The 56,656-nt window shown below is 40.4% G+C and carries 50 protein-coding genes and 1 riboswitch; of the genes, 15 read left to right on the forward strand and 35 right to left on the reverse strand.

Going from position 1 to position 56,656, the window contains the following annotated elements; translation table 11 throughout:
• Positions 1–158 precede the first annotated feature (158 nt).
• On the forward strand, positions 159–1,016 hold the full coding sequence (locus VJ786_RS11670) for a hypothetical protein (protein WP_099365982.1): 858 nt from the start codon (positions 159–161) through the stop codon (positions 1,014–1,016).
• On the opposite strand, the gene VJ786_RS11675 is transcribed toward VJ786_RS11670, so the two are convergent.
• On the reverse strand, positions 1,006–2,649 hold the full coding sequence (locus VJ786_RS11675; protein WP_099365981.1) for an amidohydrolase: 1,644 nt from the start codon (positions 2,647–2,649) through the stop codon (positions 1,006–1,008). The two genes, VJ786_RS11670 and VJ786_RS11675, sit on opposite strands and share 11 nt — an antisense overlap.
• A 122-nt stretch (positions 2,650–2,771) precedes the next feature.
• Positions 2,772–3,182 carry a BrxA/BrxB family bacilliredoxin gene (locus VJ786_RS11680; protein ID WP_099365980.1) on the reverse strand — a complete coding sequence of 137 codons (411 nt, stop codon included), beginning with the start codon at positions 3,180–3,182 and terminating at the stop codon, positions 2,772–2,774.
• A gap of 161 nt (positions 3,183–3,343) precedes the next feature.
• Between VJ786_RS11680 and ahcY the strand changes: the two genes are divergently transcribed.
• Positions 3,344–4,660, forward strand: a complete 1,317-nt coding sequence (gene ahcY, locus VJ786_RS11685) for an adenosylhomocysteinase (protein WP_099365979.1) — start codon at positions 3,344–3,346, stop codon at positions 4,658–4,660.
• Positions 4,661–4,727: 67 nt separating this feature from the next.
• Positions 4,728–5,192: a hypothetical protein gene (locus tag VJ786_RS11690; RefSeq protein WP_099365978.1), complete on the forward strand. Its 465-nt coding sequence runs from the start codon at positions 4,728–4,730 to the stop codon at positions 5,190–5,192.
• On the opposite strand, the gene VJ786_RS11695 is transcribed toward VJ786_RS11690, so the two are convergent.
• From VJ786_RS11695 to upp, 4 genes are all read right to left on the reverse strand, one after another.
• Positions 5,164–5,784: an AAA family ATPase gene (locus tag VJ786_RS11695; RefSeq protein ID WP_306473101.1), complete on the reverse strand. Its 621-nt coding sequence runs from the start codon at positions 5,782–5,784 to the stop codon at positions 5,164–5,166. The two genes, VJ786_RS11690 and VJ786_RS11695, sit on opposite strands and share 29 nt — an antisense overlap.
• Complete coding sequence (gene pnuC / locus VJ786_RS11700; RefSeq protein WP_099365977.1) at positions 5,741–6,343, reverse strand: nicotinamide riboside transporter PnuC; 603 nt, start codon at positions 6,341–6,343, stop codon at positions 5,741–5,743. The genes VJ786_RS11695 and pnuC overlap by 44 nt, the downstream gene beginning before the upstream one ends.
• Before the next feature lie 115 nt (positions 6,344–6,458).
• On the reverse strand, positions 6,459–6,932 hold the full coding sequence (locus VJ786_RS11705; protein WP_099365976.1) for a ribonuclease H-like YkuK family protein: 474 nt from the start codon (positions 6,930–6,932) through the stop codon (positions 6,459–6,461).
• 110 nt (positions 6,933–7,042) lie between these two features.
• Positions 7,043–7,687: a uracil phosphoribosyltransferase gene (gene upp / locus VJ786_RS11710; protein ID WP_099365975.1), complete on the reverse strand. Its 645-nt coding sequence runs from the start codon at positions 7,685–7,687 to the stop codon at positions 7,043–7,045.
• A 118-nt stretch (positions 7,688–7,805) separates the two neighbouring features.
• Between upp and uvrB the strand changes: the two genes are divergently transcribed.
• The gene (uvrB, locus tag VJ786_RS11715; RefSeq protein ID WP_099365974.1) at positions 7,806–9,842 is read left to right on the forward strand and encodes an excinuclease ABC subunit UvrB; all 2,037 of its coding nucleotides are present in this window, start codon (positions 7,806–7,808) and stop codon (positions 9,840–9,842) included.
• Positions 9,843–9,864: 22 nt separating this feature from the next.
• Here uvrB and VJ786_RS11720 read toward each other — a convergent pair whose 3' ends face one another.
• The 20 genes from VJ786_RS11720 to VJ786_RS11815 all read right to left on the reverse strand — a co-directional run bounded on the left by VJ786_RS11720 (position 9,865) and on the right by VJ786_RS11815 (position 32,755).
• On the reverse strand, positions 9,865–10,368 hold the full coding sequence (locus VJ786_RS11720) for a DUF4488 domain-containing protein (protein WP_099365973.1): 504 nt from the start codon (positions 10,366–10,368) through the stop codon (positions 9,865–9,867).
• A 132-nt stretch (positions 10,369–10,500) separates the two neighbouring features.
• The gene (locus VJ786_RS11725) at positions 10,501–12,027 is read right to left on the reverse strand and encodes a SusD/RagB family nutrient-binding outer membrane lipoprotein (protein ID WP_099365972.1); all 1,527 of its coding nucleotides are present in this window, start codon (positions 12,025–12,027) and stop codon (positions 10,501–10,503) included.
• 24 nt (positions 12,028–12,051) lie between these two features.
• Positions 12,052–15,417, reverse strand: a complete 3,366-nt coding sequence (locus VJ786_RS11730; protein WP_099365971.1) for a SusC/RagA family TonB-linked outer membrane protein — start codon at positions 15,415–15,417, stop codon at positions 12,052–12,054.
• A complete protein-coding gene (locus tag VJ786_RS11735; protein ID WP_099365970.1) occupies positions 15,414–16,355 on the reverse strand; it encodes a FecR family protein in 942 nt (313 codons plus the stop codon). The genes VJ786_RS11730 and VJ786_RS11735 overlap by 4 nt, the downstream gene beginning before the upstream one ends.
• Positions 16,286–16,975: an RNA polymerase sigma-70 factor gene (locus VJ786_RS11740; RefSeq protein ID WP_099365969.1), complete on the reverse strand. Its 690-nt coding sequence runs from the start codon at positions 16,973–16,975 to the stop codon at positions 16,286–16,288. Before VJ786_RS11740 ends, VJ786_RS11735 begins: the two co-directional genes overlap by 70 nt.
• Positions 16,976–17,096: 121 nt before the next feature.
• Positions 17,097–17,618 carry a DUF4833 domain-containing protein gene (locus tag VJ786_RS11745; RefSeq protein WP_099365968.1) on the reverse strand — a complete coding sequence of 174 codons (522 nt, stop codon included), beginning with the start codon at positions 17,616–17,618 and terminating at the stop codon, positions 17,097–17,099.
• A gap of 66 nt (positions 17,619–17,684) precedes the next feature.
• Entirely contained in the window at positions 17,685–17,867 is a 183-nt protein-coding gene (locus VJ786_RS11750) for a hypothetical protein (protein ID WP_099365967.1), read from the reverse strand.
• 120 nt (positions 17,868–17,987) lie between these two features.
• Positions 17,988–20,297 carry a 5-methyltetrahydropteroyltriglutamate--homocysteine S-methyltransferase gene (gene metE, locus VJ786_RS11755; RefSeq protein WP_336557780.1) on the reverse strand — a complete coding sequence of 770 codons (2,310 nt, stop codon included), beginning with the start codon at positions 20,295–20,297 and terminating at the stop codon, positions 17,988–17,990.
• A gap of 71 nt (positions 20,298–20,368) precedes the next feature.
• Positions 20,369–20,468: riboswitch (SAM riboswitch) on the reverse strand.
• 140 nt (positions 20,469–20,608) lie between these two features.
• The gene (locus VJ786_RS11760; RefSeq protein WP_099365965.1) at positions 20,609–23,311 is read right to left on the reverse strand and encodes a TonB-dependent receptor domain-containing protein; all 2,703 of its coding nucleotides are present in this window, start codon (positions 23,309–23,311) and stop codon (positions 20,609–20,611) included.
• 57 nt (positions 23,312–23,368) lie between these two features.
• The gene (locus tag VJ786_RS16650; protein WP_437129018.1) at positions 23,369–23,800 is read right to left on the reverse strand and encodes an HYC_CC_PP family protein; all 432 of its coding nucleotides are present in this window, start codon (positions 23,798–23,800) and stop codon (positions 23,369–23,371) included.
• A gap of 342 nt (positions 23,801–24,142) precedes the next feature.
• Entirely contained in the window at positions 24,143–25,048 is a 906-nt protein-coding gene (locus VJ786_RS11770) for an IS3 family transposase (RefSeq protein WP_336557787.1), read from the reverse strand.
• Complete coding sequence (locus VJ786_RS11775; RefSeq protein WP_336557781.1) at positions 24,967–25,488, reverse strand: helix-turn-helix domain-containing protein; 522 nt, start codon at positions 25,486–25,488, stop codon at positions 24,967–24,969. Before VJ786_RS11775 ends, VJ786_RS11770 begins: the two co-directional genes overlap by 82 nt.
• Positions 25,489–25,740: 252 nt before the next feature.
• The gene (gene trpA / locus VJ786_RS11780; RefSeq protein WP_099365963.1) at positions 25,741–26,496 is read right to left on the reverse strand and encodes a tryptophan synthase subunit alpha; all 756 of its coding nucleotides are present in this window, start codon (positions 26,494–26,496) and stop codon (positions 25,741–25,743) included.
• Positions 26,497–26,498: 2 nt separating this feature from the next.
• Complete coding sequence (gene trpB, locus VJ786_RS11785) at positions 26,499–27,683, reverse strand: tryptophan synthase subunit beta (protein WP_099365962.1); 1,185 nt, start codon at positions 27,681–27,683, stop codon at positions 26,499–26,501.
• Positions 27,676–28,305, reverse strand: coding sequence for a phosphoribosylanthranilate isomerase (locus tag VJ786_RS11790; protein WP_099365961.1), 630 nt, complete (start codon positions 28,303–28,305; stop codon positions 27,676–27,678). Before VJ786_RS11790 ends, trpB begins: the two co-directional genes overlap by 8 nt.
• Positions 28,298–29,287 (reverse strand): anthranilate phosphoribosyltransferase, encoded by a 990-nt coding sequence (gene trpD, locus VJ786_RS11795; RefSeq protein WP_099365960.1) that lies wholly within the window; start codon positions 29,285–29,287, stop codon positions 28,298–28,300. The genes VJ786_RS11790 and trpD overlap by 8 nt, the downstream gene beginning before the upstream one ends.
• Before the next feature lie 204 nt (positions 29,288–29,491).
• Positions 29,492–29,977, reverse strand: a complete 486-nt coding sequence (locus VJ786_RS11800) for a hypothetical protein (RefSeq protein ID WP_099365959.1) — start codon at positions 29,975–29,977, stop codon at positions 29,492–29,494.
• 90 nt (positions 29,978–30,067) lie between these two features.
• Complete coding sequence (locus VJ786_RS11805; RefSeq protein WP_002996718.1) at positions 30,068–30,289, reverse strand: DUF2795 domain-containing protein; 222 nt, start codon at positions 30,287–30,289, stop codon at positions 30,068–30,070.
• Positions 30,290–30,414: 125 nt separating this feature from the next.
• A complete protein-coding gene (locus VJ786_RS11810) occupies positions 30,415–31,140 on the reverse strand; it encodes a lysophospholipid acyltransferase family protein (protein ID WP_099365958.1) in 726 nt (241 codons plus the stop codon).
• Positions 31,141–31,384: 244 nt separating this feature from the next.
• Positions 31,385–32,755, reverse strand: coding sequence for a dipeptidase (locus tag VJ786_RS11815; RefSeq protein ID WP_099365957.1), 1,371 nt, complete (start codon positions 32,753–32,755; stop codon positions 31,385–31,387).
• 212 nt (positions 32,756–32,967) lie between these two features.
• Between VJ786_RS11815 and VJ786_RS11820 the strand changes: the two genes are divergently transcribed.
• Together VJ786_RS11820 and VJ786_RS11825 are read left to right on the forward strand one after the other, a co-directional pair.
• Positions 32,968–35,757, forward strand: a complete 2,790-nt coding sequence (locus VJ786_RS11820) for an outer membrane beta-barrel protein (protein ID WP_336557782.1) — start codon at positions 32,968–32,970, stop codon at positions 35,755–35,757.
• A 2-nt stretch (positions 35,758–35,759) separates the two neighbouring features.
• Entirely contained in the window at positions 35,760–36,545 is a 786-nt protein-coding gene (locus VJ786_RS11825; RefSeq protein WP_099365955.1) for a GLPGLI family protein, read from the forward strand.
• Positions 36,546–36,616: 71 nt separating this feature from the next.
• Here the strand turns inward: VJ786_RS11825 and VJ786_RS11830 are convergent, their stop codons facing one another.
• Positions 36,617–36,799, reverse strand: coding sequence for a BF3379 family histone-like protein (locus tag VJ786_RS11830; protein ID WP_099365954.1), 183 nt, complete (start codon positions 36,797–36,799; stop codon positions 36,617–36,619).
• Positions 36,800–36,926: 127 nt separating this feature from the next.
• Positions 36,927–39,065 carry a S46 family peptidase gene (locus VJ786_RS11835; protein ID WP_099365953.1) on the reverse strand — a complete coding sequence of 713 codons (2,139 nt, stop codon included), beginning with the start codon at positions 39,063–39,065 and terminating at the stop codon, positions 36,927–36,929.
• Between the two features lie 57 nt (positions 39,066–39,122).
• On the opposite strand from VJ786_RS11835, the gene VJ786_RS11840 reads away from it, so the two are divergent.
• The 6 genes from VJ786_RS11840 to VJ786_RS11865 all read left to right on the forward strand — a co-directional run bounded on the left by VJ786_RS11840 (position 39,123) and on the right by VJ786_RS11865 (position 45,611).
• The gene (locus VJ786_RS11840; protein WP_336557783.1) at positions 39,123–40,475 is read left to right on the forward strand and encodes a DEAD/DEAH box helicase; all 1,353 of its coding nucleotides are present in this window, start codon (positions 39,123–39,125) and stop codon (positions 40,473–40,475) included.
• Positions 40,472–40,714, forward strand: a complete 243-nt coding sequence (locus tag VJ786_RS11845) for a hypothetical protein (RefSeq protein WP_336557784.1) — start codon at positions 40,472–40,474, stop codon at positions 40,712–40,714. Before VJ786_RS11840 ends, VJ786_RS11845 begins: the two co-directional genes overlap by 4 nt.
• Positions 40,715–40,716: 2 nt before the next feature.
• The gene (gldC, locus tag VJ786_RS11850; protein ID WP_099365950.1) at positions 40,717–41,067 is read left to right on the forward strand and encodes a gliding motility protein GldC; all 351 of its coding nucleotides are present in this window, start codon (positions 40,717–40,719) and stop codon (positions 41,065–41,067) included.
• A gap of 26 nt (positions 41,068–41,093) precedes the next feature.
• The gene (locus tag VJ786_RS11855; RefSeq protein WP_099365949.1) at positions 41,094–41,504 is read left to right on the forward strand and encodes an EVE domain-containing protein; all 411 of its coding nucleotides are present in this window, start codon (positions 41,094–41,096) and stop codon (positions 41,502–41,504) included.
• A 163-nt stretch (positions 41,505–41,667) separates the two neighbouring features.
• A complete protein-coding gene (locus VJ786_RS11860; RefSeq protein WP_099365988.1) occupies positions 41,668–42,405 on the forward strand; it encodes a LytR/AlgR family response regulator transcription factor in 738 nt (245 codons plus the stop codon).
• A gap of 11 nt (positions 42,406–42,416) precedes the next feature.
• Positions 42,417–45,611: a sensor histidine kinase gene (locus VJ786_RS11865; protein ID WP_336557785.1), complete on the forward strand. Its 3,195-nt coding sequence runs from the start codon at positions 42,417–42,419 to the stop codon at positions 45,609–45,611.
• A gap of 17 nt (positions 45,612–45,628) precedes the next feature.
• Here VJ786_RS11865 and VJ786_RS11870 read toward each other — a convergent pair whose 3' ends face one another.
• The 7 genes from VJ786_RS11870 to VJ786_RS11900 all read right to left on the reverse strand — a co-directional run bounded on the left by VJ786_RS11870 (position 45,629) and on the right by VJ786_RS11900 (position 53,065).
• Positions 45,629–46,162 carry an acyl-CoA thioesterase gene (locus VJ786_RS11870; protein ID WP_336557788.1) on the reverse strand — a complete coding sequence of 178 codons (534 nt, stop codon included), beginning with the start codon at positions 46,160–46,162 and terminating at the stop codon, positions 45,629–45,631.
• A 2-nt stretch (positions 46,163–46,164) separates the two neighbouring features.
• On the reverse strand, positions 46,165–47,097 hold the full coding sequence (locus VJ786_RS11875; protein ID WP_099365945.1) for an SDR family oxidoreductase: 933 nt from the start codon (positions 47,095–47,097) through the stop codon (positions 46,165–46,167).
• Complete coding sequence (locus tag VJ786_RS11880) at positions 47,085–47,951, reverse strand: M20/M25/M40 family metallo-hydrolase (RefSeq protein ID WP_336557786.1); 867 nt, start codon at positions 47,949–47,951, stop codon at positions 47,085–47,087. The genes VJ786_RS11875 and VJ786_RS11880 overlap by 13 nt, the downstream gene beginning before the upstream one ends.
• 153 nt (positions 47,952–48,104) lie before the next feature.
• The gene (locus VJ786_RS11885) at positions 48,105–48,755 is read right to left on the reverse strand and encodes a lipoprotein signal peptidase (RefSeq protein ID WP_099365943.1); all 651 of its coding nucleotides are present in this window, start codon (positions 48,753–48,755) and stop codon (positions 48,105–48,107) included.
• A 58-nt stretch (positions 48,756–48,813) separates the two neighbouring features.
• Complete coding sequence (locus tag VJ786_RS11890) at positions 48,814–49,197, reverse strand: TraR/DksA family transcriptional regulator (protein ID WP_099365942.1); 384 nt, start codon at positions 49,195–49,197, stop codon at positions 48,814–48,816.
• Positions 49,198–49,200: 3 nt separating this feature from the next.
• On the reverse strand, positions 49,201–52,614 hold the full coding sequence (gene ileS / locus VJ786_RS11895; RefSeq protein ID WP_099365941.1) for an isoleucine--tRNA ligase: 3,414 nt from the start codon (positions 52,612–52,614) through the stop codon (positions 49,201–49,203).
• A 97-nt stretch (positions 52,615–52,711) separates the two neighbouring features.
• Positions 52,712–53,065, reverse strand: coding sequence for a HesB/IscA family protein (locus VJ786_RS11900; protein WP_099365940.1), 354 nt, complete (start codon positions 53,063–53,065; stop codon positions 52,712–52,714).
• 473 nt (positions 53,066–53,538) lie between these two features.
• On the opposite strand from VJ786_RS11900, the gene glyA reads away from it, so the two are divergent.
• The 3 genes from glyA to VJ786_RS11915 all read left to right on the forward strand — a co-directional run bounded on the left by glyA (position 53,539) and on the right by VJ786_RS11915 (position 56,524).
• The gene (gene glyA / locus VJ786_RS11905) at positions 53,539–54,810 is read left to right on the forward strand and encodes a serine hydroxymethyltransferase (RefSeq protein WP_099365938.1); all 1,272 of its coding nucleotides are present in this window, start codon (positions 53,539–53,541) and stop codon (positions 54,808–54,810) included.
• Positions 54,811–55,048: 238 nt separating this feature from the next.
• Positions 55,049–55,639, forward strand: coding sequence for an RNA polymerase sigma factor (locus tag VJ786_RS11910; RefSeq protein ID WP_099365937.1), 591 nt, complete (start codon positions 55,049–55,051; stop codon positions 55,637–55,639).
• Between the two features lie 201 nt (positions 55,640–55,840).
• A complete protein-coding gene (locus tag VJ786_RS11915) occupies positions 55,841–56,524 on the forward strand; it encodes a zinc metallopeptidase (protein ID WP_099365936.1) in 684 nt (227 codons plus the stop codon).
• The last annotated feature ends 132 nt before the right edge of the window (positions 56,525–56,656 follow it).

Raw genomic sequence — 56,656 nt, forward strand, 5'->3', positions numbered from 1 at the left:
ATCCTGATGTCCGTTAAAGCCTACTTTAAGATACGAAAAAAGGAGCAGAAAACTGTTGTTTTCCACTCCTTTTTTTAGCCCAATCTAAAAGAGGACTTTTTCAGTGCCCTAGAAATCTCTAAGGATTTTTTTATTTTTAGGAAACTTACCAGCTCATCATGAACCTGAAAAAATCTGTGCTTTCCATTGTAATACTCTTGATCCTGAGTTTATCGCTTTCCAGTATACTTTATATCTTATTTCTATTTGGTTCCAGCGGGAATTGGCCGGTTTGGGCTATGATCATCTTTCCGGCTGTTGTTGCCTTATTTGTTATATTCATGGCAAGACAGCGGATTGGCAAGGGCTTGATCATCATAGGTGTCATGCTACCTATTCTGGTATCCCTATTATTTCAGCCATTGGTAAAGAGCCTAAGATACAATTTTGGAGAAGTAAGGACCTTAAAGACTATTTACGATCTCAAACCTTATGATAAGGCATTGTTTCTGGATGCTGATGATTGGTATGTCGATAGGATGCAGGTGATACCGGTGTCGAGGGAAGTACCTTTAAGTGGATTGTTCAATTTAGGCAAGAAGAAAATTGAAGCCTTATTCCTTGTTCCGATTTTCCAAAAAGATGAACCTTACATGGCCTATGCGCGTGGATGGATGGCTTTCGATTACAGTAAAATGTTTGCTGCTGATGAAGTCAATGAAGAGTCTGTAAATAAATTCCTTGAAAGTTCGCTTTCCCATTTTAAACGACTGAACTTAAGACAATTCAGTTATTTGGAACGGATGCCCAGAAATAATGCGCAAGGTCTGTTTTCCAAAATGAGCCAGACACACGAGTTTTATAAAAGTGGTTTTGGAAACATTTATCAAGGGCAAGATGTAGATAGGGATTACCTATCTGCTTATTACCTTAAATTTTTCCTGTTCTCGTTGCTGACCATCGGAATACCGGGAATCCTGATCATTCTTGCTGCTCTTTATTTAGTAGAGCGTTATTGGAAAAATCTTAGCGCTTAAAGACGGTCTCTCCAGCAATTACGGTTCTCAAGGTTTTGATATCGCGAAGGGTTTCATTTTTTGCGGTCATGATATCCTCTTCAAGAATTACAAAATCGGCGTCTTTACCTTTTTCAATGCTTCCTCGTTTTCGTTCTTGAAAGCAGGAATAGGCAGCCCAAATGGTCATTCCGCGTAAGGCTTGTTCTCTACTGATGGCATTCTCCATTTGGAAGCCTCCATTTGGAAAACCGTTTTTATCCACTCGTGCAACAGCGGCATGGAAACCATAGAGTGGATTATAATGTTCCACGGGAAAATCACTGCCCAACGCCAATAAACCATATTGATCCAACAATTGCTTGTAGGCATACGAAGTTTTTAGGCGCTCTTCCCCCAATCTTTCTCCTGCCCAGTACATATCTGAAGTAGCATGTGTTGGTTGGACAGATGGAATGATCTGAAAATCTTTGAATTTATGGAAATCATTAGGCTGGATGACCTGTGCATGTTCTATCCGCCAGCGACGTTCTTTTCCATCCTTCAAGTATTTGCCATAGCTATCCAAGATGATCCTATTGGCTGAATCCCCGATAGCATGAGTATTGACCTGGAAGTTGCTCCTTGCCAATCGTTGGATGAGATCATCAAAATCTTTTGGACTTTTTAGGAGAAAACCATTTGTTGGAGCATCATGATAAGCATGTATCAAACAAGCTCCTCGTGATCCCAAAGCGCCATCGGCCATCAGCTTGAAAGATCTAACCGTTAATCGGTCGGATTCGAAAGTGCCGGTGCGCAGAAATTCTTTCACACTTTCAGGAGTCGCCATCACCATGGCATAATCCCTTATCTGTAAAGAATCCTCATTATAAAAAACTTTTAAGGCATCGATCTGGCTTTCATTAAGGCCAGCATCCACAATACTTGTCAATCCGACGGAAACCAATGAATCTTGAGCTCTTCTCAGCATTTTCAGCAATGCACTGTTCTGATTTTTGGGGATATGCTTGCTCACCAATTGCATGGCATTATCTACCAAAATCCCATCGGGTAATCCTTCCTCATTCACCGAAATCAATCCGCCATCTACAAAATAAGCAGAATCCAAGCTCGCTATTTCAAGTGCTTTTCCACTTGCCAATGCTGCATGGTAATCTATGCGGGTCAAGTAGATTGGAAGATCTGGGAAATATTTGTCCAAGGAGTCCTTTACAGGGAAATTCTTATCCTCCCATAGGTTTTGGTCCCAACCATTACCAACAATCCATTTCTTATCCGGATTGGCAGCTATGAATGTTCTCAAACGATCAAGGATTTCATTATAGGAAGCAGCTCCGACCAGATTGACCTCATCCATGGCCTCGGCCAGCATGAAGAAATGCCCGTGGGCATCATAAAAACCTGGATAGATGTACTTACCTTCAGCATCGATTTTTTCTTTGGCTTCGTATTTATTCAACAGATCCTGGGAAGATCCTGTTTCAATGAACACACCGTTATTTACGGCAAATGCCTCTATGGTCGTGAAGGCAGAATCGACCGTATATACCTTAGCATTGTAAACAATAAGATCGATTTGCTTATTGGTCGTACAACCAAATAAACAACCTAACAGTAAAAAGAAGAAAAGTTTGGTAATGCTCTTGTTCATTATTTAGGAAGCCTTATGAACAAATGTACTAAGAAATTGCTGAAATTTCTATAGAACAGAAAAAGCTTCTTTTCCTAAAAAAAGAAGCTTTTTCGAATTCAAAAATCAAAATACAATGATTGTTAGCAGTACTCATCGAATGCAGCAACAAGGTTGTCTGCAATCATTTGAGCCGGACGGCCTTCAATCATATGTCTTTCTATCATGTGTACCAATTGACCATCTTTGAACAATGCCATTGCAGGTGAAGATGGAGGGTAAGGCAACATATATTGACGTGCTTTATCAACAGCGTCTTTTTCCATTCCTGCAAATACAGTAACTAATTTGTCAGGATGTTTTTCGTTTTTAACGGCAGCTTTAGCCGCTGGGCGAGCATTTGCTGCCGCACAACCACATACCGAATTGACCACTACGAATACTGTTCCCTTGGTTGGGATGGCAGCATCAACTTCCTCAACTGATTTTAATTCTTCGAAACCAGCATCAACTAATTCTTGACGCATTGGTGCTACTAAATATTCTGGATACATACTATTTCCTTTTTTGTTTAATGCAAATATAAGTTGAAAAGCCGCCCAAACCAAGTTTATATCCTCAAGATAATGTCAATTTATCTCGAATAACAACATGAAATTTTGAATTGATTTGGTTATCAAGTAATTTTGTGGCTCTAAAACTAAAAAGAATACATATGTCATCATTAGAAACTACCTATGTTCCTTACAAAGTAAAAGATATCTCTTTAGCAGAGTGGGGCCGTAAAGAAATAGAGTTAGCAGAAGCGGAAATGCCTGGATTAATGTCCTTGCGTGCGGAATTTGGAGCGTCTAAACCTTTAAAAGGAGCCCGTATTGCAGGATGTTTGCACATGACCATTCAAACTGCCGTATTGATTGAAACCCTTGTGGAATTAGGTGCTGATGTTTCTTGGTCATCATGTAACATCTTTTCTACGCAAGATCATGCTGCTGCTGCTATTGCCGCTGCTGGTATTCCGGTTTATGCTTGGAAAGGGATGAACGAAGAGGAATTCAACTGGTGTATCGAACAAACGTTATTCTTCGGCGAAGATCGCCAGCCATTGAACATGATCCTGGATGATGGTGGAGATTTGACCAATATGGTATTTGATCAATTCCCAGAATTGATTGATGGTATCAAAGGTTTATCTGAAGAAACAACTACTGGAGTTCACCGTTTATACGAACGTATGAAAAACGGAACCTTGCATTTACCGGCAATTAATGTAAATGATTCGGTTACTAAATCCAAGTTTGACAACAAATATGGCTGTCGTGAATCATTGGTTGATGCGATCCGTCGTGCTACCGATTTGATGTTGGCAGGTAAGGTTGCGGTTGTTGCGGGCTATGGTGATGTAGGTAAGGGTTCTGCAGAATCTTTACGTTCAGCTGGTGTTCGTGTAATTGTTACTGAAATCGATCCAATCTGTGCATTACAAGCAGCAATGGAAGGATTTGAAGTGAAGAAAATGGCGGATGCGATTGTGGAAGCAAATATCGTAGTTACCACTACAGGTAATAAGGATATCGTTCGTCCTGAGCACTTCAAAGCGATGAAAGATAAAACAGTAGTTTGTAACATCGGACACTTCGACAATGAAATCGATGTGGCTTGGTTGAACGACAATTACGGCGATACTAAGATCGAGATCAAACCTCAGGTTGATAAATATACCATCGATGGTAAAGATATTATCCTATTGGCTGAAGGTCGTTTGGTAAACCTAGGTTGTGCAACAGGACACCCATCTTTTGTGATGTCTAATTCCTTCACAAACCAAACATTGGCACAATTAGAACTTTGGACCAATACAGATAAATACGAAAAACAAGTTTATACACTTCCAAAACACCTTGATGAGAAAGTAGCACGTTTGCACTTAGCGCATATCGGTGTTGAACTGGAAGAATTAACAGCAGAACAGGCTGAATATATAGGTGTAACCGTGGAAGGCCCTTACAAGCCAGAAGCTTACAGGTATTAATCTTTCAATAAATGATTTCAAGAAGGGGTGTCAAGTATTTGACACCCTTTTTTAAAGATTTATCGTCATGAAAAAGGGAAAATTACTATTAATTGTACCGTTTGTATTATTATTACAATCATGTAGTTTTTCCTGGCCTATTTATATCATTAATTTTTTTGACGAACCAATACGTATTATCATTTTAAAAGATTCGGTAGAATATAGTAGTAAATGGACTTTAGATTATTTACCTGTTACTGAATTAGCTGAAGGTTATTCTGAACTATCGTTTCATCAAAAAGGAATAAAACTTGAGGTTTTGGAAATAAATAAAGAAGAATTAAGGATTGTACTTCCTCCAAAAAGTACCAGTAGGATAGTTATTGGGCATAATTGTTTCCCCAATGATCTTGGTCGGATCAGAATTTCAAAGGGGAACAAAACAAGAGAATTAAACAAAAGTGAGTATATGGCTCTCCTCAAAAGAGAGCATTTATTATTGTTTTGGACCAGAAAAAAGTTTATTCATATCCAGAAAGATTTCTTTTAACCGCTTCCAAACCATTTTGCAAACGTTGCTCTCCAAGGCCAGAAATCAATTCATAGTTCGCATTCAAGGCCTTTAATTCCTTTTTCCATACGTCAAGGAAATGCTCTCTTTGCTCTGGGAAATCCCGTAAGGGATCATCCTCCCAAGGCAGATCGATATCCATCAACAGGAAAAAATCATAATTCCGTACAGCGATCTCATCCGTCACTTCCGCAGGAGTCGACCCAAACAGATGGTCACACCAGATTTTTACGGTCAAAATGGTCGTATCACAGACCAAGATCTCTGGACTCCGGTTCAGAAAAGCTTCCTCTAAAGCCACTTGGCCATAAAACATATTGACCTCATCTTGCAGCGTATAGGCCCGATTTAGATTCTTGCAATAAAAGCGTGCATATTCCGGAACACATAAAGTATGCAGCTTTTCCGCCAAATAATTAGCCATAGTGGATTTTCCGGTGGACTCAGGCCCAACAACAGCTATTTTTAGGGTTTTACTTTCGTTTCCTTGCATGTAGGCAATCTCTTTTTCTTGCATGAAGGCAATATTACTGAAAATTCTGATAGGTTTTCCGCCAATCCCGATATCCATTCCAGGCAATAATGGCGAAAGCGAAATACAGCACCGCCGTCAACAATAAATCTTTGTGGTAATATAAGGGAATATAGCAGATGTCTACAAACACCCAGATCAGCCAATTCTGTAGCACCTTCCTGGTCATTAAAAATTGGGCAACAAAACTGGTTGCCGTACAGAAACCATCGGCATAAGGCACATCAGAATTCGTCCAACGATCTAAGACGAAACCCAATAAAAAAGATAGAACAGCAATGACTACCATGGTCATCATCATTTGCTTGCTATTGAAGGAACTTATCGGTTTCTCATCCGAATGCGCTCTCTTGTTCCAATAATACCAACCGTAAATGGCCGTTCCAAGAAAATAAATTTGCAAAACAGAATCCCCATAAAGCTTACTATGGTAGAATATATAAAAATAGGTCAGAACAGAGATGATACTGATTGGCCAGTTCCAGATATTTTGTTTGGCTGCAAGGTATACACAGAGGAAACCGGAGAGGGTAGCGATCCACTCCAACAGACTTGTTGCTAGAAATTGTTGGAAAAGTTGAGAGAGTAAATCCTGCATTCTTCAATTATTTCGATAATTAAAGATAGCATTTATTACCTAAGAAAAGCCTCTAAGCCATATTTACATCAAGCTGTAAACAGCTACATCAAGCTGTAAAAAGGCTTAAACAAGTCTACTGAACGAGTTTGTTCGCGCAGTTGGTGCTTGCAAAAGACTCTGGTTTTGCCTTAAAAATAAAACCCATCCCCAGGATGTAGCCCATGGCTTCCTTAAGTGCGGTGTTGGATTGAAAATTGGGGTTTGTATTGATGTCGGCATGTACCTCTAGATCGATGTGGTATTGCTCTAGAAGCGGACAAAGTTCATAGGCTGTTTCGATCGAATGCTGAACTTCTAAAAGCATTCGCTCCTTAATGGACATGTTGTGGTTCTTGCGGTCTTTTCTGATGAACATGAAGCCACCACGGTGCTCCCGGAGAAAGACGATGACGGTAGCAAACTCAACAGTTCCACGTTTGACCTGGGAATCGGTTCCGATGTAGACCTTGAGTTTATTTCCGGCTTGGTTCTCCCGGACGATTGTTTCCTCAACTGCGGACCATATGGGTAATTTTAATGTCTCGCCATTGTATTTTTGCCATTCCATATTGCGAAGATTTGTTTATTAAATTTACTGATATCTTATTCATTATCTTTTAATTGTGTATTAAGTAATTGCTAATTGTTTATTTGTTAATCTGGTCAACCAAGGCTTTACTATTCCTTGTTTCCGTAAGCCAGGTCACCTGCATCACCCAATCCAGGAACGATGTAGGATTTGGAGGTTAATTCCTTATCCACTTCACCAACCCAGATCTGTGCTTCAGGTAAAAAAGCCTGCACATGCTGTAGCCCTTCTTCCGAGGCAATAACAGTGGCTATATGGAGTTCCCTGATGTTATAATCGCTTAATAGATCCTTACAACATAACACCAGACTACGGCCTGTTGCCAACATCGGGTCAGCCACAATAACGATCTTATCATCCAAATTCGGGGTGTTTTGGTATTTCTTATGAATCTCAAATTCCCCGCTTTTCTTGGTATGCCGGAAGGCGGCGATAAAGGCGCTATCCGCACGGTCGAAGTAATTTAAAAAGCCTTGATGAAAAGGTAGGCCTGCTCGGATTATGGTCGTAATCACCGGTTGGTTGCTCATCAGGTGTGTATTGGCAGATCCCAAGGGTGTTTCCACTTCGGTAGCTTTGTATTCGAAAGACTTACTGATCTCATAGGCCATGATTTCGCCAATGCGTTCCAGATTTCTTCGAAAACGCATCCTATCCTGTTGAATCCTTACATCTCTCAGTTCTGCCAAAAAATGATTGGCAATCGTGTTCTGTTTTGTTAAAATCGTTACCATGACAAAAAGTCTTCTTATCCTCCAAAATACTAATAAATATTGGTATTTAACCGATGAATAGCTATATAGTTTTGATAGGGAATAATATTTGATAACTTTAAAGAGTGAAAGGCATGCTATGAAATTTAAATTAACATCTGAGTATAAACCAACTGGAGACCAACCTACCGCCATCGAGCAATTAGTAGCAGGAGTGGATACGGGAGAAACCTATCAAACTCTTTTGGGAGTCACCGGTTCCGGTAAGACATTTACAGTGGCCAATGTGATCCAACAGACACAGAAGCCGACGTTGATTTTAAGCCATAACAAAACCTTGGCCGCCCAACTATATGGCGAATTCAAGCAATTCTTTCCAGAAAATGCGGTCAACTATTTTGTTTCCTACTACGACTATTATCAGCCGGAAGCATTCATTGCTTCCTCCAACACCTATATTGAGAAGGATCTTGCCATCAATGAAGAGATCGAAAAACTACGTCTGGCCACCACTTCGGCCTTGATGTCAGGTAGGCGGGACGTCATTGTGGTTTCTTCTGTTTCCTGTATTTATGGTATGGGAAATCCAGAGGATTTTTCCCGTTCCATCTTCCGCTTTGGCGTAGGGACGACAATCAGTAGGAATGCCTTTTTATATAAACTGGTGGAGATTTTGTATGCCAGGACTACTGCAGAATTTAAACGGGGTACCTTTCGAGTGAAAGGGGATACCATCGATGTATATCCAGCATATCAGGATACTGCTTATCGGATTTCATTCTTTGGGGATGAGATCGATGAGTTGAGCGAGATCGACCCGGTATCTGGAAGAACCCTGGAGAAACATGAAAGCTTGGCTTTATTCCCAGCCAATCTGTTTGTTACCCCTAAAGAAAAATTCACTCAATCCATATTTTCCATTCAGGAAGAATTGGTAAGCCGGAAAGCTCAATTGGAAGGTGAAGGCAAGATGCTGGAAGCAAAACGCTTGGAAGAAAGGGTAAACTACGACCTGGAAATGATGCGTGAACTTGGCTATTGTTCCGGAATCGAGAACTATTCTAGGTTCTTCGATGGAAGAACACCAGGTATGCGGCCGTTCTGTTTATTGGATTATTTCCCGGAAGATTATCTTTTGGTGATCGATGAGAGCCATGTAACCATCCCACAATTGCGTGCGATGTATGGTGGAGACCGCTCGCGGAAGATATCTTTGGTGGAACATGGTTTCCGATTGCCTGCGGCATTGGATAACCGGCCATTGAATTTCCCAGAATTCGAGTCCTTGACCAATCAGACCATTTATGTTTCAGCAACACCGGGTGACTATGAGTTGCAACAGACGGAGGGCGTGGTGGTAGAGCAGGTGATTAGACCTACTGGATTATTGGATCCGGTTGTGGAAGTAAAACCTGCTATCAATCAGGTGGATGATTTCTTGGAAGAGGTAGATAAGACCATCAAAGAAGGTGGACGAGTGTTGGCAACCACCTTAACCAAGCGTATGGCGGAGGAATTGACCAAGTATATGACCCGATTGAATATTAAGGTACGTTATATCCACTCCGAAGTAAAAACCTTGGAACGTGTAGAAATTCTTCGCGGTCTGCGTTTAGGGGAGTTTGATGTATTGGTAGGGGTGAACCTCTTGCGTGAAGGGTTGGACTTGCCAGAAGTGACCTTAGTGGCGATATTGGATGCAGATAAGGAAGGGTTTTTACGTTCAGAGCGATCTCTGATCCAGACGATAGGACGTGCTGCCCGTAATGATAAGGGTCGTGTGATCATGTATGCGGATAAGATGACCGATAGCATGCAGATTACCATAGAAGAAACCAATCGAAGAAGGGAAAAGCAGGTTGCATACAATGAACTGCACGGAATAACCCCACGTACGGTAGGTAAAACCAGGGAAGAGATTCTGGAACAGACTTCTGTTGCGGACTTCAAAGGCGAACCGAAAGCTTACATCGAACCTGATGCAAGTACAGCAGTGGCGGCCGATCCACTCATCGAATACATGAGTGAAAAGGAAATGAAAAAAGCCATCGAGACTGTTCGTAAGCGTATGGAAAAGGCAGCCAAAGAAATGGAATTCCTAGAAGCTGCCAAACTAAGGGACGAAATGTTTGCCCTAGAAAAATCTTACGAAGAAAAGTTCGCCGGGAAAAAATAGAACCTATACAGAAAACAAGAACCTATTCAGTAGGTACATCATGAGTAACCCGCTGCCATATTTCAGTTGAGGTAATCATTTCTCCTGAAAGTGTTTTGAACTTATATTTTAAAGTCATGAATTTCCGGTCGGCAGAAATACTGTAGTTCATTGGTTCTTTATTTTCTATGTTTTCCGTTCCAGGCATACCTGAATTGTTAATCACTTTTTCAACCAATCTCCCTTCTGAAGGTAATTCATAAGTACCTGTTAAGGCAACGAAAAACCCCTTTCTACTAGGTTTTAAGATTTGAAAGGATTGATCTTGCTGGTAGATTTTCAAATATCCAACCGAATTGGTGTTAATGGTATCTCCATTTGGGCTTACCATTTTTTTCAATTCCCAAACTGCGGCTAAATCTTTCACTGATCGAGCATGCGTAAGTTCATTCGAAATGGCAGTCGTTATTTTAGCCTCTTTAGTTTGTGCTGTTCCAAACTGCATGAAGGTCAAAAGACAGGTAATGATTAAAACGGTTGTTTTCATATTGGTTAATTATTTGATTGTTGAAATATCGTGAATATTAATGGATTCTATGTTAAGAAATTGATAATTATGAATAAAAAAACCGGCAATACATCAACATATTGCCGGCTTATATTAAATTTTTAATTTAAATTATTTTAATATCCACATGAGTTGGTTAATATCATCCACCCCATTGAACTGTCTTTGAACAGCTGCATCAACATTCTCGGTGTTATAATCGAACTCCACCGTAGGATATTTCCAGCGCACTGGTATTTTTGTTGGAGCTTCCGAATTTAAACTCGTTGCAGGATTGATTTTCCATTTTGGATACCCCGTTCTCCGGTAATCATAATAAGTAGCAAATTCGGATTGAAGAAAACTTGCCAAATATTTCTGTACCAAAATCTCCTCTATCCTTGCTTCAAGATTGGTTGGAAAAGAAGTTCCTAAACCAGCCACATACGTACTGATATAAGTATCGTCCAAAGGCATGTTATGGTGGAATTGGGTCGTATTTGGGGTATTGGCATAAATGAATTTCATAGATGCTTCCACACCTTTTTTGTACCATTCAACCGCAGGATCAGAAACCCATCCTCTCGCAGCAGCCTCAGCAATGATAAAACATACTTGGGCATAAGATAATTGTTGGGTTGGTTCGCCAGTCGGTATTTCCATATAACGATCATTCAATTTAGAATAATCGCCACTGTTTTTGATCGTTGTAATCACGTCAAAAGACTGGGAATGATCAATTCCTACATAGGCAGCAAAATCAGATTGGGTCTTACCTTCGGATAATTTTTTAGCTGCAGGATTACCATAGTAAAACAACCGACGATCTTGTTTATCTTTTAATCGATCAACAATTTCTGTAGACATGGTTGGATAGATCGTAAAATTGTTTCCAACTTTATAGAAAGGATATTGTTGACCATTCTTATCGGAACGCTTTATCTCATAGTTATCTGCATTGGATGCAAATATAGGCTTGCTTGTTAAGATGGTCTGAAACCTACCTTTAACATTCAAATCAGGATCGGATTCCTTTTTGCTTAACTGCATCAACACATTAAGAGAGAAACTGTTCACTAATTTCCGCCATTTGTTGATATCTCCAGCATAGATTGGATCTCCAGAAAATTTCTCCCCTTCAGAAAAGGCCTTATCAGCTAATTCCAATTCATTTAAGATTCCCAAAAACACCTCTTTTTGTGTATCATATTTCGGGAAGTAATTCTTTTCTGATTCTCCTTTTAAAGCTTCAGAATAAGGAATATCTCCCAAATCCATGGTCGATTCATAAAACTTTATTGCTCTTGCAAAATATTTCAATCCTTCGTAGGATTTGGCAAGTTTTTCCGTAGCGGCAAATTTCACCATGTTCTCCGCATCATTGATCGCCGTCATACTAACAGAACTGGTTCCAAATCCATTGTATTGATAGCTTTCCACAAATTCCGTCCAAATGACGTTCTTGTTAAGCAGATAGGGCATCATAAAACTCTTTTGAGTCGATTGGTTTGCCAAATTCAAGATGATACGAGTAGCAATCATCGCCGATGTTGCCTTCTCGGTCGCTTCGGGATTAGTATTCACTTCCTCAAATTTGGAACAGGATAGTACTGAAAAACCAGTGACTCCAATTAATATATATTTGAATAGCTTTTTCATGTTTTTTCTTGTAAAAATTAAGGATTAAAAAGTGATGTTAAGATTGAACCCTACATATCTCATGGATGGGGAATTTAAATCCTCTGATCCCGTGTCCGGATCTGAAAATTTATATTCCTTTGTCCATAAAAATAGATTCTGTCCAGTAGCTCCAATGCTGGCTTTTTTAGCACTTATCTTTTGTGCAAGACCTATTGGAAGGTTATAATTAATGGATACTTCCCTTAATTTAATGAACGTTTCATCCCAAATGTTATGTGTACCGGAATATGCCCTTTTCCAATAGTTTTCAAACGACACAGCTGTTTCATTAGGTGCAAATTCACGGGTATCCGTTAAGATTTGTCCATATTTATCATAGGTCACTGTTCCTGAAGTAATTTTAACACCATTTCCTACATAGGTTTTATTACCATTAACTACTTCCTCATAACGCTCAGGAGATGCAGCATCTGGATGGGCACCTGTTTGCCATAACCTTGCATTCATATTGGAATAGGATAATCCTTTTATACGTCCATCTAAACTAAAGGATAATGAGAAATCCTTATATCCAAATTGATTGGTCAAACCCCAAAACCATTTTGGTGCGGTATAGCCAAACAATCTGTTCGCATGTGTGGCGGAAACCGGCATACCTGCAGAGTTATGTACAATTTCTCCATTAGGGCTTCTTTCCCAATCGCGTGTAGCATAAAAGTCAGTACGCAATCCCTTTTTGATGTATAAGGCATCTGCTGTATAGATAGGATCTAGTTTATGATAATATTCCAGATTTTGCGAAAAGTTGGTCATGATATCCCAAGAGAAATCATCCTTTTTGATCGCTGTACCTCCAACCGTGATTTCATGGCCTTTGGTCATCAATTGTTGGTCGGTATTGATCAATCGAGAACTGAACCCTGAGGATGGTGAAATACTTGCATAGGTAGTTACATTATGCAGTAATCGATAGTATCGGGTATAATTCGCATATAATCTGTTGTTGAATAAGGAAATATCAGCACCATACTCGGAAAGGTCTCTTTGTGTTGGAGAAATGGAAAAATCCTTGATCGAACTCGGATACGATGCGGTAGAAAGACCCTCCCAAACATTGGAGCTAACGCTATAAGTCTGTCTGATCTCATAAGGAGCAGGTACAGATTTTGTGACTGCCCAAGAACTTCTCAGTTTCAACATCGATAGCCAAGATGGTTTATAATCCTGCAATAGATCAGAAACAACCACACTACCAGAAACTGATGGGTAGAAATAGGACCTGGTCTCTTCCGGTAAAGCGGAAGACCAGTCATTTCTTCCTGTCGCTTCTAAGAAAATGGCGTTTTTCCAGGATAGGGAAATTCGACCATATAAACTGTTGATCATTTCTTTATTTTTCGTTTCGGAAGTTGAAACGGGATCAATCGAATTTTTAAGGGAATAGAATCCAGGAATTGAAATACCATTTACCGTAGAGGCAATTAAACCATTATCCCTTCTATAGAATACGCCAGCACCTGCTAAACCGTCAATTTGAAAATCACTAAAAGATTTTTTTGCGGTAAAAATCAAATCATTGTTGGTTCCAAAACCATCCGTTTTGTTGGTCCAATATTTACCATTACTATGGTAACCACTAAATCCTCCACGAGTACCGTAGATGCCTTTTGGATTGGTTTGCGTTTGGGTATTTCCATAATAATCATAGCCCGTTCTCAACATGAATTTAGCCCAATCATTCACTTGATAATTCAACGTGACAGCCGCATTCAATTTGTTGACCAATTCTGCACTTATCTTTTCATAGGCCGATAAATAAGGGTTGTCATACCAAGCATTATAATGCCAGTTTTGTTTCTCATCTTTGGCTAGCCAGTAATCCTTATATTGCATAAGGTCATATTCTGGACCGGTCCATACCAAAATATTATAAATATATCCTTGAGCATTATATCCAGCACCAAAATCATTAGGAGCGTTCCTTCTATTGTAACCAAATCTTGATTCCAAGGATATTTTTTTAGAAATCTTGGTTTCTCCAGATACGGATATATTGGTCATATTCAATTTGGCATTTGGATATTGACCTTTATTATAGATATGGCTGATCGAAGTACGGATACTTCCATATTCTCCTTGGTTGGTGAAACTAACCGAATTGTTGGAAATTACACCAGGTTCTAGGAAATTCTGGAAATTGTTCTTGCCCCTTGAGGTCAATTCGGTCATTTCCATTTGTTTAGTGATCGGGTTCCATTGACTATATTGTCTGCCAATATCTAACTTATCCCCCCATACATAATCATTTGTATTGTATTTTCCGCCTTCACCAGCTGAATAGGATGATTGTACCTCTGGAAGGGCAAGATAGCCCGCGAAAAACATATTATTGCTGTTTACCGAGATTTCGGTACCCATTTCACCCAATCCTTTTTTAGAGGTGACCATGATGGCACCCCCAGCACCCATGCTTCCGTATAGGGCGGTTGCAGTTGCTCCTTTTAATACCGAAATGTTTTCAATGTTATCTACTGGAATATCCCTTAGGTTAAGGTTTTCATAAGCTACCCCATCGATCACCAAAATTGGCGACATACCTCTTAGGGAGATCGAAGGCATCCGGTTAAATTCTGTACTGTTGAAAACACGTAATCCCGAAATCCTACCAGTTAATGTTGTACCAACGTCTACACCTTTAACTTTTTGTAATTGATCACCTTTAATGTCCTGAACCGCGTAGCCTAAGGCTTTCGTTTCTCTTTTGATACCTAGAGCCGTTACAACTACTTCGTCAATGGATTCTTCTGAACGCAGTAAGGTAATGGTAGCATTGTTCCTTGCAGAAGATTCTAAACTATTGTATCCTACTATGGAAAATACCAGAACGCTGTTATCATTGGGAATCATGATCGTGAATTTCCCTTGCTCATTAGTTTGTGCAGCGGTCTCCGTACCTTTCACTCGTACAGTTACATTCGCAAGTGGCTCATTGGTTTGTCCATCTAAAACAGTTCCTGTAATTTGATTTTGGAGATTAGATGATGTTCTTGAACCCTGTAGGTTCTGACCTGTTGTTCCATTGGTTGAACTGTTGGGTTTTAGACGCATAGTAAAGGCATTATCGCCCACTTTATCAATCTGAATCTGTTGAAAGCTCACCTCACTAAGAAAATTTACGATTTCGGACTTCTTTAAGCTTCCAATTTCATAATTATTCTTAATCTTAAGATCTTTCAGTTTAGATTCATAGTTGAACCTAACCTTGAACTTTTTCTCCAATTTTTGAATTAATTCCGTGATATTCTTATCCTGATAGGAGGAGAGACTACCCGCATAGGAATGGTTAATGTTTGGCAAGCCAAGGCTCAATGCCAGCGCTAATGCCAGGGTTAGCTTTTGTTTTTTCATTTTTCTATTGAAATAACGAGGTTATAATTTTTAAAAGTTTTTTGTAGGATGGTGATACAATCCTCAAAATCATCTGTTGGTAAATAGCCGGTAAAGTAGAGGTTGGAATTTTGGTTGTTTATTTGGATTTTCTGATCCGGATATGCTGTATGTAATTGGTTGATAACTTCTTGTAATGGCTTATCGTTAAAATATAATTGATGGTTGGTCCATGAAATATATTGCATAGTATCGACCACCGATGTCCTTATGGCTCCCTTATCGATGTGCACCCTTTCCGATGGTTTGATTTTCACTTCCTCGGTGCCCAATTTCATCGCAATTGAGCCTTCAGTTAAAACTGCTTCTTGCTGGTCGCCATGGAATATTAAATTGAACCTAGTGCCATAAACCTTAATTTCCGCTTGATTTTGGGATACAATTTTAAAGGGTTGATTTGATCTTTTACTAACATCAAAAAAACCTTCCCCTTTGAACGAGATGATACGTTCTGAAGCTTTTGCAAAGTCACTTTTCTGCACGAGTTCGCTATTGGGTTTCAACAAGATTCTCGTGCCGTCTTCTAAGGTCAATACTTTTATCTTTTTGCTGGTATTGCTATAGCGGAAATAATCAACCTCGGAATTTTCGTTGGATTTCATGAACCATAATGCAGCAAAGCCAATGATAAGGAAAGCGGCGGCAATAGGGATCAGTTTGATGATCTTCGCCTGTTTTGAAATAGTTTTAGGCTGTTGAATATGGGCTAATATAGCGGATGATTTTTCGGGAGAGAGTTGTTTTTCTAGTGGAAAGTTCTCCTCAAATCTTTCTAGGTCGAGTAAATGCTGAGGATCTTCTAATGAATGGTATAGTTCATAGAATTCCTTTAACTCATTTTCTGAGCAATTGTCTTGAAGGTACTTGGTATATAAATATTCAAATCTTTCCTTGTCCATGCCGTTTTCAGGTGTTCTTCTGTATTATATACTGACATGCTCAGCGAAAAGACGATGCTGATCAAAAATATTTTTTTTGGAATAGGACCATGTTTTTTTAATATATAAGTCTTAATGGTCTTATTTCCTTTAACTAGTTGATCTCTAACGGTGTTGATGGATAGATTTAGGTGTTGAGCAATTTGGGTATTGCTCAAGTTTTCCATTCTACTTAACCAAAAAATATGTTTTCTTTTTTCAGGTAATTGTTCAATGGCTTCGGAATAGATCCTTTTTAATTCTCGGTATTCCTGCTCTTCTTCATTGTTATTGCAGAAATTGCTATTTACCTTCAATTGGTTCGAAGCATAGACTTGGAATTTGGCCTTCTTTTTCAGTTCATCATGCACTTGGTTCTTACAAATGGTAAATAAATAAGCTTTCGGATTGTTTTCAAAATCTAACTGGTCAAAATTGTTCCAGATTTTAATGAAAACCTCTTGCACGACATCGGCAGCTATATCCTCATCCTTTAAATGATTTAAAGCATAATTATAAAGCAAAGTATGATATTGATAAAAAAATGATTCGAATGTTGTCTCCCCTGTATTAGAGGAAATTGATTCTTCTTTTTCTGTCATACAATAGGGTAATTAAAAGAAATTGTGTCCTTATGAAATTTCGTGCTAAGAACGGTTTATAATGTTAATAGAAGATTAAGTTAATAATAAAATAAATATAAAAGAATAATTGCAATATTATTTACAACACCAGCTTTTTCACCAAAGGCTTCCCATCCTTAACCCCATAAAACAGAATATAATCCACCTTGGTCGACAATCCCGACGTCCCATCTTTCTGCCTAATAAAAATCCGTTTGAGGATAAAACTGGTCCCAGCAACCGTGGTACTCACATAAGGATCACCCTTAGATGGAAAATGAAGAAATAACTTTTGTTCAGGTAGAGAAACAATGGAAGCCTCATAACTTTTATTTTTCAAAAGCTTCGAATAAATTCCATACGCAAAATTCTTTTGAATGATCGTCAATGGCCTTATAACCCCACCATTGTCAAATAATTGGCGATAAACCTGAATGGGTTCATCCTTATTTATCGTTTTATCCGATTTATAATTCAGACTGTAGATATAGGTATTCTTCCCCCGGTTATGCTGTATATAAAACAAAACCCCATCCATGCGGGTGGGGGTAGGATAATTGTCCTGCCCCAAAGAGACAAGACAATTTATAATAAGTAGGCATATTAATAGCAATCTGTTCATTTCCAGTCTCTAATTTGACATGAAAATACAGAATCGTTTATTAATAAGCGATGAATTTTAAGTTAACTATTGTCTATTTCCACCGCCACCCATGAAACGGGTGATCAACCAGATCAATAAGGCAACAATAACAACGACGAAGATGATCCCTGACCATAGACCTGCCTTAAATATCCCCTCAATAACGGAACATCCAGTCAATAAATTCGTCATTAAAAATAATAGTAATACTCCGTTGATTCTTTTCATAGTGCAATTGTCTTTATTAATAAACAATAAGGCATGGAAAAGGTTTGACCAAAAAAATCAGGCCGAACATAACGTTCGGCCTGAAAACAAATTATATTTTATAATCAAAAATGCGTAGGCTTATTCAGCTCTTAAAATCTTGGCAGCTTCTACCATAGATTCCAATGCTGCTTTAGTTTCCGGCCATGCACGAGTTTTCAAACCACAGTCAGGGTTAACCCATAATTGCTCCGAAGGAACAACCGCTTTTGCTTTACGCAATAGGTCTACCATCTCTTCTGTGCTAGGAACGCGTGGCGAGTGGATATCATAAACACCAGGACCAATATCATTTGGATATTTGAAGTCAGCGAATGCATCCAATAATTCCATTTGAGAACGTGAAGTCTCGATCGTGATTACGTCAGCATCCATTGCTGCGATATCTTGGATGATATCATTGAACTCAGAGTAACACATGTGTGTATGGATCTGCGTATCATCATCCACATTCGAAGAAGATACACGGAATGAACGTACAGCCCAATCCAAATACGCTTGTTGATCAGCTTTACGCAATGGTAATCCTTCGCGGATTGCTGGCTCATCGATCTGAATGATTTTGATACCTGCTTTTTCCAAAGCTTGAACCTCATCAAGGATCGCTAATGCGATTTGGTAAGTCGTGGTTGAACGAGGTTGATCGTTACGTACGAAAGACCATTGAAGAATAGTAACAGGACCAGTTAACATTCCTTTTACCGGACGGTTAGTCAATGATTGTGCGTAAGCAGACCAACGAACAGTCATATCTTCAGGACGGTAAACATCACCATAAATAATCGGAGGTTTCACACAACGAGAACCGTATGATTGAACCCAACCGTTTTGAGTAAATGCATAACCTGCTAATTGCTCTCCGAAGTATTCCACCATGTCGTTACGCTCAAATTCACCATGTACCAATACATCGATATCCAATTGCTCTTGTAAACGGATCGTTCTTTCTGTTTCTTCAGCAATTTCTTTATCATATTGTTCTTGGGAAATAGCACCTTTTTTCAAGTCAGCTCTCCATTTACGAACATCTTTAGTTTGTGGGAAGGAACCGATTGTCGTAGTTGCATAGTCAGGAAGATTGAACTTCGCTTTTTGCGCTTTTTTACGATCGTTGAATTTAGAAGTACGTGTAGCGTCTTCATCAGTGATGTTGCTTACACGGGTTTTAACTTCTGGTTTGTGGATCAATGGAGAAGTACGGCGGCTTTCGTTTGCTGCTTTGTTGGCTTCGAAACGTTTTTGTGTTGCTGCATCTACTTCACCTTCTGCCAATACCGCTAAGTCTTTTACTTCAGCTAATTTCTGTTTAGCGAACGCTAACCAGTTTTTAACTTCCGCAGGAAGAGACTCTTCGTTGTTTTCGTTGTCCAAGTCAAAAGGAACGTGCAATAGAGAAGAAGAAGGAGCAACCCATACACGGTCTTTTCCTAATTTCTCAACTGCTTGGTTGATTTTTGTCAAGGATTTTTCGTAATCATTTTTCCAAATGTTACGGCCTTCAACCACCCCTAAGGAAAGGGTTAGGTTAGCAGGAACTTTCGCTAATATAGAGTCGAGTTGATCTTCACCACGAACTAGATCCAGGTGAAGCGCGTGTACAGGAAGTGCCAAAGCAGTATCTTCGTTGTCACGTAATGCCTCGAAATAAGTTGCAACGATTAATTTGATGCCTTTAGCTGCTGCTGCAAGTTTTTCGAAAACACTTGCGTATAGCGCACGGGTAGCATCGTTGATATCCAAAGCTAAGAAAGGCTCGTCGATCTGTACGTATTGAGCGCCAGCATCAGCCAATTTTGCTAAGATTTCTTCGTAAACAGGTAATAAAATATCGATAAGATCGATACGGTTGAATCCAGCTTCTTTTTCTTTACCTAATAATAAGTAAGTGATTGGGCCGATGATCACCGGTTTAGTTTCGATACCTTGTTGTTTTGCTTCATTGTATTCGCTTAGGAATTTCTCTGAAGTCAATTTGAATTCTTGGTTTTTAACGAATTCAGGAACGATATAGTGGTAGTTTGTATCGAACCATTTGGTCATTTCCATAGCGGTCACATCGACACCACCTTCTTGGAAACCACGAGCCATCGCGAAGTATAGGTCTAAGTTATACTGGCGATCGATTTTGTTCAAAAGGGAGTTGTAACGAGCAGGGATAGCGCCTACAGTTAAGGATAGGTCTAATACTTGATCGTAGAATGAGAAATCGTTAGAAGGGATCAAATCGATGCCTGCATCTTTTTGAGTCTTCCAATTGCCTTCACGGATTTTCAGTCCAGCTTGCAATAATTCTTCCGCGCTGATTTTTTTTGCCCAGTAAGCTTCATTAGCTTTCTTTAGCTCGCGGAACGCGCCCACACGTGGGTAACCTAAATTGTTCGTTAATAACATAAAGTATTGTACTTAATTAATTTTTACTAAAGTCGTTTGCTAAGAGAAGGCTCCTAAGGATTAGTGAGTCCAGCTTATCGTTCCTCTTTAGAGGTAGAATGTAGCACCTTGTCAAGGGACAGGTTGCTAAGGCTTCATCGGGTCTAGTCCCTCTGCCTTTCTCTATAAGCGGTGCTAAGGTAGGGATAAGATTTTATATTAACAAAAAAATATTTCTATATCTTTCATTTATCCCCTGCTAAAACAGAAAAAGCCCCCAGCTTTTACACCAGAGGCTCTTCATGCTATTACTTAATAAATATTTTACCTTTTTACTTAATATGGTATCTGATACCGGTATAAAACATTCTTCCTACTATCGGACCCCAAACTAAATTCGTGTCGAAATTAGCTCCAAACGGGTTGTCATGTGCCAAGATCGGATCTTTTTGGAAGTAGTTGCTCAGGTTCTCACCACCAACATACACATCAAAATTCTTGTTCTTTCCAAATGTTCTGCTCACCTGAGCATTCATCGTAACATAAGCATCTGATTCCGTTGCCAATTGATACGCCTCTGGATTACCTACCGTACTTGGAAGACGTTTCTTGCCCACCACATTCAAGGTATAATCAAAACTCCATCCCGAATGTAGGTTGTAGGCCAAGTTCATGAATCCACGGTGTTTTGCTGTCAATGGTTTCTGTAATTTTCCGGAAGTATATTCGGTCTGTACATCCAACATACGGTATGCAAAACGTGCTTCGAAGTGCTGTGCCGGCATGAAACGGAATTCTGCCTGAACACTGTTCGAATAGGATTTGCCATCCAGATTATAGAATGCTACTTCTCGTGGGTTTTCGAAATCAACCACGACCTGGTTTTGGAAGTTGTTGTGGAACAATTCTAACGATAAGCCAGACTCACGACCGAACAATTGGAAGCTTTGGTCAAATGTAAAGCCTGTATTCCAAGAAACCTCTGGTTTTAATCCATAAGCTGCTTCACCAGACACCAATTGGGCCAAGTCTTTAATAGTACGGCTGGATGCAAAAATACCTAAGTTCTCTGCAAAAACATTCGCTGTACGTTGTCCACGTCCTGAACTGATGCGGAAAGTGGTTCCTAAGATAGGCTCATAACGCAGTACCGCCCGTGGTGTGGTGAACCAACCATATAGGTTATTGTAATCCTGGCGGATACCCAATACCGCATCGAATTTCTCCGAAGGGCTAAAGGTATATTCTAAGAATGCACCCGCAACCGATTCTTTTCTTCCGAAGTTATAATCGTAATCATTTGTGCTGTTCACACGGCTTAACTGCTCATCCATATCATCATATTGGATGGATGCACCCACTTTGTATTTATGGGTCACATCGGAAATGATATCCTGGAACAATAAGTTGGCATACATGGATTTCTGCTCACTGTCGTAAGCATTCAATCCGAAGAAACTTTCCTGTTTATAGCGGCTTGCTGATAATTGTAGACCGATACTACGATGTTTGTTGGTCGGGAATACATAACCTAGTTTACCAAAACCTTCAATACGCTCGTTTTTGAAGCCCAAGCCATATTGGTTGGTCGTAAACTTGTCGGTGTCTTCATTGAAATCGATCTGTCCACCAACACGGTCATCATGTAGGAATTTTACCCCAAATTGTGCAATGACACCTTTTCCATTTTCATAATGCCATCTATTGATACCGGAGAATAGGTTTCCAACCGGCATATCCCTAAATCCATTGTCGCTGAAGTTCATCTTCTTATTGTACATGAAGTTGTCATGCAGCAACAATCCTACTGACCATTTTTCGTTCAGGTGGGTAGCAACATTCAGGTTGATATCCGTACGGCCCATATTATTGGCGTAGGCATTGAAATATAATTTATCGGTATTGTGTGGTTTTTTCAATTCCACATTGATCTGTCCGGCCATGTTCTCGAATCCATTGGCAACAGAACCGATACCTTTACTGATGTTGATCGCTTCGATCCAAGTACCAGCGATACTGTTCAAACCAAGGGGAGAGGCAAAACCACGCGGACCTGGTAGGTTTTCTACAGTCAACTGCGTATAGATACCACTTAATCCCAACATCTGGATCTGTTTACTTCCGGTTACCGCATCGCTACTTACCACATCAACTGATGCGTTGGTAGAAAAACTTTCCGAAAGATCACAACAGGCAGCTTTGAAAAGCTCTTTTGCCGTGATGGTTTCCACACGCACAGGGCTTAGCTTATTGATATAGTTCGATTTCTGTCTTCTCGAAACAACGATCTCCTTCAATACATTGTTCTTCGCCTGGATCATCACGATATCATGTAGGTTCTTAACCTCCACCGTATCCGAATTCATGCTGGCGTGGGTTACTACCAAGTAACGATATGGTTTTACGTGCATGATCTTGAACACACCATTCTCATTACTCTTTATTTTTTTGGAAGGATCTTCTTTCCAATAAACGGTAACATCAGAAATTGGGGTCAGATCACCACGATCATTTTCATTAACTACTACACCGGTCACCTCATGGTCGTGATCATGGTCATGTCCACCTTTGTCATCCGCTTTCTTAGCGTGATCATGGCCTTCATGTTCATCATGGTCGTGTCCTTCGTGGGATGCATGATCGTGACCTTCATGGTCATCGTGGTCATGGCCTTCATGGTCATCTTCATTTTTGATACCATCGGCACCCATACGTTCATATAGACAGCATTCATGCAATTTGTCATATACCTCTTGCGAAGCACGGAACTCTTTTGTGTCGTGCCCAGCATCAGCAATGGATTTCTTTATTTTATCTACTGTGGTTTTTTTGCTGTCAAAGGTTACTTTGGCTTTTTGGGTTGCCTGATCCCAGGTGATGCTGTTTGCACCGCCATCTTTTCCTGCCTTCTCAATTCGTTTTTTACACATGCCGCAATTTCCGGCCACTTCAAATTCTACCGTATTGGTCTGCGCAAATGCCAGATTGCCCAATAGGATAAATGTTATTAATAAATAATTTTTAAGGGTATTCATAAAATTTAATAAAAAATTGATTCAAATAATGTTTAAATATTTGGAGTCAATTCAATACTAAATTCTATACGTGCAGTTTAAGATGTAGACGGGTTCGAGATCCTGAATAGGAATAAAGGCCAAACTGTGGTACTCTTGGTCAGGATCATCAACAAAGATTTTCCATTGTTCCATGATCCAAGGGATCAGGACCACTGCTGGCGCAAAATTGATTAAATCTGTAAAGGTGGATTTTGACTGTAATTGTTCGCTGTCCGATTTCAAGCTTAATTCCTTGTCCTGACAACATCCTTTCTTACAGGAATCACCGTGTTTATGGGAAGCTTTGTCCTGGCATTTTGAACAATTAGGACAATTCTCATTTGATACTTTGGTGGATTGATCTAGCGATAGAAATGTCGATTTTCCACAATGGTGGAGATAAATTGTTGCCCCCGTACTGCATACAGAATAAATCATTAGGAGTAATATGGCAATAATTTTTCGCATAGATTATCCAAATATAACAATTGTTATGGGAAAATGTTGATAAATTATTTTAATTAATTCTTGCGTGTAAAAAAATTGGTTTTTATATTGGACTCAACTTAATGTAATAAACCTAATAATTTATGGAAACTTTAGCTGCACATCCAAACTTGCTGTATTTTGGCGTTATAGGCTTAACATGCGCTGCGGGCTTGGTATTTTTCGTTTTCAACAAAATCTTAAGAAGAGTAAATTAATCTCGGGAAATGCTGCCCATAAATTCCAATCCTGTAAATATTGGAATTTATGAAGAGGCTGTGTCATAAATGATATGACCCCAAAAAGTTGGACGGATTTACAAAATTAAGTTTTTTCTAGGAGAGCTCGGTATTCCACCGGGCTCTTTCCATTTAGTCTGTTTTTTATTCTTTTATTGTTGTAATAGTAGATATATTCTTTTACAGAATGGATAAACTCGTGGGCTGTCTCAAAGGTTTGTGAGTATAGTAATTCTGTCTTTAAGATTGCAAAAAAGTTTTCGGCCACTGCATTATCTAAGCAATTCCCTTTTCTGGACATGCTCTGTATAATACCTTGTTTCTCTAAAGCCTTTCTATATCCATAATGCTGATATTGCCAGCCTTGATCAGAATGAAAAATAAGCCCCTTTGTGTCTTTAGTTTTATCAAAAGCCTTATATAACATCTCCTCTATCATCTTCATATTCGGGCTTTTGGAGATACTATAGGAGATAACTTCTCCATTGAACATGTCAAGTATCGGAGATAGGTAGATCTTCTCGCCTTTGATGTTTACCTGAGTAACATCTGTAGCCCATTTCTGATTAGGGGAACTTGCCTTGAAATTCCTTCCCAGTATATTGGGAGCAATTTTACCAACCTCACCTTTGTATGATCGATAGCGGACTTTCCTGATCTTACATTTCAGGTCCAATGTTTCCATTAATCTTTGAACGGTCTTATGATTTATATGATAACCCAAGTTCTTCATTTCGGCCGTTACCCGTCGATACCCATATCTACCTTTGTGCAGGTGAAATATGCGTATAACCTCTTCCTTTTCTCTCTTGTATTTATCTCTACTATTTAGGCGTTTGAGATGATAATAAAATACCGAACGAGCCATCTGTTTGCAATCCAATAGAATTGCAACATCATGTTCAGACCTTAGTTCTTCAATGGCTTTTGCCCATTCATGCGTTCGCGGGCTTCTCTTTCCTTGACTAAGGCCTTGACTTTTTTTAATAATGCAATCTCGGCTCGTAAACGAGTGTTCTCCGTCTGGAGCTTCTCTAGTTCTGTTTCAGGCTCATGCTTCTTCGATTTACTCATATCTTTAGGCTGTCGTCCACGATTTTTTTGTTGATGTAATACAGCATACCCATGGATCCGTACCAATTTCACCCAGCTCTCTAAAGCACTCTTGCTTACTCCATACTGTAGAACAACCTGAACTAAAGGTACTTTTTTTTCCAAAATAGTCCTTACAATTTCTTCTTTGAAATCAGACGTGGCTCGGACATTAGGCTGCTTGAGTAGCCCCCTTTCACCATAAAGATTATACTTCCGAACCCATTCCAATATCATGCCTTCTCGGATACGAAGCTCGCGGGATATGCGCAGTATCGGCTTCCCGCCTTTCACTTGAGAAACGATATCTAGTTTCTCCTCAAATGTGTGTTTTGCCATAAATAGTGAACCCCAAAAGTTTTTGTCTAACTTTTGGGGTTCACTTCAAAAAATGATACAGCCTCTTTTTTTTGGAAGGCTTAATTATGCCCTCTGAAAAAATAGATTTTGGTCTTGGTTTAAGTGAGGTTTAAGTGAGGTGTAAGTGACTTGTAAGTGCATTAAGTCACTTACAACTCACTTACATCCCACTTGGAATTTACTTGTACAGCATTCCTATTTTGGAAATTGTATTTCTGAACTAAAAGAAGATTATTTTATGCTTTGAATAAAACCCGAAATCTTGTCCAAATAATTATCGGCTGCCAATAGTTTTACGAATGCTGTCCCAACAATGGCTCCATTCGCATAGCTCGTTGCTTTTCGGAATGTATCCCGATCATGGATACCAAATCCAATTACTACCGGATTTTTCAAATCCATGTCTTTAATTCTTTTGAAATAGGCTTCCGATTGATCCTGGATAGCCAATTGCTTACCGGTAGTCGCATTGGAAGATAGTAGGTAAATAAAGCTGGTAGAAAGATCATCGATCTTACGGATTCGTGCTTCCGAAGTCTGTGGAGTTACCAAAAAGATATTGCTGATTCCATTTTCCTTAAATACATCCTGGTAAAGTTCTTCGTATTCATACATCGGTAGATCAGGGATGATTGTTCCGTTTACACCGACCTCCTTACATTTATTACAAAAATTCTCTACCCCATATTGAATAACGGGATTTACATAACCCATTAAATAGACAGGAATGGAAACCCTATTCCGGAGGTCTTTTAATTGTTCAAAAAGAATGTTCAGGGTCATGCCATTTTTTAGGGCTTCTTCCGAACTATGCTGTATAGTTGGTCCATCGGCCACAGGGTCGGAATAGGGGAAACCGATTTCCAAAAAATCTGCACCTGCTTTTTCGAGCGCCTCGGCAATATCCAAGGTGCTGTCCAAGGATGGATAACCGGCGGTAAAATAGATGGATAGCAATCCGTTTGCTTGTTTATTTATCTGCATCATGGTTAAAAGCCAAAGTATTTCATATAATTATCAAGATCCTTGTCGCCACGTCCGGAAAGACAGATCACGACGGTTTCATCGCCTTTAAAAGTCATCTTCTCCAAATGCGCTAAGGCGTGCGAGCTTTCGATCGCTGGGATGATCCCCTCCAATTTGGTCAGAAGTAGTCCCGCATTCATCGCTTCCTCATCGGTAGCACTGACATAGCTGCCTCTGCCAGACTTGAACAACCAAGCATGTTGTGGGCCAATACCAGGGTAATCGAGCCCGGCCGAAATGGAATAAGGTTCAATCACCTGTCCATCTTCGGTCTGCATCAGGATGGAGCGACTGCCATGTAGCACGCCTTCATGTCCCAATTGGGTGGTAGCAGCTGATTCGCCACTGTCAACACCATGACCTGCGGCTTCCACAGCTATGATCTGAACATCCTCTTCATCCAAAAAATGGTAGAACATCCCTGCAGCATTCGATCCTCCGCCTACACAGGCCATCACGATATCTGGGGTCTCTTTTCCGGTTTTTTCCAATAGTTGCTTCCGGGTTTCTTCAGAAATGATGGACTGAAAGCGCGCCACCATGTCGGGATAGGGATGTGGTCCAACCACCGAACCGATGATGTAGTGGGTATCCACCGGATTGTTTATCCAATCTCTTAAGGCTTCATTGGTCGCATCTTTTAATGTTTTGCTGCCCGAAGTGGCCGCAATGACCGTAGCTCCCATCATTTTCATCCGGGCAACATTTGGCGCCTGACGCTGAATGTCGATCTCGCCCATATACACCACACATTCCAAACCTTTCAGGGCGCAGACTGTCGCAGTTGCCACACCATGCTGCCCAGCGCCGGTTTCGGCAATGATCCGTTTCTTGCCCAGTTTTTCTGCCAAGAGAATCTGACCGATGGTATTGTTGATCTTATGCGCTCCGGTATGGTTCAGGTCTTCACGCTTCAGGAAAATATTGGTACCGTATTTTTCCGATAGCCTTTTTGCTGGATACAGAGGGGATGGACGGCCTACATAATCCCGTAATAATTGTTCAAACTCTTCCTTAAACGAAGGGTCTTCTATGATGGAAAGGTATTGTTGTTGTAATTCTTCTACATTGGGATACAGCATTTCGGGGATGTATGCTCCTCCGAATGGGCCATAATACCCTTTTTGGTTTACTTGATATTTACTCATGGTGTATGGTTTTCAATGCTTCTTTTATTTTTTCGATATCTTTTAATCCCGGCTCGAGTTCGAATTTGGAGTTTAGATCCAGGCCAACTAATCTGGCATCATCAAATGCCAATGCCTCGGAAAGGTTTTCTAATGAAAGTCCGCCACTTAGGAAATAAGGCTTTTCATAGGGATAGGATGTTAATTTTTCCCAATTGAAGGTATAGCCTGTACCGCCGTAGGCTGCGCTCTTACTGTCGAAAAGGAGGTAATCTACCTGATCTAGAAAAGGAGCTACCTTAGACCAGTCGAAACCCTCATCAATGCCAAATGCCTTGATGACTTCCATACCTAACCCTTTAAGGTCTTTTGCCAATGCCGGGGATTCATCGCCATGCAATTGGATGACCTTCAGGTCGTATTGTTTTATTGCCGACGTAATTTCCGAAAGGCTGGCATTTACAAAAACGCCCGTTTTCTTTAATCCTGGAGCATCTGCTAATGTCGACAGGTTGCCCACATAGCGAGCGGATTTCGGATAAAAAATGTGGCCAATGTAATTAAGAGGTAAGCCAGCCAGTTCCTTGATATTCTCAGGGTCTCGCATGCCACATACCTTGATCAATATATTTCTCTTAGGCATTTATCAGTTTTTTAAGGCTCTCTTCTGCTTTTAATCCCAATAAGGATGCTTCGGCTTCATAGTAGCAATCGGCAAAGCTTTTTTCCGGATGGAAAGTTTTGATGGCGAAGGCGGCATTGCTCATCACCACATTGTTCTGTACATCCGTACCTTCACCTTGGATGATCTTCTTGAAGGTATTCGCCGATTCTTCGACCTGATCTCCACCGGCCAGATCTGCCGCTGCAACAGGTTGGAAACCTAATTCCTCCACCGTATAATAATTCTCACCCGCATTATTGATTACTTTGAAATCGCCGGTCAGGGATATTTCATCGTATCCATCCATGGAATGGATGATGCTATATTGTTTATTGCTGTTCTGATACAGGTAGGCATATAGCCTTGCCAGTTCTAGATTGAACACCCCAACTGATTGGAATTTGGGGTTGGCAGGATTAGTTAATGGACCGAGCATATTGAAGAAGGTCTTTACCCCTAATGCCCGACGGATTGGCGCCACGGTTTTCATGGCAGGGTGGAAGAGTGGGGCATGCAGGAAACAGATATTGGCCTCGTCTAGCTGTTTCTTTAAGGCGTCGCTGTCTGCGGTAAAGGTATAACCTAAGGATTCCATCACATTGGAAGATCCACAGCCCGAGGATACACCCACATTACCGTGTTTGGCTACTTTATAGCCAGCACCCGCTACGACAAAGGAGGATAAAGTGGATATGTTGAAGGTGTTTTTTCCATCACCACCTGTACCGCACATATCGATCAGGTCATAGCCATCGAAATCCAGCTTATTACATAAGTCGTACATGGCATCGCGAAAGCCGCCCAATTCTTCTACGCGGATGCTGCGCATCCCATAGATGGTCATGAATGCCGCGATTTGATGCGAATCGTATTTGCCGGTCGCGATATTCGTGAGGATATCGTACGCTTCTTTTCTTGTAAAAGACTTATATTCAAATAAATGGGCTAAAATTTCTTTCATATCAGTGCATAAAAAAAGGCTTGCCTAAAAGGCAAGCCCGCTATTTTTTGAGTTCATTAATTCATTCAATAGGTCATTGCCACAACATTAATTGTTGTGCCACCACCAAATTGTATTGAACTGTTGTGCTTTCATTGTTAATGAAACAAATATCAACGATTGTTTTGATATTTGCAAGAAATCAAATAAAAAAATGATTTTTTGTTAATAGGTGACAAAATGAGCCATCTCTTCCCCTTTAGAAACCAAGGTAAATGAAGCAATTTTTCCATCCTCCACATAAATGCTGGTCACCAACCGGTCCTTATGGTAAAGGAAGTACATATTGTTCACATCCATATCCTCTGGATCGATATCCCGAACCTCCTTACGTGGTAATTGACTGTAGGTCTTATATTGTATATTCTCCAGTTTTTTGGTCATCAAATTGATTCTGATTTCCTGAAGACTAACTTCCAGGTAATCATACATCTCATCGGAAGGATCATTTACCGTAACATATTGACTAAGGATCACATCCAATGCATTCTCTTCGTTTGCTAGGTCATGTATAAAATTCTTGACCAAGGATAGATTTTCCTTGCTTGATTTGCTTTCCATATGCTCCATTTTAGCCTGATTAGGTTTTGCCTGTGCGAAAGAGATCAAAGGGCTGATGGACAATATCAAATACAGTAAATGCGGTTTCATGTTTAATTTATTTAGAATCTTTGACCAATAAAAACATAAAAGGATTAAATAAAAAGCGCCTCTTGATAAAAAGGCGCTTTTTATTTGAATTTAATATTCATCTTCATTGAAAAAGAAATCATCTTTTGTCGGATAATCCGGCCAGATTTCCTCGATGTTCTCGTATGGTTCACCATCGTCTTCCAACGCTTGAAGATTTTCAATCACTTCAACAGGTGCGCCAGAACGGATAGCATAATCAATCAATTCATCTTTGGTAGCCGGCCAAGGAGCGTCTTCTAAATGCGAAGCTAATTCAAGTGTCCAATACATATCTCTTTAATTAAGTTACATTTTTCGCAAAAATAATATTTAATTTAACTAATGCAAGAAATTTCCCCTTAATTCTTTGTTAATGGGTGTATGTATCAGATAATCAGATTTCTAAAATGAAAAATTTATTTACGGTTATTGTATTCCGTCCAGGCTTTATTCATTTTTTCGTAGACTTCCTGCTCAAAACTCTTATCGTTATCATGCAGTTTCGGGTCGGTCTGTATAGGTTTTAATACCGTGATTTCAATTACGCCGGATCTGGATCCATATGTTGATCCATCATCAAACATAATTTTCCAGGCATTGTGGATCACCACGGGAAGGATGGGGATATTATTTTCTACCGCCATTTTAAAGGCGCCGGCTTTAAAAGGATGCAGTATCGGCGGATAACCATCGTCTATTTTTCCTTCCGGGAAAATAACCACGTTTTTTCCCTGCTGTAGCAATTCGGTCGCACGCTTGTATGCTTTAAAGGAGGATATCTTACTTTCTCTCTTAACAGGAATATCGATCGTACGGAAGAATATCCTGGTAACCGGATTGTCCATCAATTCGATCTTTCCAATAAAAGAAAAAGGTTTTGGACACAAGTAGGTCAACGCCGTAATGTCCAGTATAGATGTATGGTTCGGGCAGATGATGTAATTTTGGGACCAATCTACCGGTTCTTCATAATGCACTTTAATCCTTATACCCACCAGGTATAAACTGGTCACACTGATCCATTTACGGAACCATACAATAGAGTTGTAATGCTTTTCCGGGTTTTTCGCTAAAAAATAAAGAATAGGGTAGCTGAGGATGTAGAAAAATAGTACCGCAGCGAAATAGAAAAACCTATGCATTTTTTAGTATTTAGTAGTAAGTATTTAGTATTTAGACCTGTTTTGAGTATTTAGTAGTAAGTATTTAGTATTTAGACCCTGGCGGCTTAATAAATCATTTAAAACTTTAAAATTATTTAAAAATTCAAAATCTTTTTTAACAAACATAGGTCTAAATACTAACTACTATATACTAACTACTTCTAGAAGACATAGGTCTAAATACTAACTACTATATACTAAATACTAGCGAGCGATAGCTGCGCTATCGCGACATTTCCGCATAGTATTTATGGAACAATGGAATTGTTTCGATACCTTTCAGGTAGTTTTCAATGCCATATTTTTCATTAGGGGAGTGCAGGTTGTCGCTGTCTAATCCGAAACCTAACAATACGGTTTTAATACCTAATTCTTTCTCGAATAGAGCAACGATTGGAATCGAACCACCACCACGAGTAGGGATAGGTTTTTTGTTGAATGTTTCTTCAAGTGCTTTCTCTGCTGCTTTATAGGCGATGCTATCGGTAGGAGTAACCACAGGCTCTCCACCATGATGAGGTTTTACTTCTACTTTTACAGATTTTGGAGCGATGGCTTCAAAATGGTCTTTGAATAATTTCGTGATACGCTCAGAGTTTTGGTTAGGAACCAAACGCATAGAGATTTTTGCGAAGGCTTTAGAAGGTAAAACTGTTTTTGCACCTTCACCAATATATCCACCCCAGATACCATTTACCTCCAAAGTAGGACGGATACCTGTGCGTTCGATCGTTGTGAATCCTTTTTCGCCCCATAATTCCTGAACACCTAAATCTTCTTCATAGGTTTCGATATCAAATGGCGCTTCGTTCAATGCTTTTCTTTCTGCTTCAGTCAATTCCAACACATCATCATAAAATCCAGGGATAGTGATGTGGTTGTTCTCATCATGCAAAGAAGCGATCATTTTAGCCAGGATGGTTGCTGGGTTTCCAACTGCTCCACCGTAAACACCAGAGTGAAGGTCGCGGTTTGGTCCTGTTACCTCTACCTCTACGTAAGATAGTCCACGTAGACCTGTTTCCAACGATGGGCTTTCCAAGCTGATCATCGAGGTGTCCGAAATAACAATCACATCAGCTTTTAAACGTTCTTTATTGGCACTTACAAAAATACCTAAGTTGGCCGAACCAACTTCTTCTTCACCTTCGATCATGAATTTAACATTACATGCCAAAGCATTGTTCTTCATCATGTATTCGAAAGCTTTCACGTGCATGTAGAACTGACCTTTATCATCAGCTGCACCACGAGCATAGATTTTACCATCACGTACGGTAGGTTCAAATGGTGGAGTCTCCCATAGTTCAATAGGATCTGCCGGTTGCACATCGTAGTGTCCATAAACCAAAACAGTAGGTAAAGATGGGTCGAAGATTTTTTCTCCGTATACAATTGGGTAGCCTGCTGTAGGACAAATCTCTACATTATCTGCTCCCGCATCTTTAAGTTTTTGTGCTACAAATTCCGCGGTGTTCAATACGCCTTCTTTAAATTGAGGGTCTGCACTTACTGACGGAAAGCGCAATAATTCAAATAATTCTTCTAAGAAGCGATCCTTATTTGCTTCTACATAGTCTTTGATATTTTGCATTTTTAATGGGTTTTTACAAATGTAATGAAATATATTTTAGTAAGGCTGTAACAAATTGCCCCTAGGGTCGACAAATGAAATGAATTGAATGGATCAGCTAGCTATCCGATTGCTGTTAATTATTTGTTAAAACGAAATGCTTTTAACCGTATTTCTCAGTTTTGTGATAATTTTGCGTACCATTTAATCCTTTGAACTTTTTTATTAATTCTATGAAATTTTTTACAAGCGTTTTTCTAACCCTCTTTTTCGGTTTGATCTCCTTGCAGACTTTTGCCCAGAAAAAAATTACTGGAGAGATTCTTTCAGAAACCGACAAAACAAAACTTAGCAATGCCAGCGTGATGCTATTGCAGGCTAAAGATTCCATTTTGGTGGATTTTGCCCGAGTAAATCAAGATGGTAAGTTCAGTATCAACAATCCAGATACGGCAGATTACCTATTGATCGTAAGCTATCCAAAATTTGGTGAGTACTTCCAGAACATCAAAAAAGGAACTGGTGATTTGGCATTGGGACAGATCAATTTGCAATCCGCCGCCAGTTTGATCGAAGAAGTTTTGGTGACCGGAAAGATTCCGGTCGTGGTCAAAGGGGATACGGTCGAATATGACGCATCCAGCTTTGCAACGGAAAAGAATGCGAAGGTGGAGGATCTTTTAAAGGTATTGCCAGGGATTTCGGTCGATGCGAGTGGAAAGATTACCGCGCAGGGTAAGACTGTAGAAAAGGTATTGGTTGACGGAGAAGAATTCTTCGGAGACGATCCTACCTTAGTGACCCGTAATATCCGTTCAGATATGGTGGATAAGGTGCAGGTATATGAGAAGAAAACGGAAGCGGCTGAACGTACAGGTGTGGATGATGGAACGCGTGTGCAAACCATCAATGTGAAATTGAAAGAAGAAGCGAAGAATGGTATGTTCGGAAAAGCGGAAGCCGGAGGGGGTACCGATGGTGATAATGGTTTCTACTTAGGAAAATTAGCCTTAAACCGATTCAAAGGATCGACTAAAATCTCCGCTTTTGGAGTGGGTGCCAATGATGGAACTATCAGCTTAGGTTGGGAAGATGAAGAGAAGTTTGGAATGGGCGATGGTGGAATAGAGGTTATGGAAGATGGAGGGGTAAACTTCAGCTTCGGTGGTGATGCTTTTAGCAATTGGAATGGAAAAGGACAACCGAAGGCTTTGACTGGTGGGGTATCTTATATGGATGCTTGGAAAGACAAAAAGCATAAGTTGAACTTAAGCTATAAATATGGTCAGATCGAAAACAATTTTTCGGATAATTTTATCCGCGAGACGCCAACCGAAGGGGGCTATTTGAACAGCAATACCACCAATAATAATCAAACGGATGCGAATAGACATCGTTTCAATACCAAATACGATTATGCGATCGATTCATTAACGGCATTGACGCTAAAGGTTTCTGGCTCAAGAGAAAAGAATACCAATAGTTTAATGGTAAATGGGGAGACTTTCCAGGATGGTACAAAAGTATCGGATAACAGTAGTGAGCAACGTGGGGAGACAACAACCCAAAACGTTTCCTATGATGCCTATCTAACTCGTAAATTCAAGAAAGAAGGCCGTTCATTGGCTTTGCGTTTCGCAGGTAATAATTCAGAAGACGAAGGCGATCTTTTATTGGAATCTGAAAACAACAATTATGCTTTGGGAACTTCCCAAGTAATCGATCAATTGAAGAATAAGACATCCAATTCGGATAACATTGTTTCTTCCGTGACGTATACAGAACCTTTGGGCAAGCTTTTCAGAACCTCATTCAATTATGAGTTTGCATCCTCTAAAACCCATGCCATTGTAAATTCCTTCAATAAGGATGCAAGTGGTGGCTATACGGTATTGGATGATGAATTCAGTAATGACTTCAACTTTAACACCACCCGCAATTCCGGAGGAATCGGTTTTGGATATAAGACGGAAAAGATCGATGTGTATCTGAATAATGTGCTTCGTCATGATGACTTGAGCCAAATGAACAATTATGCAAATACAGGGCTGAGCAGGGATTATCTGACCTATAACCCGAACGCTTATTTGCGATACAACATTTCAAAATCTAAACGTATTAACTTAAATTATAGCTATCGCAATAGTTTGCCTTCGCTGTTCCAGATTCAACCATTACGTCAGAATACGGACCAGATGAACGAATATTTTGGTAATGAAAACCTGGTTCCTTCCAAATCAAGTAGCTTCGGGTTAGGGTTCAACTCCTGGGATATGATGAAAGGTAAATATATCTACCTATGGGCAAATGCAGGACAGACCATCGATGCGATCCAGACCAATGTGGTGATCGAAAAGGGAGGTTTAAGGAAGCTTTATTACGAGAACATGGATAAAAACTCCACCAATGTATCTGTTTATGGAGGTGCCGGATTTGATCTGATCCGTAAATGGCAATTAAAATCCAACTTCAATCTGAATGCCTCATACAATAGATACTATAATTATATTAACGATAGAACAATTGCGAATCCTACTGATGAGTTTGCGGAGAACGTAAATGACAATTTTAATTACGGACTGAGCATCGGTTTTGAAAGAAACACGACGAAGAAAGTAGATTTCAACTGGACCTTTACACCAGGGTTCCGTACCTTGAAAACTTCGTTGAACCCAGAACGTAACAGTGACGGATTCACCTTCAACAGTGATCTGACGGTGAAAGCTTACCTTCCTTGGAAAATTACCTTATATGGAGAGGGTACTTATGACTATGAAGCACCTACGGATGCTTTACCTGAACGTTTCGAACGTATTCTTTTCAAACCGGGGATTTCCAAGAAATTCTTGAAAAGTGAAGGTCTGATCTTAGACTTTTATGTAAATGATGTGTTCAATCAGAATAAGGGGTTCAGCAGATCGCAGTACAACGGAGCGATTACACAGAATACCTACAACACCATCTCCAGGTATTACATGTTGAAGTTAACTTGGGAGTTCACTAAAATGATAGGAGTAAATTAATCATGAAAAAGCATTTATATATAGCCGTTTTATTTTTTCTAGGCCTAGGTTTGCAAGCGGCGCAAGCACAATACGCCTATTTCCCAACTGAGGGAGCAATTACATACGAAAAGACCATCCACATCAAGAACTTGATGAGACGTTATATGAACAGTTTAAAGGACGGGGATATGTCACGTACATATATGGAACAAATGGTATCAAAATCTCCGGAAACAGCTGTTTTAGAAAGGAAATTATCATTCCGTGGCAATGAAACCTATTTTGAACCGATGCCTCGTGAACAGAACCAACTGGTTTCCCAAATGCTGATGATGTTGGATAATGGGGCTAAGGTCTACCAAAACCTGGAAAAAGAACAAGTATCCATGGCGATGGATTTTGGTGGTTCTGCCATCGTTGTTCAGGATAGCTTAACGGACGTAAAATGGAAGATTACCAATGAATACAGAAACATTGCTGGCTACGATTGCCGCCGTGCGAATGGAATTACCTTAGATTCAGTGTATGTAGTTGCTTTCTATACGGATCAGATCCCTACATCAGGAGGACCGGGAAGTATCCATGGTTTACCAGGGATGATCTTAGGGTTTGTGGTTCCGGAGCAGCACTTCAACATCTACGCAACCAAAGTGGAAATGACCGCGCCTACCATTAAGACCGATATCTTCAAGAAAAAAGATAAGCCCAATACCCGCAGAGAGGTCAAGGCTAAAATGAAAGAAGTTATGGGACAATGGATGACCGATAAACAGATTGATCTCATGATGGCCAGTCTATTCCTATAGACGAGGAGCCAATAGCTAAAAAAGCCCGATTCAATGGAATCGGGCTTTTTTATTTTCAAAAATAAGCAAGCTTATTTTTTACCTTCGTTTTTCTTAGAAGTTACTTCGTTACGAATTTCTTGTGCTAATGTTTTGATGTCTTGTAAACCTTTACGCACGCGTGTTCCAGCAGCAGAGTTACCGTTGTTGAAGAATTTTTCTGCGTCAGCTTCGATAGAAGCTACTAGCTCTTTTAATTTAGTGTAGTTTTCCATTTTTTAATTAATATAATTTTAGTTTTTCTTAATTAATTCTCTAATATATCATAAATATACAAAAGGAATACAAACAAAGCGAATTTTGTAATCTTTTTTTATGTTTCAAAACACCGTTTTGAGGCAATTACTCCACAATTTTCAATTCGTCGATGATGTTTGTTGCTCCAGCAAACTTGTCGATGATGAACAAAACGTATCGAATATCTACTGAAATTGTACGTTGCAATTTAGGATCGAAAATCACATCACCAGCCATTGCCTCGATGTTACCATCAAAAGCTAAGCCAATAAGTTCGCCATTGCCATTCAATACAGGGGAACCTGAGTTACCACCTGTGATATCCTGATCACTCAAGAAGTTCACCGGCATGTATCCAGCTTTGTCTGCATAACGTCCATAGTCCTTATTTTCATATAGTTCCATTAAACGTTTAGGAAGATCGAACTCCTCGTCACCTGCTTTATATTTCGCGATCGTACCTTTCAAGGTCGTGTAATTATTTACTTTGGCATCGTTGCGAGCATCCTTAGGAAGGGCACGAATGGTACCATAAGTTAAGCGTAAGGTAGAGTTTGCATCTGGGTAATATTTTCCTTTTGGATCCATTTCCAATACACCTGCAATGTACTTACGGGTAGCCGCTTGGAACTTATCCGTCAATGTTGCCAACTCCGGATTGCTCTCACGACTTTTTTCTACCAATGCATTAGAAATTTTTAACAAAGGATCATTTGTAACTTTCGATGCATCTGGATTTTTCAAATAAGCTTCCAATTTCGCTTTAGAACCGAATATACTGTTGTCAAACGCTTGCTGAACATCTGCTTGGAAATTACCATTGTTTTTGTTTGCCATCTCGCGGATGTATGGAGCAATGTTTCCTGCTTTTGCAGCATAAAGATTCAACTCATCTGCCAACACATCTACTTCCAACGGCATATAGGCCTTATCGTAATTGTCATTGATGAACGCTTGTAAACGTGTAGCTAATTCTGCACGTTTTGCTTGGTCTAAGCTAGCATATTGTTGCAATGCAGAACTTAATGAATAAGGTAGGGAAGCAAAAGTAGAAGAACGCATCATGCCTGTTAAATAGTTATCATGTCTAGCCTTTTCATTGGTTTTTGCATAATATTCATTAATAGTGCTGATCACATCGCCATATTCTGCTTTATTAGCCGCTTTGTTCGCCCATTTGTTGAATTTCTTCTCTTGTTTTGCTTTTGTAGCTGCGGTCTTGTGCTTCGTTAATGCATCGATCATCCCTTGTCTGTTTTTCCAATAGTTAGCAACACCAGAATATTTAGAGGCATAATTGATCTTAACAGCTTGGTCTTTATCCATGTATTTTTTCATGGCATCCATACCCACTTTCGAAGCTTCCACCCAAGCCGGGTAAGCGAATTTCACATTCTGATCGATACCTGCTGCATTCATCCAACGGTTGGTACGGCCAGGGTATCCTAAGATCATGGAGAAATCACCTTCTTTGATCCCTTTGATGCTGATCGGAAGGAAATGTTTTGGTTTCAATGGCACATTCTCTTTGGAGTATTCTGCCGGGTTACCGTTCTTATCACCATATACACGGAAGATCGAGAAGTCACCGGTGTGGCGTGGCCATTCCCAGTTATCGGTATCTCCACCAAATTTACCAATGCTGTTCGGAGGAGTACCTACTAAACGTACATCGGTATAATCTTGGTAAACGAAATAATAATATTCATTTCCGTTGAAGAAAGGACGTACAGAAACCACATATTTACCACCTTCACTATTCTCTGCCTGGATCTTTGCAATCTCTTGGTTAATGATTTTCTCTCTTTCCTTCTCGGTCATCTTATCATTTACCAATCCTAAAATACGTTTGGAAACATCATCCATACGAACGAAGAAACGAACGAATAAAGATTTAGGTTTTAGCTCTTCGCTATGGTTTTTTGCCCAGAAACCATTGGTTAAATGGTCGTTTTCAGGAGTAGATAATTCAGCGATGGCGCCATAACCACAGTGGTGGTTGGTGAACACCAATCCGCTTCCAGATACGATCTCTGCTGTACATCCACCGTTGAATTGTACGATCGCATCTTTTAGGCTGGAGTTGTTAATGCTGTATATCTCTTCAGCAGAAAGCTTCAACCCTTTTTTTTGCATGTCGGCCTCATTCATCTTTTTCAGATACATCAGGAACCACATACCCTCGTCCGCAAACGAGAAGGTGCTAACTAGGGTCAGCACACATAATAATACCAGTTTTTTCATATCAACCTATTTTGTAGTATCACAAATTTAGAAAAATGTTTCGCTATCTTTGCAAGGATGGCATCATTTGAAGATTTTAAACTCAACAAGCAGCTTCTCAATGCGGTTGCAGAAGCAGGCTATACCATTCCAACGGAAATTCAGGAAAAAGCAATCACCCCTGTTCTAGCGGGACAGGACGTGATGGGAATTGCCCAAACCGGAACGGGAAAGACTGCAGCTTATGTACTACCCATGCTGATGAAGCTGAAATATGCACAAGGCAATGACCCTCGGGCGCTTATCTTAAGCCCTACCCGGGAATTGGCTATGCAGATTGAAGAGAATATCCGTTTGTTCTCCACCTACCTGGATTTACGTACCGTATTATTATACGGTGGTCTAGGTCCTAAAACCCAAAAAGAACAACTGGCAAAAGGCTGTGATATAATTGTGGCTACACCAGGTCGCTTCTTGGACCTATACCTAGAAGGAGAGATCAACACCAAAAGTCTCAAATTCTTAGTCTTGGATGAGGCAGACAAGATGATGGACATGGGTTTTATCAGTAAAATCCATCGGATTTTGGAAATCGTGCCACGTAAGCGTCAAAACTTACTGTTCTCGGCCACCATGAGCGAATTAGTTCGTAAGATTGCAGGAGATTTCTTGGAATTCCCAACTGTAATAGAGGTGACGGAACAAGCTACACCCGCCAAAACAGTCGAACAAAGTCTATATCATGTACCTAATTTAAAGACGAAGCTGAATTTATTACAGCATTTCTTTAAAGATGATCAAGCCTTTACAAGGGTCATCGTTTTCTGTAAAACAAAAACAGTGGCCGATAATATATTTGGTTATCTGGAGCGTAAATATGGACCAGAAGCGGTACGTGTGATTCACGCCAATAAAGGACAAAATACCAGGATCAATTCGATTAATTCCTTCAAGGAAGGATCCGTACGTATTTTGGTCGCTACGGATGTGGCAGCTCGAGGATTGGATGTGACTCAGGTAAGCCATGTGATCAATTTTGATGTACCGATCGTTATTGAAGATTATGTACATCGCATTGGTCGTACGGGAAGAGCCTATAATACTGGTGATGCGATTACCTTTTGTAATCCAGCTGAAGAATATTATGTCGTGAAGATCGAAAAGTTGATCAAGCAAACCATTCCAGTGAAGGAGATGCCTGCAGAAGTGGTACTGGAGAAAACACCGTTCGATGAGAAACTAGCAATTGCCCGTGAAATAGATAACCAGAAAAAGAAGGACGATCCTGATTTCAAAGGTGCTTTCCATGAGAAGAAATATGCCATGAAGATGAACAACAGAAAGTCGTCTGGCCGGGGGTCGGGAGCAAAGGGAGCAGGAAAAGGGAAAGGACCTAAGAAAGGGCCTTCAAAATCTGGAAAAAGAAGATGAAATTAACTCCCCTCAATATCACATTGGCCTGTATTATCGTATGGGCAATCTCTGAAATGGGCGATTCAAAAGAACCCTTGTTTTCCTGGGGATGGCTCATTTTGTTGATCATTGTCCTGATTATTCTGGATATCCTGTTCCGATTATGGACCAAGGATCTCAAGAAATTATGGATGATGCAGATTGGCTTTGTGCTCGTAGTGGGGATCATTAGTATATTGATAAAAACACAGTTTTAGATATGAAAAAAGCAGAAATAAAGCTCCAAGTAGAATTGGATGATAAGAATGTTCCAGAGCAGATCCTATGGAGTTCATCGGATGGCGAGTCAAGTGATGAATTGCCGGCAAAGGCTATGTTTTTAGCTTTATGGGATAGCCAATATAAAAATTCCATGCGTATTGATCTTTGGACCAAGGATATGCCGTACGATGAAATGAAAAGATTCTTTTACGAGACTATGCAAACCTTAGGCGATTCTTTCCTTAGAGCATCTGGAGGTGATCCAATGGCCGAAAAAGTAATTGCCGATCTTCGGGATTATTGCGCACATTACGCCGATAAAATGGAGATTTTAGAACAACAGAATTAACTTCAACTATACACATCATAAAGGACATGAATTATTTTTTGGTAAAGTCAGAGCCCTTCAAGTATAGTTGGGAACAGTTTAATAAAGATGGTGAAACTTTCTGGGACGGTGTTCGTAATTATCAAGCGAGGAACAACCTGAAAGCCATGAAAAAGGGTGATCTTGTTCTATTTTACCATTCCAATGAAGGGAAGGAAATTGTAGGTATGGCGAAGGTGGTCAAGGAATTTTACCAAGATCCAACGACCGAGGATGAGCGTTGGGTAGTGGTGGATCTGGCACCTGTTGAAACATTCAAGGTTCCCGTAACCTTGGAAACCATTAAAGCTGATCCGCAATTGCAGGATATTGCCTTGGTTAGACAGGGACGATTATCGGTGATGCCCTTGAAAAGAGAAGAATTCGATCGATTGGTCGCTATGGGTACTGGCGAGTAGATCCGAAAGCATCACTCATTCAAAATCCATGTTTACACAGTGAATAGCCTTATTCACTCATTCTTTTTTAATCTCCTAAATATTTAATTTACCTTTAATAAGGATGTATGCAGACAGGCACAAAGCCCATACATCCTTATTGGCTAATTATATATGCTTTACCATGATAAAAGCGGTAATTTTGGATGATGAAAGCCGTGGCAGCACCTTACTTCAACATAAGCTTCAGGATTTCAGGGAGGTAATTGAAGTGATCGCTGTTTATAACGATCCCCAGGAGGCTTTACAACAAATAAGAAACCTCAAGGTCGATGTTGTGTTTCTGGACGTGGAAATGCCCATTATGAATGGCTTTGAATTCCTGGAAAGCCTTGGCCAGTTTGATTTTGAAGTCATCTTTGTAACCGCCTATAATATCTATACACTTGATGCGCTGAAGGCGAATGCGCTGGATTACCTGCTCAAACCTGTGGATATGGAAGAGCTCAGAAAGGCAATAGACAAACTGGAATCTAAAATTCAGTTGAAAGAGAAGATCCGGAAAATGGATTTTCACGAATCCAAACCAAATCCTGCTTTAAAAATGGCTTTACCGACCTCCGAGGGGATACATTTAATTAAAAGAGAAGATATCCTCCGTGTAGAAGCCATGAGCAATTACAGTGTTTTCTACCTCACGAACCTCTCTAAGATCATGGTATCCAAAACGTTGAAAGAGTTTGAGGTTCAATTGGAGACAGGTAATTTCTTGCGGATAAACCGAAGTATAATCGTAAATTTAGATTATATCATCAAATATAAAAAAGGCGATGGTGGTACGGTGGAGATGATTGATGGTTCAGAACTTGAAGTCTCCGCCAGTAAGAAAAACCTATTGATAGAACGATTATTTTCCACTTAAAACAATCTGTTTTGGCATGCAGGATATTCCTTTTGGTTGTTTTTACCTTTCTGTTTAACTCTACGATTGGACAGGAAAGAACCTATAATTTTCTGCATTTTACGGTAAAAGAAGGGCTTGCCAGTGATCGGATTGCTGGGTTGGCGAAAGATAGCAAAGGGCTGCTCTGGATCAGTACAAAGAGGGGTTTATCCTATTTTGATGGACTCCGGTTTGTAGATGTCAACCTCAATTACGCCAAGGAAGCTTTTTCTAATAACCTGGGTCGAATTTCCATAGACCAAAAAGACCGTTTATGGATCACTACCCATAATCGTGGCCTACTCTGTTATGATCCGTCGTTTCCGCCAGATCAGGCGGTGAAGTCTTTTTATGCAAAAGTCTCCAATGGTGACCTGATCAAATCCGATCTGTACGATGTGCTGGCTGCTAAGTCTGGTCTTGTTTATTTTGGAGGGCAGGAAACCAATCTTCAGGTGTTGAATCCGGAAATTGGAGAGGTTTCTTTGGTTCACTTCCCTGGATTAACACGCCATACCTTTGCCAGTGTTTATTCCTTAGCGGAGGATCAGGAAGGTAATATATGGATTGGTACCCGGTATAATGGGTTACTGAAATATCATCCCAAAACCAAACAAACGTTATACTTCAACCTGGAAAATCCGGGTGAGAATGCGGTGTCCAGTTTTGCGCTTGCACCGGATGCGGTTTATGCAGGTTATTATGATCATGACGTGATCCGCTTGGATTATGACATGAAGCGATTTCAATCGCAATTGTTGCACTGGAACAAGAATAAAGATTTCTATGATAATTTTGCCAGTGCTTTGGCCTACCTTCCGAAGGAAGATCAATTGCTAGTTGGGCATAATGTTAGGGGTATGGAGATCCTTCATAGGCATAACGGTGAGATCGAACGTATCTCCTGGGATAAACTGATGCCCGAGCTTCCTAAGCCTTCCCGGATACAGGAGATTCTGCCGGTTGAACAAGGCTATTGGATCGGTAGCGAATCGGGATTGTTCTTCTACGCCAATCCATTGAATACTGTTTCTACCTTGATTTCTAACCCCAAATATGCAACAGATCCCATTCAACATATCCGCAATTGGAGGGGAGATCCTTGGTATTTTACACAAACCACTTTTGGCAAGATAAGCCCAGATTTTAAGCAAAGACTGAGCAGTTTTTCCTTGGATAGCTTAAAGATTAGTGCCATCCATGCGACCTCTTCAGGCCTATTGTTCTCCACTTACGATAATGGCGTTTATCGTTTCGTGGAAGATAGAAAGAAACTGGAACCCTTGGAAATCATAGGCCATACCCATGGCTTTGGAAAGGCCGATTGCAATAAACTGATCGTGGATACCATCAAGGGAATCCCACATTATTGGATCGGATCCTGGAGCTCAGGACTCTATAAATATAATCTATCGAGCAAAACCATGGAACTTTACCATGAAAAGAATGGATTGCCCAATCAGAAAGTGATCAGTATTGGTAAAGATCCTCGGGGTGATATTTGGATTGGGATGGATGGTTTTGGCCTGCTGTTATTAAAGAACAAGGAACACCCCGATAAGGCTTTTGAACAGTTCCGTTTCAATGAAAAAAAGGAGAATGCTTTAGAATCGAATACCATATTCTCATTCTTTTCCGACAGTGATGATCGGTTTTGGTTCAGCAATCTGCAAACGGGGATAGGAGAAATCATCAAGCAGGGCAACACCTACGAGTTCAAACAATATCGGGATGATCATGCTTTACCATGGTTGCATGCCAAGCGCATGTTAGAGGATGGAAATAAACTGATCTGGATGAGCACATCTGATGGTACCATGGTTTTTGATAAGAAGAACAAACAATTCCATCAACTTTTGCCAGGTAAGGGCATATATCCTGCGGAACATATTCATACCTTTGATGTTTACCTCCGAGGCCAAACCTTGGTTTGGTGCACCGATAAAGGATTGATAATTGGAGATCTTCGATCACTACCTTTCCAACAGCAACCGAAAAACCATAGACCCATCCTGAGTAGGCTTATGGTCTCTCATCAGGATCAATCCTACCGATTGAGAAAGGATAAACTCGTATTCGCCGCCAAAGAGAACAATTTTTCCCTATCCTTTTCGATTCCCGAACAGGCCACCGGCCAACCGTTGAAGTTTGCCTATCAATTAAAGGGGCAGGATGAGGACTGGGTAGTAGCCAACACTGAGCAGACCGCCTATTACAATAATCTCAAGGGTGGAGAGTATGTATTTGCGGTAAAAGTAGGGGATAGGTTTGGGAATTGGTCATCCGAGATATTGGAAATCCCTATCGAGATGAAATCCTATTGGTATGCTACGGGCTGGTTTAAAACCTTGCTGGCGCTTTTCTTCCTATCTGCCATAATCCTGTTCTTCGCTTATCGAATCCATCAGCAAAAGAAAATAAACCGTATCCAAGCAAATTACAATGAAAAGTTAGAGGAGGAATTAGCCTTAAAGGTAGAAACGATAAAAATACAGGCAGCCGACATTGAAAGGGAAAAACAGGATAAGATGGAAAAGGATTTCAAACAGAAGTTGTTTGAAAGTGAACTGAAAGCCATACGCTCGCAGATGAATCCGCATTTCATATTTAATGTACTGAATTCTATTGAGGCTTATGTCGTGGAAAATGATAGCAGGAACGCCAGCAATCTGATCCAGAAGTTTTCCTCCTTGAGCCGGATCGTATTGGAAAATTCCCAATATTCCATTGTTTCCATCAAATCAGAGATCCAATTGGTGCGTTTGTACCTGGAATTGGAACAGCATCGATTCAATCATGCTTTTGATTTTGAAATAGTCTATGGAAAAGCATTGGATGAAGAGATTAAGATCCCTTCGATGCTGATCCAACCTTTAGTGGAGAACGCAGTGCATCATGGGATACGGCATCTGAAAGATAAACCGGGCAAAATCCTGATTCGTATGGAAGTGGATGAAGATCAGGTGATGATCTGGATCTTAGATAATGGCGTCGGATTCCAAAATAAAAAACCGAACAAACCGAATGTTTTTAAATCCACCTCCTTTGGGATCAAGGGAATACAGGAACGGATCCATATGATCAATGAGAATTATCCTACGCCCCTTGCCCATCTATTATTTGATGAAGCACATAAAGAGCCAGGGTACACGACTCAAGTTGCTATTTTCCTACCTCGGAAATAGCAACTCAGCAGTTAGCTTTATGCAGGATCTTTCGGTGCAAACAACTTAACCAGGTTTTTGATCTTCGTTGCATTCTCTGGTTTTAGTTTACCAGCCAATAAAAGTCTTAATTCTCTTCGTTGTTGCGCCTCCTCAAACAGGATCTTTTCCGTATCCGTCTCCGCGACCAATGCAGGGATAGGTTTTGGCTTTCCCTCTTCATCGATGGAAACAAAGGTATAATAAGCCTCGTTGGACTTTACTTTCGTCCCTTGTGGAAGGTTCTGTGCAAAGATTTCCATGCGTACCTCTACGGAAGTATTGAAGGCACGGGTTACCTGTGCCTGAATAGTAACCACCTCGCCCAATTTGATGGACCGTTTAAACGATACATTATCCACAGAAACGGTGACAACCTGATTATTACAATGTTTTTGTGCCGCCATGGCCGAACAGATATCCATCCAGTACAATAAGCGACCACCCATTAGATTGCCGAAGGTATTGGTATCGTTGGGTAGCACCAACTCGTTCATTTCTGTATAGGATTCTCTAGCAAATTTCTCTTGCATCATTATTTCATGTAAAATTTGATCTGTTGATCGATTGAAGGAAGCGAATCACGAAAGGACGTAGGTTGATACCCCAGTTCTTTCTTCGCTTTATCAAGTATAAACCCCGTTTTTTGCGGACGGTTTTCCGATTGGCCAATTTCTCCCGCACTGATCGGGCTGATCAGGGATTGATCATATCCCCAGTAATCAGCGATCTCCTGTACGGCTTCTAAAACCGAATACATCTTTTCGCTGGAAATATGATAGATGCCGGTTGCCGATTTTTCGATGCACAAGATACAGGCATCCGCTAAATCATCCACCCAGGTAGGCATACGCCATTGGTCATTAACCACCTTGATGGCCTCATTGGCACCTAATTTTGATTTAGCCCATAAAACCAGATTGGATCTTTTTTTATCGGCGATGACGCCATAGACCAAAATAGTTCGGAGAATAGCCGCTTTGGCAGAAGAAGCCAAAATGATCTGCTCCGCCGCAACTTTACTCGCGCCATAGGCATTGCAGGGATTCGTTTCATCGATCTCTTTATAAGGCCCATTTTTGCCATCAAATACAAAATCGGTGGATAGAAAGGTTAAATGGATATTATTTTTTTCTGCAGCTTCCAATAGCAGCTTCACGACATCCACATTCAGCTTTTGGCATAATGCAGGATCCTGTTCGCAGGCTTCCACAGCCGTCATCGCTGCAGTATGTAGGATATGGGTCGGTTGGAATTCCTCCATCAATTCAACTAAGCCCTCTTGATCCAACAGGTCCAGTTGAACAAAACGATAACCCGTATTGTTCGGATTGCGGTTGGGCGATTGGGAAGTGCAACAAAGCGTATAATGTGTTTTTTCAAGAATAAAATCCGTGCACTTTTGTCCCAAGAAACCATTTGAACCTGTCAATAGCACCCTAGTAGAAGAATTCCCTAATTTGTCCATATAAAATCCATTTTAGGTTGTTTCATCGAATTATCGATTACATCGATTTCTAATTTTAGGATAGCTTCTAAAGCCTTGTAATCTATTTTATCCGCATCATCCGTTGGTTTGTGGTAATCATCATGACCACCGGTGTGAAAGAATAAAACAGGGATATTTTTACGATAGAAGGAGGTCTGATCGGATCCACCATTCCCATCTTTGCTCTTGTTGAATTTGATGCTGCTGCTGATGCCCTCAAATATCTTTGGAAAGGCCGAGCTAGTGCCATATCCGATAACCGCCAATCCATTTTCCGGTTGGTATCGGCCGATCATATCCATGTTCAACATCCAATGTATGTTTTCCAATGGAATGGTCGGTTTTTCTGTGAAATGTTTCGATCCTAATAAGCCCAGTTCTTCCGCTCCAAAACCTATGAACAGAAAATTGAATGCCTCTTTAATGTTATTGCTGGAATAATGTCTTGCCAACTCCAATAACCCCGCTACCCCGGAAGCATTATCATCTGCACCATTATGGATTTTTCCTACACCCAAGGAATCCCTTGATCCGCCAATATGGCCATAACCCAAATGGTCGTAATGCGCGCCAATAACAATGGTATAGGGAGATTGGTTGTCTATAAAGCCGATGATATTATCCGATGATCTTTCTGGGTCTTCTACTTTTTTACGGGTAACTTTAGCAAGAAAGGGCTGCCGGTATCCTTGTTCGCCTTTGGGAAGCAGACCATATTTTTTGAAATGTTTCTCTACATAATCGGCTGCTTTCAAAGATCCTTCCATACCCGTTTCCCGACCTTTCATCTTATCGGCAGAAAGGTATTCGATATGTTTTTTAAGGTTCTTCACTTTTACTTGAGCCTGAGAAAGGCTTATAAAGCAACAGCTAAGGATTAAGGATGCCACAACAAATGGCTTTCGGAAATTTATCATGACCAAATATACATAATCCAAAAAAGGAAGGAGGTACTAATCCATGAATATATGGTTAGTAGCGACGAATTAATCTTCTACGATCTCTGAATTCACATTTGAATTTTCCACGTGCTCTTCTTTGAAATAGCGTTTTTGGAAAATCAAGATCATGATAACCCCCACGGTGATGGCGGAGTCAGCGACGTTGAAGATCGGGCTGAAGAACTGGAATCGTTCGCCACCCCAGAATGGGAACCAATCCGGAAAGGTGCCATTGATCAATGGAAAATGCAACATATCGACCACATAGCCATGTAAAAAGGTAGCATAGCCACCGCCTTCAGGAAATAATACCGCTTTTTGGAAAGGGGTACTTTCGCTGAATATCATACCATAAAATGCAGAATCGATGATATTTCCCATGGCACCGGCAAATATCAGGGCTACATTCAGGATAAAACCACGGTTATACTTATTCTTGATCATGTAATGCAAGCCATAACCGATACCGATTACCGCGATGATACGAAACACGCTAAGAAATAACTTGCCATATTCTCCACCGAATTCCATGCCATAGGCCATTCCAGGGTTTTCGATAAAATGAATCAAAACCTTGTCGCCAATCACTTTGAATTGTTGGTTAATGGTCATGTTCAGTTTTACCCAGAATTTAGAAATCTGGTCGATCAATAAAATGATGGTAATGAGTAATACGGGCTTGGTATATCCTTTCATAGTACATAAAAAATGGTCTTTGCGCAATTACAAAGACCATTTGTTTTTAATCTTTCGCTTAATATTGTTTGTTTTTTGCCTCGATACTTAAGGTAGTATGAGGTACTGCTTTCAATCTTTCTTTTTGAATAAGCTTTCCAGTCTCTCTACAGATGCCGTAGGTTTTGTTCTCGATGCGCACTAAAGCCGCCTCTAGGTTATCGATGAATTTTTTCTGACGTGCTGCCAGTTGGTTGATCTGCTCTTTTTCCAAAGTTGCCGATCCATCTTCCAATGTTTTGTAAGTACCTGCTGTATCATCAGTGCCGTTCGCATTGCTGTTGCTCAATGATTTGGTCAACGAGGATAATTCCTCTTTGGCAATACGTAACTTCTCAAGAATTATTGCTTTAAACTCCTGTAATTCAGCATCACTGTACCTTGTTTTCTCTGTGTTTCCCATACTTTAAATTTTTTCTATTAGTAGCAATAAATTCTCTCCATTAATCTCAACGGTGTCTCCATTTGCCAGTGTACCGTCGATTTTAAGACTGTTGGCTAAAATTTCCGTACAAATATACGAGAAATTATTTTGTACAGCTTCTTGAATTTCAGTATTTTGACTAATAGTTACATTTATACGGTCGGTAACTTCAAATCCTTTGTCTTTTCTTAAGTTCTGGATGCGATTAATGAGCTCACGAGCAAGACCTTCCTCTTTTAATTCTTGGCTAATATGGATGTCCAAAGCAACCGTTAAACGACCAAGATTGGCCACTTGCCATCCTTCTACATCTTCGGCAATAATTTCCACATCCTCTGTTGTAATGCTGTAGGCAGTACCTGGAAGCTGGATTTGACCTTTGATTTCCAGTTCGTTCAATTGTTGGGCATCCAATGCCTGAATAGCTGCACTTACTGCTTTCATATCCTTTCCGACTTTAGCACCCAAAACCTTAAAGTTAGGTTTTACCTTTTTCTTGATGATGCCGGTCGTATCGGTAATGAATTCCAGGTTTTTGATGTTCGTTTCGGAAAGTATCAAATCTTTTACTTTCTCCACCTTTTCCTGGAAGGCGTTGTCCAATACCGGAACCATGATCTTTCCTAAAGGTTGACGAACATTGATACCCGTCTTTTTACGTAGGGATAAGGTCAAGGAAGAGATATCCTGCGCCAAAGCCATACGCTCTTCCAGGTCTTTATCAACTAAATCAGCATGGTAGGCAGGATAATCTGCTAAATGTACCGATTCGAAGTTTTCTTTTTTCGTAGCAGCGTTTAGATCCAGATACAGTTGATCTGCAAAGAATGGCGATATAGGTGCCATCAATTTGGCAATAGTATCTAAACAGGTATAAAGGGTCTGATAGGCCGAGATCTTATCCTGGCTATATTCGCCTTTCCAGAAACGACGACGACATAAACGTACATACCAGTTACTCAAATGCTCATCCACGAAAGTCTGTATCGCACGTGCGGCTTTGGTCGGTTCGTAATCGGCATAGAATTCATCCACCTCTTTGCTCAAACTGTTCAGTAAAGAGATGATCCATCTATCGATCTCCGGACGATCCTGGATAGCGATTTCCGGCTCAGCATAACTGAATTTGTCGATGTTTGCATATAAGGCGAAGAAGGCATAGGTATTGTAAAGCGTACCGAAGAATTTACGGCGTACTTCATCCAATCCTTCCTCATTGAATTTCAGGTTGTCCCATGGAGCAGCATTGCTGATCATGTACCAACGGGTTGCATCCGCAGAGTATTTTTCGATGGTCGCAAATGGATCCACACCATTACCCAGGCGTTTGGACATTTTGTTTCCATTTTTGTCCAGTACCAAGCCGTTCGAAACGACGTTTTTGAAGGCTACTGAATTCTTGAACATGGTCGATATCGCGTGAAGGGTAAAGAACCAGCCACGCGTTTGATCTACTCCCTCAGCAATAAAATCTGCCGGGAAAGCAGAGAAATATTCGTCTTTGAACGGCTGAGGATCACCTTTCGCCAATTTATCGTAGTCTAATCCCCATTGTGCATACGGCATGGCTCCAGAATCAAACCATACATCGATCAGATCGGGTTCACGGTATAATTTCTGACCACCTTCTGATACCAGGATGATATCATCCACATAAGGACGGTGTAGATCCAATTCATCCGTACCGAATTTATCCAGATAGGCCTTGTTCACTCTTTTTTCATCTGCTGAAAGCACATCAGTCGATAGGGAAGCTTCCAACAAAGATCTCAATTCCGGCATGGAGCCTACGCAGATCTCTTCGTTTTCGTCCTCACTTCTCCAGATCGGAAGAGGAGTACCCCAGTAACGAGAACGGGAAAGGTTCCAGTCGACCAGGTTTTCTAACCAGTTTCCGAAACGTCCTGAACCCGTAGCTTCAGGTTTCCAGTTGATGGTTTTGTTCAAAGCCACCAATTCTTCCTTACGTGCGGTAGTTTTGATGAACCAGCTATCCAAAGGATAGTAAAGTACCGGTTTATCCGTTCTCCAACAGTGAGGATAGGTGTGCTCATATTTTTTGACATCAAATGCCTTATTGTCTTCTTTCAGTTTGATGGCGATCAATACATCCGTAGGGCGGAAATCCTTATCGGCTCTTTCTTCTGCCGAATAGTATTCTTCCTTCACGAATCGGCCAGCAAAATCAGTTACTTCCTTCACAAAACGACCGGTTTTGTCTACGGTAGGAACATCTTTTCCGAACTCATCTTTCACCATGATAGCAGGTACCCCATTTTCGCGGGCTACCCTAAAGTCATCGGCACCGTAGGTTGGTGCAGCATGAACGATACCTGTACCATCTTCCGTGGTTACAAAATCACCTATGATCACGCGGAAGGCTTTGTCAAGCAATTCTTCGGAGGTGATGTAAGGCAACAATTGATGGTACCTCAATCCCGCAAGTTCTTCCCCTTTGAATTCTGCTGCGATTTCCCAAGGGATAATTTTATCGCCTAAGCTATAGTCCTGGAAGGATACCTGTTGGCCTTCGGCCTTGAAGTGTTTCGGGATCAATGCCTTCGCCAAAATTACGGATACTGGAAGACCGGTGTACTGGTTGAAGGTGCGGATTTTTACATAATCGATGTTCTTTCCAACAACCAATGCGGTGTTGCTTGGAAGCGTCCATGGCGTGGTGGTCCAGGCGATGAATGCGACATCTTCCTCTGGAGATTCCTCTAGGCTGTCCAACATCGGATGGATCTGTTGTTTATCCAATCTGAATTCCGCAACGATCGTGGTATCCTTTACATCCTTATAGGTACCAGGCTGGTTAAGTTCGTGCGAACTCAAGCCCGTACCTGCAGCCGGAGAATATGGCTGGATGGTATAGCCTTTGTATAAAAGCCCTTTTTTGTACAGATCTTTCAATAAGAACCAAAGGGTCTCGATATATTCGTTCTGGTAGGTGATGTACGGGTTTTCCAGATCTACCCAATACCCCATTTTCAAGGTAAGGTCGTTCCATACATCGGTGTACTTCATGACTTCCTTGCGACAGGCATCGTTGTACTCTTCCACAGAAATCTTTTTGCCGATATCCTCTTTGGTGATTCCCAAGGTTTTTTCCACCGCCAGTTCGATCGGAAGACCATGGGTATCCCAACCTCCTTTACGTTTTACCTGGAAACCTTTCAAGGTTTTATAACGACAGAAAATATCCTTGATCGCACGCGCCATCACATGGTGAATGCCGGGCATTCCATTTGCTGAAGGCGGGCCTTCATAAAAGGTGTATGGTTTGCTGGCAGGGCGATTGGAAATACTTTTTTCGAATATATTTTCGTTTTCCCAACGTTTCAATACTTCTTTGCCGATCTCTGATAGATTTAACTGCTTATATTCCTTGTACATCAAATTCCTATTCTAAATTTTAAGGTCGCTAATTTAATGAATTAAAAGCACATAAAAAATGCCCCTATCGGCGCATTTATATTCTTTATTCGTGTTTTTATGCGCTGAAACTACTGCCGCAGCCACAAGTACTGGTGGCATTGGGGTTATTGAAGGTGAAGCCACGGGCATCTAATCCGGATTTGAAATCGATTTCCATTCCGGCCAGGTAAAGGCCATGTGCTTTGTTCATGAACAAACGGATGCCATTCACCAGGTATTCCGAATCTCCCTCTTTCTTTTGGTCAAAGCCCAACATATAGCTCATGCCGGAACATCCACCACCTTCTACACCAACACGAAGCCCGAAGTCTTCGGAGATTTCTTGTTGATCAATCAGTTTTTTTAGCTCTTTCACAGCTCCTTCGGTTAAGGTTAAGGGTGCTGCTGTTGATATATTTTCTGTTGACATGTCTTTTTCTTATTGTTTATTGTTGCAAATTTAAGCATTTTGAAAGGGATTTGGATATAGGGGGAGTTTTATGACAATTTGCCGACTTGCTTCGCTGCGAAAGTAGGGTGAAAGTAATGTAAAAGTATGTATTTAGTATGTTATGGGTATAAAAACATGCTTTTTTCTTGGTTTAAATATGCTTAAACAAAGGTTTTAAGGTTAGAAAGTGCTTTTTAAATGGATAAATGTTAATATTTGGCATTAAATGTTGATCGTACTACATGTCATGTTGAGCGTAGTCCATGTCATGTTGAGCGTAGTCGAAACATCTGGTCGCTAGTAACCGTAGAGATCCTTCGACTACGCTCAGGATGACATACCATATTACCATACCTTCATAAAATTGGAAGAATACTCTTCCAATTCTTTGTAAATCTCTATATTTGCTGCTTAAAATCGAATTATTAAATTCCCCAATAAAAATAATCAACATGGAAAGAGATCAATCCATTTTCAATCTAATTGCCGACGAGCTTAAACGCCAAGAAGAGGGTATTGAGCTAATCGCTTCGGAGAACTTCGTAAGCAAACAAGTGATGGAAGCTGCTGGTTCTGTACTGACCAATAAATATGCGGAAGGATTACCGGGAAAACGTTATTACGGTGGTTGTGAAGTTGTCGATCAAATCGAAACGATCGCTATCGACCGTGCTAAGGAATTGTTCGGTGCGGAGTGGGTGAATGTTCAGCCACACTCAGGAGCGCAGGCCAATGCTGCGGTTTTCTTAGCGATCTTAAAACCTGGCGATAAGATTTTAGGTTTTGATCTTTCTCATGGTGGCCACTTAACACATGGTTCTCCAGCAAACTTCTCCGGAAAATTATACCAACCGTTATTCTACGGAGTAAAACAAGATACCGGATTGATCGATTACGAACAATTGGAAGAAACAGCTTTACGTGAGAAACCAAAAGTGATCATTGTAGGAGCTTCAGCGTATTCGCGTGATTGGGATTATGCTCGTATCCGTAAAGTAGCCGATCAGATCGGTGCTTTGGTGGTTGCAGATATCTCTCACCCAGCTGGATTGATCGCTCGTGGATTATTGAATGATCCGATCCCTCATTGTCACATCGTAACAACCACTACCCACAAAACTTTACGTGGTCCTCGTGGTGGTATGATCATGGTAGGAAAAGATTTCGAAAACCCATGGGGAATCAAAACTCCAAAAGGAGAGACTCGTACCATTACACAATTATTAGATCTTGCGGTATTCCCAGGTACACAAGGTGGTCCTTTGGAACATACGATTGCTGCGAAAGCGATCGCTTATGGCGAGGCATTGTCTGATGAGTATTTAACCTACATCAAACAAGTTCAGAAAAATGCACAAGCATTGGCTCAGTACTTTGTAGATAAAGACTATAACATTATTTCAGGAGGTACAGACAACCACTTGATGTTGGTAGACTTAAGAAATAAGGATATTTCTGGTAAAGAAGCGGAAGCTGTTCTAGGATTGGCGGGCATTACGACCAACAAAAACATGGTTCCATTTGATACCCGTTCTCCATTTGTTACATCAGGCGTTCGTTTCGGAACGGCTGCGATCACTACTCGTGGAATCAAGGAAAACGAAATTGTACAGATCGGTGAATTGATCGATGAAGCGATTACAAAGCGTGCTGATGAGGCTGCATTAAATGCAATCCACGGAAAAGTGAGAGAGATGATGGCTAAGTTTCCTTTATATAAATAGATAAATCTTAAAAATTTAAAATATTAATAGCTCCAAAGATAATTTGGAGCTATTTTTGTTACTAGTAATTACTGTGAAGAAATGTTAAAATAGCAACCTAATTTTTGAATACCCGATATTTTTAACTCTCTTTGATTATATAAATTTTAATAAAACGCCTATAGGAACACGATTACGCTACAACTAAAATATTACAAAGACATAGAAATACTCTATCAAGATTTGTGGAGGAATAATTATGAAACTATTGAATAAGAAGAGTGACCAGCAATTGGTACAAGCGTACGTAAAAGGCGAGGAGAAAGCCCTTCAGGTATTACTGGAGCGTTATAAGACGAAGATCTATTCGTCGATCTATCACCAGGTGAAAGATCAATACCTTGCCGAAGATATTTTCCAAGAGACATTCATTAAAGTAATCAACACACTTAAAGCTGGCCGTTATAATGACGAGGGCAAATTCCTGCCATGGGTAATGCGTATTGCGCATAATATGGTGATTGACCATTTCCGTCGGGAGAAAAGAACCCCTAACATTGTGAACAATGATGGGTTTGATATTTTCGAGGTCCTTCAATTTTCAGACGATTCGGTAGAAACCAAAATGGTAAAAGATCAACGGGACGTTGATTTGAAAAAGATCATCCAACTCTTACCAGACGATCAGAAAGAAGTGCTTATCATGCGTTTGTTCTGTGAAATGAGTTTTAAGGATATCGCCGATATCACCGAGGTCAGTATCAATACCGCTTTAGGAAGGATGCGTTATGCATTGACCAATCTTCGTAAAATGATCGAAGAGAATAATATGGTATTTCAATTTGGATAGAACTAAGTAATCGAAATAGGAGATCGGCAGGTTTTACCTGCCGATTTTTTTATGCCCTAAATCCGTAATTTCCATGTCAATTTGTCTAAAATTGCCAATTTATGCATCAAAAATGTCGGATATTTTTATTTATTTGGAGGAATTAAGATTTGGAATCAGATTTGTTAAAGGTAATTAAATAAGAAAAAAAATATTAAAGATATGTATTGGATAATTTTTATTGGAATTATGTTGGTGAGCTGGATAGTCCAGTGGCGCTTTAAAAGTAAATTTAAGAAATACTCGGAAATGCCTTTATCATCGGGCATGTCCGGTGCAGAGATTGCACAAAAAATGTTGCGTGATAATGGGATCAGTGATGTTCAGGTGATTTCGGTAGAAGGACAATTGACGGACCATTACAACCCAGCGAATAGAACGGTGAATTTGAGCCCGGATGTATATGCCGGTCGCAGTGTCGCTGCTGCGGCGGTTGCAGCCCACGAATGTGGACACGCTGTGCAGCATGCAACAGCCTATTCTTGGTTGCAGTTCCGCTCGGCCATGGTTCCTATGGTGAGTGTGGCTTCTAAGATCGTGTCTTGGGTGTTGCTCTTAGGTGTGATCATGGCGGCTTCAGGCAATTTTTATGTATTGGCCATTGGTGTGGGTGCTCTGTTCCTAACGACGGTGTTCAGTTTTATTACCCTTCCGGTAGAGTTTGATGCATCCAATAGAGCATTGGCCTGGTTGAATACGGCAAACATTACCCATAGTACGGAAGAGCACGATGGTGCAAAAGATGCATTAAAATGGGCGGCAATGACTTATGTGGTAGCAGCATTATCCGCATTGGTTACGTTGTTGTACTATGCTTCCATTTTATTCGGCGGAAGAAGAGACTAATAAAAAATCAAAGATATACACAAGAGGCTGTCTAAAAAGGTCTCTTAAAAGAGAACCCCGTCATTAAAAAATGGCGGGGTTTTTCTGTTTTTTGTCCTCAAGATTTTGTATCTTAAGGTGCAACCAAAAAAC

The organism is Sphingobacterium tenebrionis (genome assembly GCF_037126265.1).
GTDB classification, from domain to species: domain Bacteria; phylum Bacteroidota; class Bacteroidia; order Sphingobacteriales; family Sphingobacteriaceae; genus Sphingobacterium; species Sphingobacterium tenebrionis.

What these genes read in the sequence shown, in the direction of transcription:
- VJ786_RS11670 (WP_099365982.1), top strand. Translation starts at nt 159, where the DNA reads ATGAACCTGAAAAAATCTGTGCTTTCCATTGTAATACTCTTGATCCTG.
- VJ786_RS11675 (WP_099365981.1), bottom strand. Translation starts at nt 2,649, where the DNA reads ATGAACAAGAGCATTACCAAACTTTTCTTCTTTTTACTGTTAGGTTGT.
- VJ786_RS11680 (WP_099365980.1), bottom strand. Translation starts at nt 3,182, where the DNA reads ATGTATCCAGAATATTTAGTAGCACCAATGCGTCAAGAATTAGTTGAT.
- ahcY (WP_099365979.1), top strand. Translation starts at nt 3,344, where the DNA reads ATGTCATCATTAGAAACTACCTATGTTCCTTACAAAGTAAAAGATATC.
- VJ786_RS11690 (WP_099365978.1), top strand. Translation starts at nt 4,728, where the DNA reads ATGAAAAAGGGAAAATTACTATTAATTGTACCGTTTGTATTATTATTA.
- VJ786_RS11695 (WP_306473101.1), bottom strand. Translation starts at nt 5,784, where the DNA reads ATGGATATCGGGATTGGCGGAAAACCTATCAGAATTTTCAGTAATATT.
- pnuC (WP_099365977.1), bottom strand. Translation starts at nt 6,343, where the DNA reads ATGCAGGATTTACTCTCTCAACTTTTCCAACAATTTCTAGCAACAAGT.
- VJ786_RS11705 (WP_099365976.1), bottom strand. Translation starts at nt 6,932, where the DNA reads ATGGAATGGCAAAAATACAATGGCGAGACATTAAAATTACCCATATGG.
- upp (WP_099365975.1), bottom strand. Translation starts at nt 7,687, where the DNA reads ATGGTAACGATTTTAACAAAACAGAACACGATTGCCAATCATTTTTTG.
- uvrB (WP_099365974.1), top strand. Translation starts at nt 7,806, where the DNA reads ATGAAATTTAAATTAACATCTGAGTATAAACCAACTGGAGACCAACCT.
- VJ786_RS11720 (WP_099365973.1), bottom strand. Translation starts at nt 10,368, where the DNA reads ATGAAAACAACCGTTTTAATCATTACCTGTCTTTTGACCTTCATGCAG.
- VJ786_RS11725 (WP_099365972.1), bottom strand. Translation starts at nt 12,027, where the DNA reads ATGAAAAAGCTATTCAAATATATATTAATTGGAGTCACTGGTTTTTCA.
- VJ786_RS11730 (WP_099365971.1), bottom strand. Translation starts at nt 15,417, where the DNA reads ATGAAAAAACAAAAGCTAACCCTGGCATTAGCGCTGGCATTGAGCCTT.
- VJ786_RS11735 (WP_099365970.1), bottom strand. Translation starts at nt 16,355, where the DNA reads ATGGACAAGGAAAGATTTGAATATTTATATACCAAGTACCTTCAAGAC.
- VJ786_RS11740 (WP_099365969.1), bottom strand. Translation starts at nt 16,975, where the DNA reads ATGACAGAAAAAGAAGAATCAATTTCCTCTAATACAGGGGAGACAACA.
- VJ786_RS11745 (WP_099365968.1), bottom strand. Translation starts at nt 17,618, where the DNA reads ATGAACAGATTGCTATTAATATGCCTACTTATTATAAATTGTCTTGTC.
- VJ786_RS11750 (WP_099365967.1), bottom strand. Translation starts at nt 17,867, where the DNA reads ATGAAAAGAATCAACGGAGTATTACTATTATTTTTAATGACGAATTTA.
- metE (WP_336557780.1), bottom strand. Translation starts at nt 20,297, where the DNA reads ATGTTATTAACGAACAATTTAGGTTACCCACGTGTGGGCGCGTTCCGC.
- VJ786_RS11760 (WP_099365965.1), bottom strand. Translation starts at nt 23,311, where the DNA reads ATGAATACCCTTAAAAATTATTTATTAATAACATTTATCCTATTGGGC.
- VJ786_RS16650 (WP_437129018.1), bottom strand. Translation starts at nt 23,800, where the DNA reads ATGCGAAAAATTATTGCCATATTACTCCTAATGATTTATTCTGTATGC.
- VJ786_RS11775 (WP_336557781.1), bottom strand. Translation starts at nt 25,488, where the DNA reads ATGGCAAAACACACATTTGAGGAGAAACTAGATATCGTTTCTCAAGTG.
- trpA (WP_099365963.1), bottom strand. Translation starts at nt 26,496, where the DNA reads ATGATGCAGATAAATAAACAAGCAAACGGATTGCTATCCATCTATTTT.
- trpB (WP_099365962.1), bottom strand. Translation starts at nt 27,683, where the DNA reads ATGAGTAAATATCAAGTAAACCAAAAAGGGTATTATGGCCCATTCGGA.
- VJ786_RS11790 (WP_099365961.1), bottom strand. Translation starts at nt 28,305, where the DNA reads ATGCCTAAGAGAAATATATTGATCAAGGTATGTGGCATGCGAGACCCT.
- trpD (WP_099365960.1), bottom strand. Translation starts at nt 29,287, where the DNA reads ATGAAAGAAATTTTAGCCCATTTATTTGAATATAAGTCTTTTACAAGA.
- VJ786_RS11800 (WP_099365959.1), bottom strand. Translation starts at nt 29,977, where the DNA reads ATGAAACCGCATTTACTGTATTTGATATTGTCCATCAGCCCTTTGATC.
- VJ786_RS11805 (WP_002996718.1), bottom strand. Translation starts at nt 30,289, where the DNA reads ATGTATTGGACACTTGAATTAGCTTCGCATTTAGAAGACGCTCCTTGG.
- VJ786_RS11810 (WP_099365958.1), bottom strand. Translation starts at nt 31,140, where the DNA reads ATGCATAGGTTTTTCTATTTCGCTGCGGTACTATTTTTCTACATCCTC.
- VJ786_RS11815 (WP_099365957.1), bottom strand. Translation starts at nt 32,755, where the DNA reads ATGCAAAATATCAAAGACTATGTAGAAGCAAATAAGGATCGCTTCTTA.
- VJ786_RS11820 (WP_336557782.1), top strand. Translation starts at nt 32,968, where the DNA reads ATGAAATTTTTTACAAGCGTTTTTCTAACCCTCTTTTTCGGTTTGATC.
- VJ786_RS11825 (WP_099365955.1), top strand. Translation starts at nt 35,760, where the DNA reads ATGAAAAAGCATTTATATATAGCCGTTTTATTTTTTCTAGGCCTAGGT.
- VJ786_RS11830 (WP_099365954.1), bottom strand. Translation starts at nt 36,799, where the DNA reads ATGGAAAACTACACTAAATTAAAAGAGCTAGTAGCTTCTATCGAAGCT.
- VJ786_RS11835 (WP_099365953.1), bottom strand. Translation starts at nt 39,065, where the DNA reads ATGAAAAAACTGGTATTATTATGTGTGCTGACCCTAGTTAGCACCTTC.
- VJ786_RS11840 (WP_336557783.1), top strand. Translation starts at nt 39,123, where the DNA reads ATGGCATCATTTGAAGATTTTAAACTCAACAAGCAGCTTCTCAATGCG.
- VJ786_RS11845 (WP_336557784.1), top strand. Translation starts at nt 40,472, where the DNA reads ATGAAATTAACTCCCCTCAATATCACATTGGCCTGTATTATCGTATGG.
- gldC (WP_099365950.1), top strand. Translation starts at nt 40,717, where the DNA reads ATGAAAAAAGCAGAAATAAAGCTCCAAGTAGAATTGGATGATAAGAAT.
- VJ786_RS11855 (WP_099365949.1), top strand. Translation starts at nt 41,094, where the DNA reads ATGAATTATTTTTTGGTAAAGTCAGAGCCCTTCAAGTATAGTTGGGAA.
- VJ786_RS11860 (WP_099365988.1), top strand. Translation starts at nt 41,668, where the DNA reads ATGATAAAAGCGGTAATTTTGGATGATGAAAGCCGTGGCAGCACCTTA.
- VJ786_RS11870 (WP_336557788.1), bottom strand. Translation starts at nt 46,162, where the DNA reads ATGCAAGAGAAATTTGCTAGAGAATCCTATACAGAAATGAACGAGTTG.
- VJ786_RS11875 (WP_099365945.1), bottom strand. Translation starts at nt 47,097, where the DNA reads ATGGACAAATTAGGGAATTCTTCTACTAGGGTGCTATTGACAGGTTCA.
- VJ786_RS11885 (WP_099365943.1), bottom strand. Translation starts at nt 48,755, where the DNA reads ATGAAAGGATATACCAAGCCCGTATTACTCATTACCATCATTTTATTG.
- VJ786_RS11890 (WP_099365942.1), bottom strand. Translation starts at nt 49,197, where the DNA reads ATGGGAAACACAGAGAAAACAAGGTACAGTGATGCTGAATTACAGGAG.
- ileS (WP_099365941.1), bottom strand. Translation starts at nt 52,614, where the DNA reads ATGTACAAGGAATATAAGCAGTTAAATCTATCAGAGATCGGCAAAGAA.
- VJ786_RS11900 (WP_099365940.1), bottom strand. Translation starts at nt 53,065, where the DNA reads ATGTCAACAGAAAATATATCAACAGCAGCACCCTTAACCTTAACCGAA.
- glyA (WP_099365938.1), top strand. Translation starts at nt 53,539, where the DNA reads ATGGAAAGAGATCAATCCATTTTCAATCTAATTGCCGACGAGCTTAAA.
- VJ786_RS11910 (WP_099365937.1), top strand. Translation starts at nt 55,049, where the DNA reads ATGAAACTATTGAATAAGAAGAGTGACCAGCAATTGGTACAAGCGTAC.
- VJ786_RS11915 (WP_099365936.1), top strand. Translation starts at nt 55,841, where the DNA reads ATGTATTGGATAATTTTTATTGGAATTATGTTGGTGAGCTGGATAGTC.